At 43.6% G+C, this 57,671-nt stretch carries 52 protein-coding genes, 3 tRNA genes, 1 rRNA gene and 1 CRISPR repeat array (1 of these 57 running past the window's edge); of the genes, 8 read left to right on the top strand and 48 right to left on the bottom strand.

All coding sequences use genetic code 11. From position 1 onward, the window contains the following. The 7 genes from M3M39_RS00005 to M3M39_RS00035 all read right to left on the bottom strand — a co-directional run bounded on the left by M3M39_RS00005 (position 1) and on the right by M3M39_RS00035 (position 9,663). Positions 1-1,051: ribosomal RNA gene (locus M3M39_RS00005) — 16S ribosomal RNA — on the bottom strand. A 351-nt stretch (positions 1,052-1,402) separates the two neighbouring features. Continuing rightward, positions 1,403-2,173 carry a DUF4811 domain-containing protein gene (locus M3M39_RS00010; RefSeq protein ID WP_252797202.1) on the bottom strand — a complete coding sequence of 257 codons (771 nt, stop codon included), beginning with the start codon at positions 2,171-2,173 and terminating at the stop codon, positions 1,403-1,405. Then, a complete protein-coding gene (locus M3M39_RS00015) occupies positions 2,170-3,651 on the bottom strand; it encodes an MDR family MFS transporter (RefSeq protein ID WP_252797203.1) in 1,482 nt (493 codons plus the stop codon). Before M3M39_RS00015 ends, M3M39_RS00010 begins: the two co-directional genes overlap by 4 nt. A 190-nt stretch (positions 3,652-3,841) precedes the next feature. Next, entirely contained in the window at positions 3,842-6,613 is a 2,772-nt protein-coding gene (locus M3M39_RS00020; protein ID WP_252797204.1) for a cation-translocating P-type ATPase, read from the bottom strand. Positions 6,614-6,810: 197 nt separating this feature from the next. Further along, positions 6,811-7,503 carry a 2,3-diphosphoglycerate-dependent phosphoglycerate mutase gene (locus M3M39_RS00025; protein WP_252797205.1) on the bottom strand — a complete coding sequence of 231 codons (693 nt, stop codon included), beginning with the start codon at positions 7,501-7,503 and terminating at the stop codon, positions 6,811-6,813. 58 nt (positions 7,504-7,561) lie between these two features. Continuing rightward, positions 7,562-8,638, bottom strand: coding sequence for an AI-2E family transporter (locus M3M39_RS00030; protein ID WP_252797206.1), 1,077 nt, complete (start codon positions 8,636-8,638; stop codon positions 7,562-7,564). Positions 8,639-8,658: 20 nt separating this feature from the next. Next, positions 8,659-9,663: a hypothetical protein gene (locus tag M3M39_RS00035; RefSeq protein ID WP_252797207.1), complete on the bottom strand. Its 1,005-nt coding sequence runs from the start codon at positions 9,661-9,663 to the stop codon at positions 8,659-8,661. Positions 9,664-9,813: 150 nt separating this feature from the next. Here M3M39_RS00035 and M3M39_RS00040 point away from each other — a divergent pair, with 150 nt between their 5' ends. Continuing rightward, positions 9,814-10,998, top strand: a complete 1,185-nt coding sequence (locus M3M39_RS00040) for an SAM-dependent methyltransferase (RefSeq protein WP_252797208.1) — start codon at positions 9,814-9,816, stop codon at positions 10,996-10,998. 52 nt (positions 10,999-11,050) lie between these two features. Here M3M39_RS00040 and M3M39_RS00045 read toward each other — a convergent pair whose 3' ends face one another. The 14 genes from M3M39_RS00045 to M3M39_RS00110 all read right to left on the bottom strand — a co-directional run bounded on the left by M3M39_RS00045 (position 11,051) and on the right by M3M39_RS00110 (position 22,466). Next, positions 11,051-11,383, bottom strand: coding sequence for an AzlD domain-containing protein (locus tag M3M39_RS00045; protein WP_252797209.1), 333 nt, complete (start codon positions 11,381-11,383; stop codon positions 11,051-11,053). A gap of 17 nt (positions 11,384-11,400) precedes the next feature. Continuing rightward, complete coding sequence (locus M3M39_RS00050) at positions 11,401-12,165, bottom strand: AzlC family ABC transporter permease (protein WP_252797210.1); 765 nt, start codon at positions 12,163-12,165, stop codon at positions 11,401-11,403. A gap of 146 nt (positions 12,166-12,311) precedes the next feature. Continuing rightward, a complete protein-coding gene (locus tag M3M39_RS00055; protein ID WP_420843003.1) occupies positions 12,312-13,406 on the bottom strand; it encodes a sensor histidine kinase in 1,095 nt (364 codons plus the stop codon). 67 nt (positions 13,407-13,473) lie between these two features. Next, complete coding sequence (locus tag M3M39_RS00060) at positions 13,474-14,160, bottom strand: response regulator transcription factor (RefSeq protein ID WP_252797212.1); 687 nt, start codon at positions 14,158-14,160, stop codon at positions 13,474-13,476. A gap of 136 nt (positions 14,161-14,296) precedes the next feature. Then, entirely contained in the window at positions 14,297-15,028 is a 732-nt protein-coding gene (locus M3M39_RS00065) for a DUF1129 family protein (protein WP_252797213.1), read from the bottom strand. A gap of 8 nt (positions 15,029-15,036) precedes the next feature. Then, positions 15,037-16,134, bottom strand: coding sequence for a redox-regulated ATPase YchF (ychF, locus tag M3M39_RS00070; RefSeq protein WP_252797214.1), 1,098 nt, complete (start codon positions 16,132-16,134; stop codon positions 15,037-15,039). A 15-nt stretch (positions 16,135-16,149) separates the two neighbouring features. Further along, positions 16,150-16,338, bottom strand: a complete 189-nt coding sequence (locus M3M39_RS00075) for a DUF951 domain-containing protein (protein WP_252797215.1) — start codon at positions 16,336-16,338, stop codon at positions 16,150-16,152. Positions 16,339-16,348: 10 nt separating this feature from the next. Beyond that, positions 16,349-17,236 (bottom strand): ParB/RepB/Spo0J family partition protein, encoded by an 888-nt coding sequence (locus M3M39_RS00080; protein ID WP_252797216.1) that lies wholly within the window; start codon positions 17,234-17,236, stop codon positions 16,349-16,351. Then, a complete protein-coding gene (locus M3M39_RS00085) occupies positions 17,226-17,993 on the bottom strand; it encodes a ParA family protein (protein WP_252797217.1) in 768 nt (255 codons plus the stop codon). Before M3M39_RS00085 ends, M3M39_RS00080 begins: the two co-directional genes overlap by 11 nt. Before the next feature lie 19 nt (positions 17,994-18,012). After that, complete coding sequence (rsmG, locus tag M3M39_RS00090) at positions 18,013-18,735, bottom strand: 16S rRNA (guanine(527)-N(7))-methyltransferase RsmG (RefSeq protein ID WP_252797218.1); 723 nt, start codon at positions 18,733-18,735, stop codon at positions 18,013-18,015. 190 nt (positions 18,736-18,925) lie between these two features. Then, the gene (gene rihC / locus M3M39_RS00095; protein ID WP_252797219.1) at positions 18,926-19,837 is read right to left on the bottom strand and encodes a ribonucleoside hydrolase RihC; all 912 of its coding nucleotides are present in this window, start codon (positions 19,835-19,837) and stop codon (positions 18,926-18,928) included. After that, positions 19,837-20,229, bottom strand: a complete 393-nt coding sequence (locus tag M3M39_RS00100) for a tautomerase family protein (RefSeq protein WP_252797220.1) — start codon at positions 20,227-20,229, stop codon at positions 19,837-19,839. The genes rihC and M3M39_RS00100 overlap by 1 nt, the downstream gene beginning before the upstream one ends. A 123-nt stretch (positions 20,230-20,352) precedes the next feature. Then, entirely contained in the window at positions 20,353-21,612 is a 1,260-nt protein-coding gene (locus M3M39_RS00105) for a NupC/NupG family nucleoside CNT transporter (protein ID WP_252797221.1), read from the bottom strand. Between the two features lie 29 nt (positions 21,613-21,641). Continuing rightward, positions 21,642-22,466: a phosphopentomutase gene (locus M3M39_RS00110; protein ID WP_252797222.1), complete on the bottom strand. Its 825-nt coding sequence runs from the start codon at positions 22,464-22,466 to the stop codon at positions 21,642-21,644. A 121-nt stretch (positions 22,467-22,587) separates the two neighbouring features. Here M3M39_RS00110 and M3M39_RS00115 point away from each other — a divergent pair, with 121 nt between their 5' ends. After that, positions 22,588-23,205 (top strand): SGNH/GDSL hydrolase family protein, encoded by a 618-nt coding sequence (locus M3M39_RS00115; protein WP_252797223.1) that lies wholly within the window; start codon positions 22,588-22,590, stop codon positions 23,203-23,205. Positions 23,206-23,244: 39 nt separating this feature from the next. On the opposite strand, the gene M3M39_RS00120 is transcribed toward M3M39_RS00115, so the two are convergent. The 8 genes from M3M39_RS00120 to M3M39_RS00155 form a co-directional block, all read right to left on the bottom strand. After that, positions 23,245-24,468, bottom strand: a complete 1,224-nt coding sequence (locus M3M39_RS00120) for a TcaA 3rd/4th domain-containing protein (RefSeq protein ID WP_252797224.1) — start codon at positions 24,466-24,468, stop codon at positions 23,245-23,247. A 160-nt stretch (positions 24,469-24,628) separates the two neighbouring features. Beyond that, positions 24,629-25,717 (bottom strand): glycoside hydrolase family 73 protein, encoded by a 1,089-nt coding sequence (locus M3M39_RS00125; protein WP_252797225.1) that lies wholly within the window; start codon positions 25,715-25,717, stop codon positions 24,629-24,631. A 208-nt stretch (positions 25,718-25,925) separates the two neighbouring features. Further along, positions 25,926-26,603, bottom strand: coding sequence for a phosphate signaling complex protein PhoU (gene phoU, locus M3M39_RS00130; RefSeq protein WP_252797226.1), 678 nt, complete (start codon positions 26,601-26,603; stop codon positions 25,926-25,928). A gap of 21 nt (positions 26,604-26,624) precedes the next feature. After that, positions 26,625-27,392, bottom strand: coding sequence for a phosphate ABC transporter ATP-binding protein PstB (pstB, locus tag M3M39_RS00135; protein ID WP_252797227.1), 768 nt, complete (start codon positions 27,390-27,392; stop codon positions 26,625-26,627). A 10-nt stretch (positions 27,393-27,402) separates the two neighbouring features. After that, positions 27,403-28,194: a phosphate ABC transporter ATP-binding protein PstB gene (gene pstB / locus M3M39_RS00140; protein WP_252797228.1), complete on the bottom strand. Its 792-nt coding sequence runs from the start codon at positions 28,192-28,194 to the stop codon at positions 27,403-27,405. A 15-nt stretch (positions 28,195-28,209) separates the two neighbouring features. After that, complete coding sequence (gene pstA, locus M3M39_RS00145; protein WP_252797229.1) at positions 28,210-29,115, bottom strand: phosphate ABC transporter permease PstA; 906 nt, start codon at positions 29,113-29,115, stop codon at positions 28,210-28,212. Then, positions 29,112-30,035, bottom strand: coding sequence for a phosphate ABC transporter permease subunit PstC (pstC, locus tag M3M39_RS00150; protein ID WP_252797230.1), 924 nt, complete (start codon positions 30,033-30,035; stop codon positions 29,112-29,114). The genes pstA and pstC overlap by 4 nt, the downstream gene beginning before the upstream one ends. Before the next feature lie 12 nt (positions 30,036-30,047). Next, the gene (locus M3M39_RS00155; RefSeq protein WP_252797231.1) at positions 30,048-30,914 is read right to left on the bottom strand and encodes a phosphate ABC transporter substrate-binding protein; all 867 of its coding nucleotides are present in this window, start codon (positions 30,912-30,914) and stop codon (positions 30,048-30,050) included. A gap of 110 nt (positions 30,915-31,024) precedes the next feature. Between M3M39_RS00155 and M3M39_RS00160 the strand changes: the two genes are divergently transcribed. Further along, complete coding sequence (locus M3M39_RS00160; RefSeq protein ID WP_252797232.1) at positions 31,025-31,747, top strand: winged helix-turn-helix domain-containing protein; 723 nt, start codon at positions 31,025-31,027, stop codon at positions 31,745-31,747. Positions 31,748-31,751: 4 nt separating this feature from the next. On the opposite strand, the gene M3M39_RS00165 is transcribed toward M3M39_RS00160, so the two are convergent. Next, positions 31,752-32,213, bottom strand: coding sequence for an NUDIX hydrolase (locus tag M3M39_RS00165; protein WP_252797233.1), 462 nt, complete (start codon positions 32,211-32,213; stop codon positions 31,752-31,754). A 221-nt stretch (positions 32,214-32,434) separates the two neighbouring features. Here M3M39_RS00165 and M3M39_RS00170 point away from each other — a divergent pair. Together M3M39_RS00170 and M3M39_RS00175 are read left to right on the top strand one after the other, a co-directional pair. Further along, positions 32,435-32,508 (top strand) — tRNA-Asn (locus M3M39_RS00170). Between the two features lie 33 nt (positions 32,509-32,541). Further along, positions 32,542-32,615 (top strand) — tRNA-Asn (locus M3M39_RS00175). A gap of 95 nt (positions 32,616-32,710) precedes the next feature. Here the strand turns inward: M3M39_RS00175 and M3M39_RS00180 are convergent. The 4 genes from M3M39_RS00180 to M3M39_RS00195 form a co-directional block, all read right to left on the bottom strand. Further along, the gene (locus M3M39_RS00180; RefSeq protein WP_252797234.1) at positions 32,711-33,385 is read right to left on the bottom strand and encodes an ABC transporter ATP-binding protein; all 675 of its coding nucleotides are present in this window, start codon (positions 33,383-33,385) and stop codon (positions 32,711-32,713) included. A gap of 2 nt (positions 33,386-33,387) precedes the next feature. Further along, positions 33,388-34,449 (bottom strand): ABC transporter permease, encoded by a 1,062-nt coding sequence (locus tag M3M39_RS00185; protein ID WP_252797235.1) that lies wholly within the window; start codon positions 34,447-34,449, stop codon positions 33,388-33,390. 3 nt (positions 34,450-34,452) lie between these two features. Next, positions 34,453-34,968, bottom strand: coding sequence for a TetR/AcrR family transcriptional regulator (locus M3M39_RS00190; protein ID WP_252797236.1), 516 nt, complete (start codon positions 34,966-34,968; stop codon positions 34,453-34,455). Positions 34,969-35,295: 327 nt separating this feature from the next. Beyond that, positions 35,296-35,703 carry a hypothetical protein gene (locus tag M3M39_RS00195; protein ID WP_252797237.1) on the bottom strand — a complete coding sequence of 136 codons (408 nt, stop codon included), beginning with the start codon at positions 35,701-35,703 and terminating at the stop codon, positions 35,296-35,298. Positions 35,704-35,840: 137 nt separating this feature from the next. Between M3M39_RS00195 and M3M39_RS00200 the strand changes: the two genes are divergently transcribed. Further along, positions 35,841-36,083 carry a hypothetical protein gene (locus M3M39_RS00200; RefSeq protein ID WP_252797238.1) on the top strand — a complete coding sequence of 81 codons (243 nt, stop codon included), beginning with the start codon at positions 35,841-35,843 and terminating at the stop codon, positions 36,081-36,083. 48 nt (positions 36,084-36,131) lie between these two features. Here the strand turns inward: M3M39_RS00200 and M3M39_RS00205 are convergent, their stop codons facing one another. Together M3M39_RS00205 and M3M39_RS00210 are read right to left on the bottom strand one after the other, a co-directional pair. Then, the gene (locus tag M3M39_RS00205) at positions 36,132-36,716 is read right to left on the bottom strand and encodes a LemA family protein (protein ID WP_252797239.1); all 585 of its coding nucleotides are present in this window, start codon (positions 36,714-36,716) and stop codon (positions 36,132-36,134) included. Between the two features lie 66 nt (positions 36,717-36,782). Next, positions 36,783-38,303 carry a TPM domain-containing protein gene (locus tag M3M39_RS00210; protein WP_252797240.1) on the bottom strand — a complete coding sequence of 507 codons (1,521 nt, stop codon included), beginning with the start codon at positions 38,301-38,303 and terminating at the stop codon, positions 36,783-36,785. Positions 38,304-38,464: 161 nt separating this feature from the next. On the opposite strand from M3M39_RS00210, the gene M3M39_RS00215 reads away from it, so the two are divergent. Next, positions 38,465-39,325, top strand: coding sequence for a hypothetical protein (locus M3M39_RS00215; protein ID WP_252797241.1), 861 nt, complete (start codon positions 38,465-38,467; stop codon positions 39,323-39,325). Between the two features lie 68 nt (positions 39,326-39,393). Here M3M39_RS00215 and M3M39_RS00220 read toward each other — a convergent pair whose 3' ends face one another. From M3M39_RS00220 to cas9, 5 genes are all read right to left on the bottom strand, one after another. After that, positions 39,394-40,047 carry an NAD(P)-dependent oxidoreductase gene (locus M3M39_RS00220; protein WP_252797242.1) on the bottom strand — a complete coding sequence of 218 codons (654 nt, stop codon included), beginning with the start codon at positions 40,045-40,047 and terminating at the stop codon, positions 39,394-39,396. A gap of 541 nt (positions 40,048-40,588) precedes the next feature. After that, positions 40,589-42,274: direct repeats of the CRISPR family, unit length 36 nt; unit sequence GTTCTTAATCTCATTGAAATGACATACTTCTAAAAC. A 20-nt stretch (positions 42,275-42,294) separates the two neighbouring features. After that, the gene (csn2, locus tag M3M39_RS00225) at positions 42,295-42,960 is read right to left on the bottom strand and encodes a type II-A CRISPR-associated protein Csn2 (RefSeq protein WP_252797243.1); all 666 of its coding nucleotides are present in this window, start codon (positions 42,958-42,960) and stop codon (positions 42,295-42,297) included. Then, positions 42,957-43,262: a CRISPR-associated endonuclease Cas2 gene (gene cas2 / locus M3M39_RS00230; RefSeq protein WP_252797900.1), complete on the bottom strand. Its 306-nt coding sequence runs from the start codon at positions 43,260-43,262 to the stop codon at positions 42,957-42,959. Before cas2 ends, csn2 begins: the two co-directional genes overlap by 4 nt. Continuing rightward, positions 43,240-44,145: a type II CRISPR-associated endonuclease Cas1 gene (cas1, locus tag M3M39_RS00235; protein WP_252797244.1), complete on the bottom strand. Its 906-nt coding sequence runs from the start codon at positions 44,143-44,145 to the stop codon at positions 43,240-43,242. The genes cas2 and cas1 overlap by 23 nt, the downstream gene beginning before the upstream one ends. 208 nt (positions 44,146-44,353) lie before the next feature. Continuing rightward, positions 44,354-48,379 carry a type II CRISPR RNA-guided endonuclease Cas9 gene (cas9, locus tag M3M39_RS00240; RefSeq protein ID WP_252797245.1) on the bottom strand — a complete coding sequence of 1,342 codons (4,026 nt, stop codon included), beginning with the start codon at positions 48,377-48,379 and terminating at the stop codon, positions 44,354-44,356. 197 nt (positions 48,380-48,576) lie between these two features. On the opposite strand from cas9, the gene M3M39_RS00245 reads away from it, so the two are divergent. Beyond that, entirely contained in the window at positions 48,577-49,890 is a 1,314-nt protein-coding gene (locus M3M39_RS00245; RefSeq protein ID WP_252797246.1) for a D-alanyl-D-alanine carboxypeptidase family protein, read from the top strand. A gap of 53 nt (positions 49,891-49,943) precedes the next feature. Here the strand turns inward: M3M39_RS00245 and M3M39_RS00250 are convergent, their stop codons facing one another. From M3M39_RS00250 to M3M39_RS00280, 7 genes are all read right to left on the bottom strand, one after another. Continuing rightward, a complete protein-coding gene (locus M3M39_RS00250) occupies positions 49,944-50,708 on the bottom strand; it encodes an alpha/beta fold hydrolase (protein ID WP_252797247.1) in 765 nt (254 codons plus the stop codon). A 134-nt stretch (positions 50,709-50,842) separates the two neighbouring features. Next, the gene (gene adhE / locus M3M39_RS00255) at positions 50,843-53,461 is read right to left on the bottom strand and encodes a bifunctional acetaldehyde-CoA/alcohol dehydrogenase (RefSeq protein ID WP_252797248.1); all 2,619 of its coding nucleotides are present in this window, start codon (positions 53,459-53,461) and stop codon (positions 50,843-50,845) included. Between the two features lie 85 nt (positions 53,462-53,546). Further along, the gene (gene adhP, locus M3M39_RS00260; protein ID WP_252797249.1) at positions 53,547-54,575 is read right to left on the bottom strand and encodes an alcohol dehydrogenase AdhP; all 1,029 of its coding nucleotides are present in this window, start codon (positions 54,573-54,575) and stop codon (positions 53,547-53,549) included. A gap of 248 nt (positions 54,576-54,823) precedes the next feature. After that, a tRNA-Pro gene (locus M3M39_RS00265) sits at positions 54,824-54,897 on the bottom strand. 72 nt (positions 54,898-54,969) lie between these two features. After that, positions 54,970-55,800, bottom strand: coding sequence for an energy-coupling factor transporter transmembrane component T family protein (locus tag M3M39_RS00270; protein ID WP_420842998.1), 831 nt, complete (start codon positions 55,798-55,800; stop codon positions 54,970-54,972). After that, positions 55,787-57,490, bottom strand: a complete 1,704-nt coding sequence (locus tag M3M39_RS00275; RefSeq protein ID WP_252797251.1) for an ABC transporter ATP-binding protein — start codon at positions 57,488-57,490, stop codon at positions 55,787-55,789. Before M3M39_RS00275 ends, M3M39_RS00270 begins: the two co-directional genes overlap by 14 nt. A gap of 6 nt (positions 57,491-57,496) precedes the next feature. Beyond that, positions 57,497-57,671, bottom strand: the 3' portion of a protein-coding gene (locus M3M39_RS00280; RefSeq protein WP_420842999.1) for an ECF-type riboflavin transporter substrate-binding protein. 374 nt of this gene lie beyond the right edge of the window; the window shows 175 of its 549 coding nt (coding positions 375-549); the start codon falls outside the window, past its right edge; the stop codon is at positions 57,497-57,499.

The following is a 57,671-nucleotide window of genomic DNA, read 5'->3' on the forward strand; positions in this document are numbered from 1 at the left end:
TCTCTTAGGCTAACAGAAGATGTCAAGACCTGGTAAGGTTCTTCGCGTAGCATCGAATTAAACCACATGCTCCACCGCTTGTGCGGGTCCCCGTCAATTCCTTTGAGTTTCAACCTTGCGGTCGTACTCCCCAGGCGGAATGCTTAATGCGTTAGCTTCGGCACTGGGAGGCGGAAACCTCTCAACACCTAGCATTCATCGTTTACGGCATGGACTACCAGGGTATCTAATCCTGTTTGCTACCCATGCTTTCGAGCCTCAGCGTCAGATGCAGACTAGACAGCCGCCTTCGCCACTGGTGTTCCTTCATATATCTACGCATTTCACCGCTACACATGAAGTTCCACTGTCCTCTCCTGCACTCAAGTTTCCCAGTTTCCGATGCACTTCTTCGGTTAAGCCGAAGGCTTTCACACCAGACTTAAAAAACCGCCTGCGCTCGCTTTACGCCCAATAAATCCGGACAACGTTTGCCACCTACGTATTACCGCGGCTGCTGGCACGTAGTTAGCCGTGACTTTCTGGTTAGATACCGTCACGCCGTGAGCAGTTCCTCTCACAGTCGTTCTTCTCTAACAACAGAGTTTTACGAGCCGAAACCCTTCTTCACTCACGCGGCGTTGCTCCATCAGACTTGCGTCCATTGTGGAAGATTCCCTACTGCTGCCTCCCGTAGGAGTATGGGCCGTGTCTCAGTCCCATTGTGGCAGATTACCCTCTCAGGTCTGCTACGTATCATCGCCTTGGTGAGCTATTATCTCACCAACTAGCTAATACGCCGCGGGTCCATCCAAAAGCACTAGCACCAAGGCCAGCTTTCAAACTAAAACCAGGCGGTTTTAGTTGTTATACGGTATTAGCATCTGTTTCCAGGTGTTATCCCCTACTTCTGGGCAGGTTACCCACGTGTTACTCACCAGTTCGCCACTCGGTCCGATCTAAAGTCAACTCAGTGCAAGCACGTCATATCATTTAGGAGACCTCGTTCGACTTGCATGTATTAGGCACGCCGCCAACGTTCGTCCTGAGCCAGGATCAAACTCTCATTTTAAATGAGAACTTTACTAGCTCTACTTTATTTGTTAATTAAGCGAATTGACTTCGCAAATGTTTAATTTTTAAACACTAGTTTAAAAATTCCTTACACTTTTTGTAATCAAAATCTTGTTCAGTTTTCAAAGAACTACTTCTGCACTGCTCTTCAGTGCATTTACTACAATATCGTGTTAGAAGAAAAATGTCAAGGATAAATTAATCAATTGTTAAGACGAATCAATTTCCTTCGTAACGCGCATTTATTACTATACTGCCAGCAGTAGTAAAGGTCAAGAATAAATTCAAAAAAATCCCCAGCAAAATTAAAATTTGCTGAGGATTTTTATTAGAGACACAGATTATGAACCTATTTTAAATTCATTTCACGAGCAACTTGCTCCACTAACTTTTGTTGGGCTTGTTGTTTCAATTGATTTTGAAATTCAACTTGCCACTTCTTCATCAGCCGTTGACGTTGCTGGTCTGATAACTGCGGATTTTTTTGCATTTCTGCTGTCATCTTTCCTTGAATGTACTGCTGTGCCTGTTGTTTTAACGCAGCTTGGGCAGCAGGATCTTGTTGTTGCTGTTTCATTCCAGCAGCAACCTGTTTCATCCGTTGTCCAAATTCTTTGGCCTGCTTAGGCGTCATAACTAGATAATCGTTAGCCACGTGGAACGTATTAGTCCGTTTGATGAAGGTTTCTTTCTGTGCTACCCCAAACATCATCCGGTAAAAACCGTTCTTATAAACCCACTCTTGTTTTTGGGTTACCAAACGATTTTTCGTGCCCTCGTGCTTAATGATATTTCTAGTTTTAATGGCGGGAGTGGTGGTTGGCTTCTTTTGGCTAGCAGTCTTTTTGTAAATAACAACTTGTTCTTTCCCCTGCTTACCAATTTTTTGGTACAACACCATGTTCATTTGTTTATTAATGGAGGTAAACGAATGGGGCGTCGTTACCGTTTCTTTTTTCATTCCGAAGTGATAGTGAAAATTTCCAACAATCGCTAAAATCGTTAAGATCACCAAGAATCCGGCCAAAATGCCCGTGGCATTGGATAATTTACGGTTGGGAATTAAGTTAAAACACAGGAAAAACGCAAGAACCGTTCCTACTAAAATTACAAAAATCATTCTCCGTCTCCCCCTTTCGCCTTTTCATTCTGGGTAACCCGACCTTTTTTCAGAGCAAATGCCAAACAAAAGGCAATTAAAGCAATCACAAAGGCAATTCCAAAGGTTGCGGTGTAACCCTTCAAGGTTGCCGCAATGGCCAGGTCACGGAAATGGATCGGATCGTTAACTTTCAAAACGTTGCTAGGCATGTTGTTACTAGTAACGTTCGATAGAATGGAAACCATCACAGCCGTCGCAATCGAACCACAAATTTGCCGAATCGTGTTGTTAACGGCCGTCCCGTGTCCCATCATTTTCACTGATAGCGAGTTCATTCCAGAAGTTGTTACTGGCATCATAACCATGGCAACCCCAAACATCCGCACCGCATATAACACAGTGATATAAATATTAGCCGTATCTTCCGTTAAAAACATAAATGGAAAGGTTCCAACCGTCAGCAGGAATAGTCCACAAATAGCGAGCCGACGTGCCCCAAACTTATCAAAGAGCATTCCCGTAATGGGACTCATAATCCCCATCATCAAGGCTCCCCCCAAGAGAGTTAAACCAGAATGAAAGGCAGACATTCCCTTCACAATTTGCAGATACAGCGGAAGTACCATTTCCACCCCAATCATTGCCATGAAGGCTACAGAAGCTAAGGTGGTAGAGAGACTAAATTCAAATGATTTTAATACGCGGAGATCTAAGAAAGGATGTTCAATCGTCAATTGCCGCCATACGAAGAAGCAAATGAAGACTGCTCCAATTGCCAATGACCACAAGACGGTCGAACTGCCCCAGCCGTCGTTTCCAACACTGGAAAATCCATACAACGCCGATCCAAATCCAATCGTGGATAAAATCAGAGAAAAGTAATCTAATTTGGATTTACGCGTTGGTAACACTGGCTTCACAAAAAACAAGCCCGCAATCAAAACAAAGGCTGCAATGGGGATAATCATTTCAAAAATTAACCTCCAGGAATAGTTATCAATGATCCATCCTGACAGAGTAGGTCCAATCGCCGGAGCTAGTCCGATTACGATCCCACCCAATCCCAAAGCAGCTCCCCGTTCGTTTGCCGGGAAAATCGAAAGTAGGATGGTCTGCATCAATGGCATAATCACTCCGGCACCCACGGCCTGAATCAAACGGGCCACGAATAACACACCAAAGGTTGGTGCAGACGCTGCCGTAATGGTTCCAATTTCAAAGATTAAGATGGCTCCTAGGTATAACCATTTCGTGTTAATTCGACTAGTTAACCAAGCACTCACTGGAATCAAGATTCCGTTGACCATCATGAATCCGGTCGTCAGCCACTGGACGGTGGAAGTATTGACGTCAAAAGCCTTCATCAGCGTGGGAAAAGCCGTCCCTAAAATCGTCTGATTCAGAACGGTCACAAACGCTCCGACCAGTAACACCAACACAAACAGCGTTCGATTATACGGTTTTCCGTTCGCATCAACGGTTTGTTTTTCGCTCATTAAAATCCCTCCATTAAAATAAAAGTCTACCAGTTACTATACGAGTCTCAATTTTGTTTGTCAAGGAATCTAACAAAGACTTATAGGAAAGAAAAAGACCACCACCAACTGGTGATGATCTTCATCATTTTCAGTAACAAGCCGCAAACCAATCATTAACTTTGGCTCCACGTTTCGGTTAAAATCTGTTTTACTGAGCGTTCGATTGCATGAACTTCCGAACTATCCATTTTCTCAATTCATCGAGTAGGATTAATGGAATTGGAATACAGATTAAGAAGAACCAATCATGTAAACTAAGGTCAGCCGTCCCAAAGAGATTGTGAACAAATGGAACATAAACTAAGAAGGCCAAGAGGCAAATTTCAAAGATAATCCCCCACAAGATTCGGTGGTTAGAGAAAATCCCGACCTTGAACAAGGAATTCCGTTCCGTCCGAATGTTCAAGACGTTAGCAACCTGACAGAAGACAATTGCAGCCAGAGTCATCGTGGTAGCAACCATGTACGTGTTACCGCTGGCAGCTAATGCGACGTGGGGCCAACCGTGTTGCCAGTTGACAAAGAAGTACGCAAAGGTCGAGATGATCATTGCGATTAAACCGTAGTACCCAAAACTCTTCCAAATAATCATCTTATTAAGGAGATGATCACTTTGCTTGCGTGGAGGTCGATTCATAATCCCTGGTTCACTTGGTTCAGCTCCCAATCCTAAAGCAGGTAACATATCCGTTCCTAAATCAACGGTTAAAATCTGCATTACCGTCAGCGGTAGTGGAATTGCTCCCCCTGATAATAAGAATAAAACCGATGGAAAGGCTTCCGGAACGTTACTAGTAAAGATGTAGAGCAAGAATTTCTGAATGTTACTGTAAACCGTCCGCCCTTCTTCAATCGCATTTACAATGGAAGCAAAGTTATCGTCCGTCAGAATCATATCAGCGGCATCCTTAGCAACGTCAGTTCCAGTAACTCCCATGGCAATTCCGATGTTAGCCTTCTTCAAGGCTGGTGCATCATTTACTCCGTCCCCAGTCGAGGCTACCACGTCCCCATTTTCTTGACACATGGTCACAATCCGATACTTATCTTCCGGGGCGACCCGAGCAAAGATAACTTCATCTTTGACCGCCGACTGCAATTCTGCATCGCTCAGCTGCTTCATTTCTGCTCCGGTAATCACCCGCGCCGCGTCAGAAACGATTCCGATTTTTACCGCAATACTCTTAGCGGTTAAAGTACTATCACCGGTAACCATGATAATCCGGATTCCGGCTGAATGACACTTTTGCACGGCTTCGTAAATTTCTTCGCGCGGTGGATCCTGCATCGCTGCTAAGCCCACGAAGGTTAAGTGCTGTTCTGTATTGGCCGGTGTCGCATTATCGAAGTTAGTTTCATTAGTCGTCTTGTAAGCAAATGCTAACGAACGCAATCCTTGAGCAGCGTAGTTCCGGTTAGCTTGATCAATCTGTGCTTGATATTCATCAGTCAGCGGTTGAACTTTCCCATCCACCAGAATGGTGTCACAAACCGTCATTAAGTTGGACAACGCTCCCTTAGTATAGACATAGGTCTTGCAGTCCTGATTCTTTTGAATGGTAGTCATCATCCGCCGGGTTGAATCAAACGGCAATTCCTTCAACCGCGGTGAAGTTTGCAAGCGATTGGCTAGGTTCAGACCGGCCTTAGCCGTTAAGATATTCAAACCAGCTTCAGTTGGAGTTCCTAAAATTTTAGGGGCATCCCCAGAATTCTTCGGTTCTTGAATCTTAGTGTCGTTATTCAATAGCGCAATGTCTAACAGTAGGCTCAGGTCCGGATAGTTCTTTAAATCAACGTCCTGACCCTTAAATTGAATTTTTCCGTTGTTGTAATATCCGGTTCCCGTCACCGTAAACTCTTGGTCTGGTAACCAGACGTGGTTAACCGTCATCTGGTTTTGGGTTAACGTTCCGGTTTTATCGGAACAGATCACGTTGGTTTCCCCTAACGTTTCTACACTGTTCAGACTTTTCAGCAAGGCATGCTTCTTGGCCATCACTTGCGTTCCATGGGCTAACGACAGGGTCACAGTTGGTAACAATCCTTCTGGAATAAAAGCCACAATCATCCCGAGGGCAAAGATGAAGGACTTTGCTACCGGATAGTGCACAAAGAAAATGGCCAGAATAAAAAAGACGGCCCCGATGGATAATGACAAAATCGATAATTGCCGCGTTAGATGATTTAATTCCTTGGTTAACGGCGAATCCTCTTCTTTTTGACCCTGGGTTAGACTGGCAATCTTACCAAATTCCGTATTCATTCCCGTTGCGATCACCATCACCATTGCGGTTCCACTAGTAGCAACCGTCCCGGCAAACACCACGTTTTGGATGGCAAACTGCCCATCGCCATGTTTGTAGGCTGAAAATTTATCCACCGGTACTGATTCTCCGGTCAAAGCCGACTCGTCCACCTGAAGGGAGGCATCATCAAGGACTCGAGCATCAGCCGGAATGGCATCTCCGGCCTGAAGTTCAACTACGTCACCAGGAACAATATCTTCAGCAACTAACTGCACCCGTTTGCCATCCCGAATCACGTTCACATAACTGGGGAGCATTTTACTTAGAGCATCGGTGGCCTTTTTAGCGGCCCGTTCTTCCCAATATGAGAATAACCCGTTAATCACGTTCACCGCCCAAATGGCAATCCCTAGTTCCGGCGTTCCAGCCAAAAATGCGATTAACCCAGAGACCCAGAGTAAACAAGCCATTAGGGAAATAAAGTTTTTTAAGAAATTCAGGAATTCATTTTCTTTTTTTCCCTTTTGAATCACGTTTTTCCCGACGGTTGTCAACGTTGATTGTGCGGTCGTAGTGGTCAGACCAGCTGTGGTCGATGAATTTAAATCATGCGCTAGTTCATCAACCGGTAGTTGGGCGTACTGATCATCAGTTAATTTATTGTTTGGCACGTCGCTCACCCCATTCATTAATTTTTCATTTTAGATTGTTAAACATATTATTAGACTACATCATTTTTCATTTTTTGATAAGGGGCCTTTGAAAATTACTCAATCAGTGGCTAGCAACGTCCTTAACCACTTCCTACTCCCTTAACGAAGGCAATTAAAAAAGTGCGGCTAATCACATTAGCCACACCTAATTAAAACTATTCACCTAATTTTTGCTTGCTGACAATGTTTAAGTTGGAATCAATGTCGTAAACGATCGGTTCTCCAGTTGCAATTTCCACGTCCATAATGTCTTCATCCGAAATGTTTTCGATGTATTTCGTTAAAGCTCGTAATGAATTTCCGTGGGCAGCAATAATCACGTTTTTGTTGTCCAATAATTGTGGTGCAATGTGATCTTGCCAGAATGGAATTACCCGTTCCAAAGTAGTCTTCAAGTTTTCTCCAGCTGGAATTGTCCGGGGATCTAAGTCAGCATAACGACGGTCCTTTGTAGCTGAACCTTCGTCATCAGCACTTAACAGCGGAGGTAACACGTCGTATGAACGACGCCAGATGTGCACTTGTTCGTCTCCGTATTTTTCTGCAGCTTTGGCCTTGTTCTTTCCCTGTAAGTCCCCGTAGTGACGTTCGTTTAAACGCCAGGTCTTCATTTCTGGAATCCACATTTGGTCGCTTTCTTCTAAGGCGTAGTGCAACGTCTTGATGGCCCGCTTTAAAACAGAAGTGTAAGCTTGATCAAACTCTAAACCAGCTTCGGAAATCAACTTTCCGGCGTTTTGAGCTTGCTTAACCCCCTCTTCACTTAGGTCCACATCTACCCAGCCGGTAAACTTGTTTGCTAAGTTCCATTCACTTTGTCCGTGTCGAATTAAACATAATTTAGCCATTATCATTAACCTCTTTCAAATTATTAAGTTTAAATAGTTGAATCGCATTTATCATACATCATTTTAGGTACTTTTTTAAGCTCTTTTTCACGGTCTTGTGATTTGGTTTGCGCAACCGGGGACCATTCACCTTTTGCACCCCGAACACATCCAAGAAGAAGGTAAACACTGGCACTGCAACAATCAATCCCCAAGTTCCCCAAAAGTGTTCGCCAAGCAGTAACACCACGAAGGTGTAAAAAATGGGGAGCTCCGTTTTGGCTGACATGAACTTTGGATTTAACACGTATGCTTCCAGCATGTGCACCACTGCAATGATAATCACGATGTAAATCACATACTTGATTCCCCCAACGGCATAGCCAGTAATTGAGAGGGGAATTAACGAGATGATCACTCCTGCCACTGGAACTAAACTTAATAGGAAGATCATTACCGCAAAAATCACTAGTTGAGGCATCCCCATAATTGCCAAACACGTCGTTGTAATCGCCGTATTACAAATGGCAATAAAGAACTGTGCTTCCATTACTACCCCAAAGGTCTGGACAAAGATGTTCCCAAAGTAAGCAACATCTTGAAACAACCACCCTAAGGTACTGGATAAAAATTTCTTTGAAAACTCCTTGGTTTGTTTCAATTCCAATGTAAAGAAGAAACTCAACAGCAAGGAAATAAATAAAGAAAAGCCCATGTTTCCAGCACTCGTTACGTAACTTAGAATCATCCCCATACTGTCCTTGAGCTGTTTGGGAACGTTCACCGTGTGCATTAAACTCACCACGGCGTTTCTAATCTGGGGATTCTTAATCATGTGCGGCCGTTGGTAAAACTGATAAACGACCTTCGAATACTCAATCCCCTGGTCAACAATCGTCGGCAGGTACAGCACCGCTACTACTGCAATAGCAGCAATCAGTATTAAAAATATGGTAATTACTAGGATGGGAATTGGAATCTTAACCCGTTTATGAATCCATAAAACGGTTTTCGTGACTAGAAACGTAAAAATAAACGTTAACAAAATGGTCGTAATCATGGCACGGCAGAAATAAATCAACGCAATTAATAACAGCAGGACTACCGCCCTTCGCAGTTGCACGTTTTTTAAAAAATTTTGCCAATGATTATCCATCTTAAGCTCTCTCCATTAATTTAGTTAAACCGGTTTGAATATTCGCCCGGATTTGAGTAAACATTGTACGGATCGTTATTTGCGTTGTAGTCATTGGGGTTGGTATCAGGAGAAGTAGCCTGTCCTGTTTGACTGCCAGAGTTGTCTCCAGCAGTTGCATTAGTGCTAGTGCTAGTGTTCTGGTCTTGCCCCGTAGCGGGATCCACAAACCGATTTGAGTATTCACTCGGATTGGAGTAAACGTTTAAACTGTTAGGGTCTGTCGGCTGATTGCCACTTGTACTGTTGGTAGCTTTCATCGCTGTTTGATTTTGTTTCTTAACGGCAGCAGCAGCAGAATTTGAACTTTGGGCATTGGCCTTAACAGCTTCTTGAGTGGAGCTAACTTGGTTAACCGCTTGAGTTACAGCTGGACTTTGTTGCACGTTCATGGCGGAAGCCTTCTTTTGATCCGTCGTCATCTTCTTCAAAGCCTTGTCGTTTGACTTCTTCAAGTCCTTAGCTTTTTGCTTAATGTCTGAGTAGTATTTTTGGTTAATTACGTGGGCAGTTAAAATCCCTTGCAACGTTTGGTTGGATGCATCGTACTTTTTATCATTGTGTTGCTTAACTGCTTCTTTGTAGATCTTCTTAAACAAGCCATCGTTTTTAATGACTTCATTCACAGTTTTGACCTTGCCATTAGCCCGTTTAACCATCACGTTAGAACCGTTTTTTTCGTCCTTAACGGCACAATAAGACTGCTTGGCGTTCGTAAATTGTTTGTCTTTCATTTGGTCATTTCCGTCAATAAAGTGTTGCGTTTGGTTTAACAACGCATTGGCTTCTTTTGACTTGGGCTTTTTATCAACTGCAGCTTGAAAGTCATCCTTCGCCTTGGAATAGTTGGCGTCATTTAACGCACTTTTTCCACTACTAATCTGACTTGCGTAGGCTTTGGTTCCATTTGAATGGCCGGCATACATCCAGCCACCAAAAACGGCCACAATCACAACAATGATGATGCCCCAAATCCATTTCTTCATTAAAAATACCTCCATAAATGTTCATTTGCATCCGTGGTCACATTATAACATAGATAAGAAATTGATTTTTACCTACCACATTGGTTCCGGAAAAAAGAAAAAAAGCATATAATTAAACTGAATTTTATCAGAAAAAGTGAGGTAGCACCTATGTTAGAAAAAGTATTTTACAACGAGTTTTTGAAACGAAGTTTTGCCGAACCATTAGAAGTTACCTTTTGGGATGGTAAAACCAAAAAATACGGGCATGGTACCCCTAAAGCTCACATCACCATTCACAAGCCCATCCCGATTCGGGAAGTGAAAAAGAACGCATCCATTGCGTTAGGTGAAGCCTATATGAACGGAACGATTGAGATTGATGGAAACCTGGAAGACCTCATTACCTCAGCCTACCAAGCTGCTGATAGTTTCTTTCGTGACAAACGCTTCATCAAATTTTTACCAAAAGCTTCTCACTCTGAATCAGAAAGTAAAAAAGACGTGCAGGATCACTACGACATCGGAAATGACTTTTACCGGCTCTGGCTGGATAAGACGATGACCTATTCTTGTGCGTACTTTGAAAAACCAACCGATTCACTGTACCAAGCACAAGAAAATAAAATTCATCACATCATTCAAAAACTTCACCCACAACCAGGCCGGACCCTTCTGGACATTGGTTGTGGCTGGGGAACCCTAATGTTAACGGCCGCTAAGAAATACAACCTGCGCGTGACCGGTGTGACTTTGAGTCAAGAACAATATGACTACGTTCAATCTCAGATTAAAAAGTACGGCCTAGAAAACCTTGCGGAAGTCCGACTGGAAGATTACCGGGAACTACCAAAGGACGAACAGTTTGACTACATTACTTCCGTGGGAATGTTTGAACACGTCGGAAAAGAAAACTTGGGTGAGTACTTTGAAACCGTTTCGACCCACCTGAAAGACAACGGAAGCGCCCTTATCCACGGAATCACCCGGCAACAAGGGGGCGCCGTTAACGGTTGGATTAACAAGTGGATCTTCCCCGGTGGTTACATCCCTGGTTTGACCGAAAACATCCAACACATCGTGGATAATCGTCTCCAAGTTTATGACCTGGAATCATTACGGCGCCACTACCAACGAACTTTGGAAGAATGGGATAAAAACTTCAACCGGGTTCGTTCGGAAGTCACAGAAATGTTTGATGAACAATTCGTCCGGATGTGGGATCTGTACCTGCAAGCCTGTGCGGCATCGTTCAAGTCCGGTAACATTGACGTCATGCAATACTTGATTACCAAGGGACCTTCTGGAGCATCTCTCCCAATGACCAGAGATTACATGGCTGAAAAGAATAACTAAACCCAAAAGAAAAGGAGCTGAATTCAGCTCCTTTTTTGTTTTAATTTTTATTTTATAGCAGAAAAGTTAGTCCAAATACCAGCGCCAACCCCACAATCACCGACAACGCCATGGAACGCGTCCAAAATGCAATGATAATCACAACCACACTCGCAATTAATTCTGGAATCGAGTTTGCAATTGAGAAGGTGTACGTTTTGGTAATAAACAGGTCCTTCACAACTAACGAGGTAAACAAACAAATGGGCACAAATTCCATCCATTCGTTAAACCACTTCGGAATTTTTCGCTTCCGAAAGAAGAATAAAGGAAAAAACCGCGGGATCAGTGCCACAAAGAAACATAGTATTATTAACAGAAAGTGCTGCATTCCGTTCCATTCCATCGTTTTCGTCCTTCCGCCTATTCTTTTGGAGTTCCCGCTGGGTTCTTAAACATCTTCAGCAAACGACTCCGCTTTTTCTGTTTCGTAAGGTAATTATCCGCCACAAACCCGATAAACGAGGCCGTTAACGTGGCAAATACCAATCCTAACGTCGACTTGGTCATTACCAAAAACAGAACCGCTAGGCAAGCAGCCAAAGTGGCAATGATAATTTTCAAGAAACTTTTAACCTGCATTACAATCATAAAGAGGAAGAGCGCCGTGAGTGCAAAATGAACTACGGTCAAATCAATCGTGATTGCAGTTCCAACTAAACTCCCCACTAAATTACTAACCGTCCAAAACAACAGCGACCAGTGTTCAATTTGCAGGGCATCACGTTGGGTAAAGTCCTTATCAGTTGAAAACTTCAGGTAATTCACGGCGTAGTTTTCATCGTTCATCGAACCCGCAAATAAAAGAAGAAACCACGTATTCTGACCCTTTAAATATTTTGATAAACTCGAACCGAGGAGGGCATACCGTAATTCCAAAAAGAATAACATTAAGACAATCGTCAACAATGGTGAATTAATCGTCAGCATGGACGCAATTAAAAATTGCGCTCCCCCCGAAAACACCAGCAACGACACTAAAATTGTATTAAAGGCATTGAAGCCCGCCGCATGTAACAAGATTCCACAGGCCACTCCAATTGGAATGTAGCTAATGTCTAATGGAAACGAAGTGCGAAAGTTTTTCCGCCAGTTTGGTTCGTTAGGATTTGGTACCACTTTAGTCAATTGAAATCCTCCCGGTAATGATTTCATGATCATCTGGATTTTGCACCGTACATTTAATTATATTGGATTTAGACCGAATAAAAAACCTTTTTCACGTTTTTTTTCAATAACGCTTTTCTTCAACCAAAAAAACTAGCTAAACATGCTTAGCTAGTTTGAGGTACCGGTTTCAGAGGAAGCGTAAACGTAAACGTCGTCCACTTACTATTTGATTCAGCTTGAATTGTGCCCCCCTGGTTATTAATGATTTCTCGGACAATCGCTAACCCGAGTCCACTGCCTCCGGTTTCCAAGTTGCGGGACAGTTCCTCGCGATAAAAGCGATCAAAAATCTTTCGAATTACTTTCTTCGGAATGGTCTTCCCATCGTTAGCAACTTGGAACGTAATCTGATTCGGCTGCTTCTGTTGGGCAGTAATCAAAATTTGGTGTCCGTCGTTTCCGTACTTCAACGCGTTCGTAATTAAATTATTAAATACCCGACCCAACATCTCTGCGTTAGTTTCCATAGTCACGTCCGTCGCTAACGGTTGTACCTGAATCTCCATCCCCTGCTTTTGAGCTTCTAACGCAAAGGAAGTCTCTAATTGAGCCAACAGCTGGTTCACGTCAATCTGGTCGATTTCCAACCGCTGTTCTCCCATGTTATTGGCTTTGGTGTACTCAAACAACCGATCCACCAATTTTTTCATCTGTTGGGACTTTTGGTAGGCAATGTGACAATATTGCAACAATTCGTCTTCTGTTTGATACTGATGAGCCTCAATTAATCCTAGGTACCCAATGATTGACGTCAGTGGGGTCCGTAAATCATGGCTCACGCTGGTGACCAGTTCATCCTTTGATTTTTCAATTTGTCGCTCATCTTCTAACGACTGAATCACGTTGTCAACCAGAGTGTTCACACTGTTAACCACTCGTTCGTTATCGCCAGTCAAGCGAAACGGAATCCGGTGATCAAAATGACCATCAGAAATATAATGTAACTCATCAATGATCCGCCCAATTTGAATCCGACGGTAAACCCGAACAATTCGCCACCACACGACCACGGCATCAAACAAGAGCATTAAAATCCAAAAAAGCCCCTCCCAACTTAAAAAGTGCTGATGCCATGGTCCAAAGGTAATCGACTGCTTAATGATAAAAATTCCATCCGTTACTCCCTGATTGGTGCGAATGAAATTAGTCAAGATGTTGCCAATCGCAATGTTAGCCAAGAGCAACAGGACGACCGTCATGATGGTTTCAAACCAGAGTTCATTTTTCTCCCGATTGGTGAGCTTGAAATCTTCGTTGGTTCTTGCTTTAACCTTCAACCTTGTATCCTACTCCCCACACCGTCTTAATCACATCTTTACCGTTTGTCGCCTCTTCAATTTTATCCCGCAGGTGACTCATATGAACCATCACAGTTTTCGCTGAGATCACACTTTCTTGTTTCCAAACTCGTTCAAAAATTTCATCAGCTGAAAACACCCGATTGGGGTGACTCGCCAACAGGTATAAAATCCCAAATTCGATTGCCGTCAGTTGAATGTGGGTCCCCTCGTCGGTCACCACTTCGTGCGAATCACGATTAATGGTTAGCATGTCCGCGTGAATTTCATCTGGTTCTGATTTGGTCAACGAATTCTTACTGCGTCGCAACAACGAGTGCACCCGCGCCATCACTTCTAGTGGATTAAACGGTTTGGTTACGTAGTCATCGGCCCCGGTAGTCAGTCCTTGAATCTTGTCTAGGTCTTCTGTCTTGGCAGATAACACAATGATGGGAATCTGGGAGTCCTTGCGGACCTGGTTAATCACGTCAATCCCACTCATCCCTGGCATCATGATGTCTAAAATCATCAAGCCAATGTCTGACTCCGTGTGTAATTTAGACAGCGCATCTTCTCCATTGTAAGTGGCCACTGGCTCATAGCCTTCGTTTTTAATGTAAATCTCTAATAATTGAGCAATTTCTTGATCGTCATCAACAACTAAAATTTTCATTATGAATGTCCTCTTCTGCTTCGTCTTTTTGTTTAGTTTATCAAATCCTAACTTAAATAAAAGAATTTTGGAGCGATATAAGAAAAACTTAGCAATTTAAAAACGGATTCCTAACGAAATCCGTTTTTAAGCCTGCTTAGCGGCGTCCCGCAAAAATCCCACTGGTAATTTTGAAGCGGGAACGCATGTAAAGAATCGCAACCACTCCAATCGCTCCAATCACAATGTTGATAATTGGATTGACCACGGGATTAATCATCCGTGGCAACAAGTTGGATCCGTAAAATACCAACATCCAAACTAAAAACATCACGGCCATGATTCCAGCCCGGACGAACCAGTTGTGTTGGTGTTGCACGTTGGGAGCAAAAAGTTGGGTGATAAACGGCATCCCTAAACCGGCGACTAGCGAAGATAGAATAATACAAGTAATTCCCGCTGCCCCAGATTGGTTAGCGGAGGCCGGCGCCATGAAAGCCATTACTCCGTACATAAAGTTAAATAAAATTAGGAACCACAAAAAATTATACGTGGCATCGGTTAAATACCGTTCCTTCGTCATTGGTCCTTCCGGTTCCTTTGGAGGATTCAAGGTAAGCTTAACCTTGTCCGTAACGGTCCCGTAAAGGTTTCTCGCGGTGGTCCCCCGCTTTTGCGCGGCCAAAATTTCTTGTACCATCGTTTTAATCACGTCGGCTTGCTTTTCGGCCGGATAGTTTGTTTCTGCTAACGTAGCACTAAACTTCACCAGGTACTCTTCGTTCCGCTTGGTCAGACCAAGGTTTGCAAATTCTGCATAGCGCTCCTTCTGGCTCGAACGACGGTGTTGATGCACGTGAGCGTTACGCTTTTCGTTTTCAGTTGCCATAGTTCCTCCTATACGTTAAACCGGAAGTTAACGATGTCTCCATCCTGCATCACGTAATCTTTTCCTTCAATTCGTAACTTACCGGCTTCCTTCACGGCCGCTTCACTTTCATAATGGTCTAAGTCAGTGAAAGACATCACTTCGGCCCGAATAAAGCCCCGTTCAAAGTCAGAGTGAATAATGCCCGCTGCTTGTGGTGCTTTGGTTCCCCGTAAAAAGGTCCAGGCCTTGGTTTCCTTGCCCCCAGCCGTAAAGAACGTTTCAAGGTTCAATAACTTATAAGCTGCCCGAATCAGCTTATCCAAGCCCGGTTCGGTTACCCCAGCCGCGGCTAAAAATTCGGCCTTATCATCATCGTCTAATTCAGCAATTTCTTCTTCGCTTTCAGCTGCAATCCCAATGGCTTGGGCTCCGTGTTCAGAAGCGTAATTTTCAACTGCTTGAAAATACGGATCTTGTTCTGGATGGGCCATTGAGTCATCACTAATGTTAGCCACATACAAAACGGGTTTGGAAGTTAACAGGAAGAGCCCCTTCACAATCTTCGTTTCTTCCTCATCAAATTCAATGTCTCGCACAGCTCCGTCATTTTCTAGCACCGGCTTAATCTTATTTAAAACATCCAATTCTGCCTGAGCCTCTTCGCTCCCTTTGGCAGCCCTGTTCACCTTACCAATCCGTTTGTTAACGGCTTCCAGATCGGCTAACGTTAGTTCTAAGTTGATCGTTTCAATGTCTGCCACAGGATCAACCTTATCAGAAACGTGGGTAATGTTTGGGTCATCAAACGCCCGCACCACGTGGACAATTGCATCCACCTGACGGATGTTTTCTAAGAACTTATTTCCCAGTCCTTCTCCCCGGCTAGCTCCCTTTACGATTCCCGCAATATCCGTAAATTCAAAGGTGGTTGGGACCACTTTTTTAGCCGGAATTAACGCTTGAATCCGATCTAAGCGCGAATCTGGAACTTCAACCATCCCCACGTTCGGATCGATGGTGGCAAAGGGATAGTTCGCCATTTCGGCCCCTGCCTTTGTAATCGCGTTAAACAGGGTTGACTTGCCCACGTTTGGTAATCCTACAATTCCCGCTGTTAATGCCATCTCCATTACCTCTTTCTAATCTTTTGCATGTTTTTCTAAGACTTTTTTCATTCGCTTTTCAAACTGCCGGCGGGGCATCATTACGATGTGACCGCAGCCTTGACATTCTAGTTTAATGTCTGCCCCCATCCGGATAATTTCCCAACGGTTAGCACCACATGGATGGGGTTTTTTCATTTCCACGACGTCGTGTAATTCGTACATTGAAATCCTCCTAGTCTAGGTGAACATCCAATAACGTTAAAATCCGGTTTAAATCATCGTTTGAAAGATAATCGATCTCGATTTTCCCCCGCCCTGACTTCGGCCGACTCTCACTAATGGCCACTCTGGTACCAAACTTATCCTGTAACTGGGCTTCACTGGCACGGAGATACAGTGACTTCCGGTTGCGCTGTTTAGTGCTCGCTTTGGTAGTATTAGTTTGATTCAGTTTTTCAATTTCTTTTTCCAATTGCCGGACCGTCAACGTTTGGGCAACGGCCTTGTTAGCTAACTGCACCAATGCCTGTTTGTTTTTCACGGCTAGTAACGTCCGGGCCTGTCCCATCGACAGTTGTCCCTTTTGCAACATTTCTTTGACCGGAACCGGTAAATTCAATAACCGCAGATAATTAGCAATGTAAGGTCGACTCTTGCCCAGTCGTTTAGAAACCTGCGCCTGGGTTAAATCCAAGTTGGTCATCAACATTTCGTAAGCCTTAGCTTCCTCTAGGGGATTCAAATCCTCTCGCTGCAGGTTTTCCATGACCGCAATTTCCATCATTTGAGCATCAGTAGCATCCCGAACGATGGCTGGAATGGTGGTTTTTTCGGCCGCTTTAGAAGCCCGAAACCGGCGTTCCCCGGCCAGAATTTCATAACTTTCCTGGTGTGGATTAGGTTGCCGAACAATGATTGGCTGAAAAACTCCAGAAACCCTGATCGAGTTGGTTAGGTCCTGGAGGGCTTTGGGGTCAAATTTCTTGCGGGGTTGGTACGGATTAGGTTTTAAGTTCGCTAATTCCAGTTGTTGAACCGCTTCATCATCTAAACTAACTTCATTACCTTCAAAGAGTGCATCCAGCCCCCGGCCGAGCCCCTTACTATTCTTACTTGTCATTGGCAGCCAATACCTCCTTGGTTAGTTCCAAATAAACTTGGGCCCCCTTGGAGCGGGGGTCATAATCAATGATGGGAAGCCCGTGACTCGGCGCTTCTGAGAGCCGCACGTTGCGAGGAATTACCGTTTGGTAAACCTTATCTTTAAAAAACTTCCGGACTTCGGCGTTAACCTGGGCTCCAAGGTTCGTCCGTGCGTCATACATCGTAAGCAAAACGCCCTCGATATAAAGGTTCGGATTAAAGTGTTTTTGGACTAGCTGAACCGTGTTTAAAAGCTGACTTAAACCTTCGAGGGCATAGTATTCACTTTGGACGGGAATCATGATGGAATCACTAGCGGTAAAGGCATTGATGGTAATCAGACCTAACGAGGGGGGGCAATCAATTAACACAAAATCGTATTGATCATCGACCGGTCCTAACGCACTTTTCAACCGCGTTTCCCGGGCCATTTGGGGAGTTAATTCAATTTCTGCCCCTGATAGTTGAATGGTGGCCGGAATAATGTCTAATCCTTCGTGTTGAGTCTGCATAATCACAGAGCCAAGTGGTTCTTCATTCACCAACACGTCGTAAATATCGTGCTGAATCGCCTGCTTACTAATTCCTACTCCACTGGTCGCGTTGCCCTGTGCATCGGAATCCACGATCAAAACTCGTTTGCCCGCGCTCGCCAAATCGGCGCCCAGGTTCACAGCGGTGGTCGTCTTTCCGACGCCCCCCTTTTGGTTTGCTAACGCAATAATGTGTGCCATCTGGTAACCTCCTGTTTATTTATTGAATCGGTTCCTTATTCGGTGTTCCCGCTTTGCGAGGATACTTAATCGGCGTTTGCTTCTCTTTTTTAATCACAATAATGTGGCGTTCTTCGTCGTGGGGTAACAACGTGAAAGCGTGATCTGCAGTTACCTGACCCCCAAGCACATGAAGCGCTTTGGTGGCTGCACTTAACTCAGACTTTGCTTTGGCCCCCTTAAGAGCAATCAAAGCCCCACCCACTTTCACCAACGGTAGACATAACTCACTCATCACACTCAGACGGGCGAGCGCACGGGCCGTGGCATAATCATAGCGTTCCCGTTCTTGAGACCGCCGACCACCAAACTCTTCCGCACGGGCGTGCACCAGTCGTACGTCCTTGAGCCCCAACTGATCAACCAGCTGTTGTAAAAAGACGATGCGCTTGTTTAAAGAATCCACGATGGTCACCCGTAGTTCGGGATTCAAGATTTTCAGTGGTAACGACGGAAATCCCGCTCCGGCCCCCACATCAACTAACGTCGCTGCTTTTCGAAACCCGGAAACGTAAAAAGCTGGCGTCAGCGAATCATAAAAATGCTTTAAATAGACATCCGCTTCGGCTGTAATCGTGGTTAAGTTAACTCGCTGGTTGTAATCAACTAATAGCCGAAAATAATCCTGAAATTGCTGCTTTTGTTGCTCACTCAGGTTAATACCCTGCTTGGCTAAGGCCGCATAAAACTCTTCTGGCGTCATTCATAACTCCTCACTACAGCCGGTTGAACCAAAATTGTTCAATCATTTCTTCATCTGCGTAACTATCATCATATTATACATTATAACGAAAATTCAGTGGTTTCGTTAGAAAGAATAAAATTTTGCAAAGAAAAAACAGAATCCAACTGAATTCTGTTTTTACACGGGTTAAATCTCATTTAAAAGACAATTACATTCGTTCCACTTGAGCGATGAACCACCGGTTAAAGGCCGCTGCATCAATATCAGTGCCTACCAGGGCATTCGTCTGCCCAGCGTGATAAGCACCCCGGATGTCAGCCACCGTTTCTCCAATCGCCGGACCGGTCGTTTGAATGTCCACCCAGTACGGTGTGGTCGTAACGGCCTCTGGATGCCGCAGGTAAAAAATGGTATTCACGTCATGCATGGCCACCCCAGCGTCGTTACGATCACCATCACTAATAATAATGTCGTGTAACATTTGGCCAGAGCGATTGAGATTAGCAATCGTTGTGAGGGTCTCTGGAGTTAACAACGCCTTCATGGTCACATCCAGCCCAATCATCACGATTGGGATCCCGGCTTGGTACATAATTTGAGCCGCATCTGGATCCGTAAAAACGTTAAATTCGGCGGCACTGGTCATGTTGCCCATTCCCAGGGAGCCTCCCATGGTCACAATCCGGTTGATTTTCGCTTTAACATCGGGATACTGAGCTAACAGCAACCCGATGTTAGTATAAGAGCCGGTGGGTACCAAAGTGATTGGTTCCAGACTCTGCATGATGGCCGTGTGTAATGCTTCCACCGCCGTCTGTTGTACCGGTTTGGTCACCGGTTGGGGGAATTCATAACCGCGCATCCCGGATTCACCGTGAATCCGAGCAGCATCCTCAAACGGTTTTACCAACGGTTGCTCCGCTCCGGCTGCTACCGGAATCTGGTCGGCCTTGTCAAAGAATTCTAGGATTTTTAAGGCATTCTGCGTTGTTTTATCAACCGTCACGTTTCCAGCCACCGTTGTAACCAACTGAACGTCTAACTCAGGGTGATTAATGGCTACTGATAACGCCGCCGCGTCATCAATCCCAGGATCACAGTCGATGATAATCTTTTCCATTACAGTTCTCCGTTTAAAAACTGTTGCTTCCCGTTTCCAAAACTAAAGTCTTCGGCGTGGTTAGTAGCAAAGACAATCATAATGTCTTCCGGCTTCATCCCCATTTGCGTATGGAAGGCTTCCGCCATATCCTGACAGTATTTTTTCTTCTGTCCCATGGTCCGGGGAGTAGATAAAATTTCAAACAGTAGGATGTCATCCGTTCGTTCGATACCTAATCCAGCATCCATTAATTTCATTTCATAGGCTTCGTGTTGCGTTACAACTTGGAACCGATCATCTTCTGGAACCCCTAGGTCCTTACGGGTTAAATCGTATGAAAGTTGCATCACCTTTTTGATTTCGTCCGGTGTTCTCCGGCCTTTGACCATGTCAATGCGCATTAATGGCATTTCCTTCACATCCTATCTCTTTAATTTACTTCTATTTTAGCATAGCTTCACTTTAGCACCGGGTCCAAACCCTTTGTAATTAAAAAACGCCCCCACGTGGAGACGTTTTTGCTGCGCGTTTACTTACCAAACAAAGAGTCCGACAATTCCAGCGGACATTAGGGAAACCAAAATTCCAGACAGGAAGAGGTAGACAATGTTCTTAGAAACAAAGTCATTCTTGTCCCGGCTCACAATTCCTTTCAAACATCCCACGATCATTCCAACCGTACTGAAGTTGGCAAAGGAAGTTAGAAAGACCGTTAACTGGGCTTGGTAATGCGGATTAAAGAGGTGGTGGTTGTTAATGTGTGGCGCAATCTGGCCCATCACCACGAATTCATTCGTCACTAACTTGGTTCCCATAAATTGAGCAAATTGAAAGGCATGGTTTACATCTAATCCCATTAACCATGCAAATGGGAACATGATGGTTCCAAGGATGTGTTCCAAGGATAACCATGGGTTAATTAATTCTAGTAATTTACTAATCAAAGTTGCCAAAGCCACAAAGGCAATTACGTTGGCCACAATGATTAAGATTAACTTTCCGGCGCCTAAAATGGAGTCTCCCAAGAATGAGAAGAACGGTTCTTTGTGAGGCTTTTCGGGATGGTCAGCCACCGTTTCTTCGGCCACTTGTTGGTCCGCAGTCGAACTTCCCCCAATTTGGTAAATCACATCTTCACTAGGAGTAACCTGGACGGGGTTCAACAGATTGGTGATAATGATGGCATTTAAAATGTTCAACGGAATCGCCGTTAAAACGTATTGACCGGGTACCATCTGGGCATAAGCTCCTACCATAGCTGCCGTAATACAGGACATGGACATCATGGCAATCGTCAAGACCCGTTTAGAAGAAATGTTCTTCAGTTGTAAGCTCGAAACCGCCATGGCTTCCGTGTTCCCTAAGAACATCATTTCCACCGCGTAGAACGATTCAAACTTGGGTTGCCCCGTAACGTAGGCCATTCCCCGACCAATCCACTTAATACAAAATGGCATGATGCCAAAGTAAGTTAAAATATCAAACAACGGTACAATCATCAAAATCGGCATCAATGCCGACGTAAAGAAGTTCATCTGTTTGACGTGCACCCAGTCTGGGAAAGCAAAGGCAATCCCAGTATAAGAAATGTTAACCAACCATTGGAAACCACCCGCAATGGCTTTAACTAGGTCCCGCCCCAGACTAAAGTTCGTCAGTAAGTAAGCAATTACTAAGTTCAATACCAACACGATAATAATGGAACGCCAGTTGACGTGTTTGTGATCCTTGGAAAAAAGAAAGGCAATTCCCAAAAAGACTAAGACCCCAATTATATTAATCAGTAGATACATGTTCAGATCCTTTCGTTATCCAGCAGCAATTAATCGACCGTTACTTGAGTTTGGGGGAGCAAGTTATGTTTTGGAGAGGTAACTAGGTCTTGAAGACCTAAAGCAGCCAGTACCGTTCCTCCTACTTCGCACACATACGGTTTCCCTGCGATGTGGGTAGGAGTGAGGTTTTCGTTGTAAATCATCACCGGCAAAATCTTGTAGGTGGAAAAACCGTCCTTCGAACGGTTATCACCCACCCGACTGGAGACCACCATGAGTAAGTCATCCGGGTGAAGCTGTTCCAACACGCCCTTTAACTGCTGGTCAACCTCGTTTAACGCATCCGTAAACCCATCGAAATCGTTGGCTTCGGTATCAGTTTGTAAACTAGGCACTTGCAGGTAAAAGAAGCCTGCCTTATTCTTATCTAATTGGTGATGCAAGACAGCAAAGGCATCCTGATCATTCCCCACCTGTAAGTGTCTGGTGTGTTCTTGGGAAAAGAGGTAACTCATAAACCGGGAAATCACAATGGAATTACTGTGTTTTCCGACCTCTTCAAACACACTAGATACGCGATAACTGAGTGAACAATCAAACATTTCCCGCAGTCCCGAACACGACTTGTTCACAATTGAGCGGGTCCGCGTCAGTCCGTAGGTTGCAATGGGCTGTAAATCCGGATCGTCGTCTCGATCAAAGTAAATGTTAAACAATCCCAATTTGTGAAAAGTTGGCAGAGCTGATTCTGATGATTGATTTAGAACATGAGTCAACAACGTATCATTATCTGAATTATGTTGCGCAGATTCATTATCCGAACGCATTCCTAGAGCCGCTAAATCAACTAATATCACTCGTTTATAACTCACTTGCTCACCCTCCATGAAGTAATCATCTTATGCTTAATAATAACTTAATTTTTCTGGCCTAGCAATAAGGAAATCTTCGGATTATGTTAAGATAAAACTAGGCATCAAGGAGGTAATGATCATGACAAAAAAACACTTAATCATGCTAGGTGACTCAATTACCAATGGGTTTGACGGGGCTCGTAATCTCACCCATAACATTTCCTACTACTTACAAAAATTCCTTCCAGATTGGAAAATCACTAACGTTGGGGTTAACGCCGGGGCCATCATCGGCAATACCGAACGCGATCTCGATTTTCAAGTAGCTAGTCACGATTTTTGCGACTACCAAATTGCTACGTTATTCTTTGGAACCAATGACTTTGCGCATTCTGATGCCACTCTAGATACTGTGGCTGCTGGCCTAAATCAAAACCTCACCCGAATAAAGCAGCAAAATCCGGCCATTCAACTGATTGGCATCTTACCCCTTCCTCGGTTTGACGGTGGGGTTGATAATCAACAAATCACCGGCATGGGGCAGTACACTCTGAATGAATTAGACGAGCAGCTCCAAGCGGTTTATGCTCACCACCAAATTCCCGTGTTAGATTGGCGGAGCGTGGCTCCCAATCTGGTTACCAGTGATAACTACCGGACCACGTTAGGTGATCAACGCCTCCATCCTAACGCAGCAACTTACCAGCGAATGGCAACAATTCTCTATTCCTTTTTACAACAACATCATTTCTTATAAGCCAACCAAAAAAGCATTCGCGTTTGCGAATGCTTTTTCTTATTGCACAAGTTGATTAGTTTGAATTTGCAGTTGTCGATTATCACCAGTTCCTACCTGAGCTTGGTACCGATTATCAAAGGTTCCAATTTGATTATTAATCTTTACGTCACTTTGCACCCGATACGTTACCATGCTACCGTCGTCACCAAGAGGCTGCACTTTTTCGATTTGTAAATGTAGCGTTCCAAATTGCATATGGCTTTGGTGGGTCTGGTTTACAAAGGCCTTCAAAGTTTGATAATCAGGATTGTTGGTTCCATCCTTAAAGTTTCCAGCTACGTTTTGCTGGTCTAACCCTTGATTTAAGTTTGCTGCATTTCCAATTCCTGACCATAGATTACTAAAAAGTTGAAAGCCATCGTCTTTGCTAATCGCACTAGGAAAGTTATAACTAATTAATTTTCCATTGTCTTTTTTGGTAATCGTTTTCTTTTCACTTACAATCTGATGACCATCCACGTCCATTTCAAGCCAGGTTGTAGTCTGCTGGTCAAGCGGGACGTCTGTAACTGCTCCCGTTCCGTCATCGGCAATTGTGCCGACCTTTTGATTGTTAACAATGATTTGGGCTCCTGCTGGTCCTTTCACTCGGAAGGAAAGCATAGCAAGCGGAACCGTAATTTTTTGGTGTTCATTCGCAAAAAAGCTGATTTGCTTGAAGGTTGAGATTTTTTCCCCATTCACTGTGGCTTGGACCTTAATACTGTGAAAGCCAGGCACCATGAGGGGCAGCTGAATTTGATCACCAGATCCTGTTTGGCCTATGTCATGCCCATCTAACTGAACGTTTGCATTGGGGGAATTGGTTTGGACTACCGGGCGAATTTGATCAATGGCTAACCGGTAGTGAGGAAAAATTCCAAAGTAATTTCCCTTCTTCACCAGTCGAAATCCATTGGGAGCCTCATCATTTTGCTCTAACTGATCCTTTAAAATTGCCAATTCATGGGGATGTTGTTGGTAATAATCAACGACCGGTTGCATGGTGGCTGCCGTAACCGCACCATTTTGTCCCGTAATCAACACATTGTTCGTAAACGTTTGTTCCTGTTCGTTTAAAATTCCGCTTGTAATCCGGGCGACCTGCTGATCCTTGGCATAATACCGGTAGCCGGTAAAGCCCAATCCGGCGACAACGGCCACTACTACTAAGAAAAAGAGGTTGCGCTTCCAATGCGAGCGTTGGGGTTGCGCAGATGATTCGTTAGCGTTCTTTGTCATGAATTTACTCCCATACTTGTTTCCTTTGTTTTGCTACTTATTTCATTGTTCCTATCCTATCATATTAATGGAAAGCATCGGAACCTAACTCCCAGTGGTCGTTAACAAAAAAACGTCTGAATGATCCAGACGTTTTTACACCCTATAAATGACTTTTTACCTACTTATCGCTAGCAGTTGTTGGGTTGGCGTTCGGTGAACTAGCTGCATTAGGAGACGTCGGCTTGTTCACAAGAGCCGTTGAATTTGCCCGTTTCATACCATTAGCTGACTGATTCAAGGTTGCCCCCTGTGGTAAATCTGTTTGAACCTGTGGGACTGGCTTTAAATCAACCTTTTGCGTTTGTGGTTGGTATGGATCACCCGTCACAGTAACCGGACTCCCTAACGTAGCGTCGTTTGGATCTGCCTTTTCGGTCGGAACATTGGAAGCTCCGTGCGGATCAAAGGCCACCACTTGTGGATTTCGATCCTTGTCATCTCCAGTGTATGGAGCCACCGCGTCACTATTATCGACATTTGGCGTTGGCGTATATTCAGAAGGAGCTCCCTGTGTATACGGATCATTGGCTAAAGCTGCTCCAGAAGTACCACTTGGAGCGGTATTCGTGCTGGCCCCTGATCCAACCGGACCCTTGTAATCATCCGGAGCATTAAAGGCTTCTTGGTCAATCCGATCAAGATGATTCCGTTGAATACAACTAATGATGGTTTGCGCGTAGTCCGGAGCTGTGGCGTAACCGTCTTCGTGCAACGCATTAGCAACCGAAACGTAGTCTCTGACTCCAATTAAATTGGCGTAACGGTTGTTACTATGCAGAAAATTCCCATAGTCTTGAATACTAGTTGACCAGTCTGGATACGAACGAAAGGCATCCGTAATGGTGACGTAACCACCCCCACTAAATTCTTGTGTGGGCAAAAAGACTGCCTGACCGTTCCAAGCCCCTTTGATCCCAAAGAGGTTATGATTTTGTGCGGCAAGAGAAGACGAGCCCCAACCACTTTCAATGATTGCTTGGGCAATTGCAACGGACGGAAGAACCCCATATTGCTTCCAAGCCATGATGGCCCCCGGCTTCACTTGGTTAATAAAGTCTCGTTGATTTGGTGCTAAATCAGCGAAGTCATCGGCTGGGGCTTGGGGAGCCGATGGTTGCGGATCAGCATGAACCGTAGGATGGTTCAAGACACTCCCAGCCAACAGTAACGATGAAAATAGAATCATGTGTAGTTTTAAAAATTTCATTGAAATGATCTCCTCTATCCAAAGTTATGGACAGCGCCCGGTATTGTTTCCAGACACAATTAAATACGGCAAAACCCCAGATTTCGTCGTAACCGTATAAAGTCTTTTTTAATTATAGCACAATCAAGCCGTTTACATTTTAAATTGCACATAAATTATTTAGCAAATCGCATAAAAAAACGACTCATATTGAGCCGTTTTCTATAAATTACTTGAGATTAGCTTCACTAGCTTCTCCTAGTTCCACAATTTTGCCAGTATCACTGTAAATTAGATACTCCGCTAGGTTCACAATGTGATCTCCAATCCGTTCCAGCAACCGGATCACCATCAAGTAACTAGAAGCAGCGACAGCCGTTTCCGGATTCTCCAAGATTCCTTCCGTAATCGCCGTCCGTGTATTGAGATAGTATTCGTCAATTTTGCGATCCTCTTGCACAATCACCGGCGCAATCTCTGCGTCAAAGGTGGTGTAGGCATCCAGAATCTCTTCTAGCATCTTGCGGATGTGCTTCGTAATCTTCGCAATCACCACTTCTACATCCTGAATCCGTGGATTTCCCTTGGCTTGGATGGTTTCTCTGGCAATGTTCACCGCGTTATCCCCGATTCGTTCTAAATCGGTACTAGCCTTCAAATAACTAATGATAATCCGAAAGTCCCGCGCCACTGGTTGTTGCAATGCAATCAGATTCATCGCGTCTTTTTCCAACTTTGTTTCGTTACCATTGACTTCATTGTCCCCGTCGATAACCTGATGAGCTAGGTCAACGTCGTGATCAATGTAGGATTTGGTTGATTGATAAATCTGTTCACTAACGTCCACTCCCATATCCGTGAAGCCTTTTCGTAACTTTGCGAGTCGATCGTCAAACGTACTTGCCATTGTTAGTTCCTCCTCTGTTGCTTAACCAAATTTTCCGTTGAGATAGTCACTGGTTTCCTGCTTTTTCGGGTTTAAGAAAATGTGTTTAGTCTTGCCCGTTTCCACCAGCTTCCCGTTTAACATGAACGCCGTCCGATCCGAAATCCTGGAAGCTTGTTGCATACTGTGGGTCACGATGATAATCGTGTATTGATCCTTAATCTGTAACAACGTGTCTTCAATCGAAGCGCTGGAAATTGGATCCAGCGCACTAGTCGGTTCGTCTAACAAAATCACTTCGGGACGTACTGCTAACAAGCGGGCGATACAGATCCGTTGCTGCTGCCCTCCGGAAAATGAAACAGCGTTTTTCTGTAGGTCATCCTTAACTTCATCCCAGACCGCCGCCTGCTTTAAACTCGATTCCACCCGTTCGTCTAACGTCTTTTTATCCTTGATTCCCTGCACCCGGAGGCCATAGGCGACGTTGTCATAGACGGAAAACGGAAACGGATTCGGTTGTTGAAACACCATGCCGACCTTTTTACGCAGCGCCACCACGTCCTGTTTCGGGCTGTAAATGTCATGGCCATCCAGCCGAAAGCTACCGGTGATCGAAACGCCATCCACCAGATCATTCATTCGATTTAAACACCGCAGGTAAGTAGATTTTCCACAGCCGGATGGTCCAATCAGCGCCGTAATTTCGTTTTGATTAAAGTTCAAGTTAATCCCGTGTAACGCTTCGTGTTCTCCGTAGTAAAGCCGGACGTCACTGGTCGTTAACAGGGGGGTTTGATTCGTTGTCATGCGCTCCTCCTTAACCGAAGTGTCCCGAGATGTAGTCTTCCGTTGCTTTCATCTGGGGATTCGTAAACAATTCTGCGGTCTGGTTAAACTCAATCACGTGCCCCATGTGAAAGAAAGCCGTAAAATCACTGGAACGCGCCGCTTGCTGCATGTTATGAGTCACAATGATAATCGTGTAGTGTTTTTTTAACTCCTGCATGGTCGTTTCAATTTTACGACTAGAAATCGGGTCCAGGGCACTGGTGGGCTCATCCATCAATAAGATGTCAGGCCGAACGGCAATCGCCCGGGCAATGCAGAGCCGCTGTTGCTGTCCTCCGGATAACGACAACGCACTGTAGGTCAGTTTGTCCTTAACTTCATCCCACAGAGCTGCACCCCGCAGGCTTTGTTCCACTTGTTCGTCGATATTTTCTGTCATGCCGTTTTCTCGCAGCGCAAAGGCAATGTTTTCGTAAATGGACTTTGCAAACGGATTCGGGTGTTGAAACACCATCCCAATGTTCTTACGGACTTCGTACACGTTGATATGAGTTTGGTTAATATCTAGTCCTTGATATTCAATCGCGCCCTTTACGGTAGCCACGTTGTCATTTAACCGGTTCAAGCTCCGTAAAAAGGTTGATTTCCCGGATCCTGATGCTCCAATCAATGCGGTAATCTTATTTTTAGGAAAGCGGAGGTTGGCATTAAAGGTTGCCTGCTTGCTACCATAAAAAACATCCAGATTCCGGGTTTCTAGAGCAATTGGGCCGTCAACGTGCGTTAAATAATGTTGGTTTAAATCATAAGTTGTTGCCACGAGAACTCCTTTCTCCTACTTGGTACCACTCATCTTGCGGTAACAGTAGTTCCCAAGATAACGTGATAACAGAATAATCAGTAAAATTACAACAATCAACACGGCAGATGCTCCACTAGAGATTTGATCGGCATCTGGAGTAATTCCATCCGTATTCAACTTCCAAATGTGAACCGCCAACGTTTCTGCGGGCCGCATCGGGTTTAAGAAACTGGTCTGGTTAAACGGATTCCAGTTGCTGTAACTAACCACCGGAGTGCTTTGTCCGGCCGTAAAGATTAGGGCAGCGGCTTCTCCAAAGATCCGGCCGGCGCTCAAAATTACTCCGGTCACTAAGCCGGGCACGGCAGCTGGCAAAATAATCTTGGTAATCGTCCGCCACTTGGATAATCCTAAGGCCCATCCGGCTTCTCGTTGCGAATGCGGCACGGCCGTTAACGTTTCTTCGGTATTACGCGTTAACAACGGAATGTTAACGAACATCATGGCCAGGGCCCCCGATAAAATTGAAAAGTCAAACTGGAACTTAATTACCAACACGAGGTATCCAAACAGACCAATTACGATTGATGGTAACGAACTTAAAACCTCAATCATGGTCCGAACCGTACTGGTCAACCAGGATGGTTTAGCAAATTCGGAAAGGTAAATGCCCGCTCCTAACGCTAAGGGACAGGAAATCACCAGGGTAATGATCAAAATGTAAACGGAATTAAAGAGCTCGTTGGCAATTCCCCCGCCGGAGCCAAATTCTTTGGAAGCAGAGGTTAAAAAGTGCCAGGAAACGTGAGGTAATCCGGTGATTAAAATGTAACCCAACAGGGCAATCAGAATTAAAACCACGATTCCAACCATTGCTTTGATTCCTAACAAAGCGAGGTGGTTGTTGCGATTGGCTTTGGCAGTAGTTAAATCGTTCATTTCGTAAGCTCCCCTCGTTTTCCAATGATTTTAACTAACACATTAAAGATAACGGACATCAGCAAGAGGACGAGCGCCAAAGACCAGAGAGCGTTGTTGGGTAGCGTCCCCATGATGGTATCTCCCATTTGCGAGGTTAATTGACTCGTCAACGTGGATGTCGGTGAAACCAGGTTGGTTGGAACAATGGCAGCGTTCCCAATCACCATCTGAACGGCCAGTGCTTCTCCAAAGGCCCGGGCCATTCCAAAGACTACGGCCGTCATAATTCCCGGCAGGGCAGCCCGTAAAATCACCTTGTAAATCGTTTGCCATCTCGTTGCTCCGAGAGCCAAGGATGCATTCCGGTAGTAATCGGGAACCTGCTTTAAGCTGTCAATCGTGAGCGAGGTAATCGTGGGCAGAATCATCACGAATAACACGATGGCTCCCGCTAATACTCCGAATCCAGTTCCGCCAAAGACGGTCCGAATGGCGGGAACAATTACGACTAAGCCGACAAATCCGTATACCACCGAGGGAATTCCCACCAGCAATTCGATCACGGGTTGCAACATCCGGGCTCCCTTTTTGGGCGCTAACTCCGTCATGTAAACAGCCACCGCCACGGCAAACGGAGTGGCAAAAAGAGCGGCTAGTAATGTAACGGCAAAGGACGCCACAATCATGGCTAACGCCCCGACTTCCGGTTTTCCGTTGGTTCCGACCTGACCGGGATTCCAATCACTCTTGGTTAAGAAATCCCACACGGAAATGTGGTTTTCAGTAAAGGTCGAAAGACCTCGTATGGCAATGAAACCAATGATGGCCACCGTCAGTACCATGATAAAAGTCACGCAGACAAAACTGATGATCCGTCCCCGCCGGTCTTGGCGGGTCGCCGCACTCGGTTTCACTAATCGTTTTTGAATGTTATTCATCGTTTCCTCCTGTTATTGATTGCCCGGTAAGACCCGGTTATCGGAAGTCATGTGCACCTTCATGTCATGGACACTGACATAACCTGCTTCCTTCACTAGCTTGGACTGCACTGGCTTAGATAACAGGTAGTTCACAAATTCCCGGGTCGCCTTACTTGGTTTTTTCGCGGTGTACATGTGTTCATACGACCAAATTTTCCATTTGTTGGTGGTAATGTTGGCTGGAGTCGGTTCTACCCCGTCCACGCTCAACGTTTTAATCTGCTTATTCAAGTATGGCAGCGATAAGTAACTAATCGTCCCCGGCGTGTTTTGAACAATCTTCTTTACGGTTCCGTTCGAATCCTGTTCCTGACTCTTCACCGGTTGCTTCCCCTTTAAAACGTTTGCTTCAAAGGTTTTTCGGGTTCCACTTCCTTGCGAACGGTTAATCACGATGATCGGGAGGTCTTTTCCACCAACTTCCTTCCAGTTCTTGATCTTACCGGTAAAAATAGCAGCCAACTGTTGTTCGGTCAGGTTCTTGACGCCATTTTCCTCGTTTGCCACGGGCGCAATTCCCACTACGGCCACTTTATGATCTTGCAGCTTGTTCGCGTGAATCCCATCTTTTTGTTCCGCAAAGATATCAGAATTCCCGATGTTAACCGCTCCCGTTTCCGCTTGGCTCAGTCCCGTTCCGGAACCACCACCTTGGACCGTGATTGTGTATTGTTTATGTTGATTTTGAAAATCACTACCGGCTTTTTGCACCAGAGGCTGCATCGCCGTTGAACCCACGGCGGTCACCGCATTTTGTTTGTTTTTGGTTCCACATCCGCTTAATAATAAAATTCCCACCGCAGCTAAGCCTACGGGGAGCAATTTGCTGAATCGCATAGGCGCCTCCCACTCATTTCTGCATTTCCTTACAAAACCAAGTATAATAACTCTATGTAAAGGTCCTGTGTGCTTTATGTAAAGATTGTGTAAATAATTGAGGTGAGGGTGTGCAACACATAACGTTAGTAACCAAGCAACTCCGACTCGCAATTGAGTTAGGGAAAGCCTTCAATGATCATGAGTATTTTGTCGATACCAGTGATGAGCCACATCAGGTACCGAACTTAATGGACGAAAAGCACAGCAGCGGGGTCCTGTGGGACCTCACCGCTTTTCCTGCCCAACACTGGGAAAAGGTCCTCCACAAACTTCGCTCTAACTACCAGCTGCCAATCATCATGCTCGCCAAGACCCCGCACCACGGCACCCAGTTTTTCCAAGCTGGATTTGACGATTACGTCACCAAACCCTGGGATCCAGAAGAACTGGTCGCGCGCTTTCAGCAAAAACAGCAACTCTACGACCAGATTAGCGGCAAACCACTCCGCGAGTCCCAAACGCAACCCAGTTTAATCGTAGACGACGTTGTGATTGATCGACAAAAATACAAGGCCTTTAAAAACGACCAAGATCTCGGCCTAACGCCTAAAGAACTGAAACTATTACTCTACCTAATTGAACATGCTCCCCAAGTGTTAAGCCGAGCCCAGTTGCTCGCCGGCGTCTGGGGGGGTCAGTATGACATTTCTGAAACCTCTCGAATGGTGGACATCCACATCAGCCACCTTCGCGATAAAATTGAATCAGATCCCAAACACCCCGATCACATTAAAACGGTCCGCGGGTTTGGCTACCACTTCGTTGGGAATTACCAAATCAAAAAGAGCTGATTGCTCAGCTCTTTTGGGCTAAATAGTCGATGACGGCCTGGGCCATCTTTTCTGATTGGTGGTTAAAGAACGGCGGTAATTCGTCCAGCGGAAAGTACCGTAACGCGCTAGTTTCTGCGGTCCGATGTTGTAATAACTGCCCGCCCGTTTTGCGGACTAAAAAGAAATTGGTTAAACATTGGACTTCGTCGCCGTTGGGATACTTGAAGCAGTCACCGTCAAAAACCTGTAATAGGCGAATCGGTTCGACTTCAAGTCCCGAGTCTTCCTTAAATTCTCGTCGTAACGTCTCCACAATTCGTTCCCCATATTCCATGTAACCCCCGGGAAAGCACCAGTCATTGTTGCCGGTCCGTTCCTGAAGTAACACCCGCTGCTGCTCATCCAGTAATGCTCCACCAGCAGTATTTAAAATCAAGGGGCGGTGCCCGACCAGTTGCCGTAGCTCATGAATGTAGTCTGCCATTGGTTGTTCCTCCTAAGCTGATTGATTGACCTAAATCTAGTCGACTTCGGCAGAAATTGCAAGTGGCGTTTTACGAACTTTTTAGGCACGTCCCCTTTAGATGGTTAAGATATCCGAATTATTTCGCTTTTTTGTCCAAAAACACTTGCCAATCACGAACCCAGCTGCTAAAATATAATCATTCGCTAAGTTAACGACTAGTGAATTTCATTTTCACTTCTTGCTGTGTAGTTCAGTTGGTAGAAACACCTGACTGTTAATCAGGATGTCGCTGGTTCGAGCCCAGCCACAGCAGTCCCAGTTTCGGCTGGAAATCTTTTTCACTTCTTGACGTGTAGTTCAGTTGGTAGAAACACCTGACTGTTAATCAGGATGTCGCTGGTTCGAGCCCAGCCACGTCAGTACGCCTACTCAGCCTCCTCCTTGAGAGGATTTTTTCGTTTTGTTAATCAAAAAGGATCTACCGTCCGTAAAGATAGTAGATCCTTTTTGATTTTTTAGCGTTGCTTGGTCAAGTGACCATCCACTAACTCGTAGATGTGGTCCGCGTACTGGTGCATCCGTTCATCATGGGTGACTACCACCACGGCCTGGCGTTGTTCTTTGGCCGCGGTTTTTAACAGTTTACAAACCCGAAAGACCCGGTTTTCGTCTAACGATGCCGTGGGTTCATCTGCCAAAATAATGACAGGTTTCGTGTACAATCCCCGCGCAATTGCCACCCTTTGACTCTGACCGCCGGATAGTTCCGCTGGATACTGGTTTAAAAGTTGACTCACGTCCAGAGTGTCTAACAATTGTTGGAATTGCTGGCCTTCTAAGTTTCCCTTCGATTTCACTTGATCAACCAGGCGGAACTGGTCGTTAACCGTCAAAAAGGGCACCAACGTGTGGGCCTGTAAAATAAAGCCAATTTTGTCTAAACGGAAGTGATCCTGTTCCCGACTACTTAATTGATTAACTTGGGTCCCATCAAGCCACACTTCCCCAGCATCCGGATTACGTAATGCTCCCATGATGGTTAATAAAGTACTCTTTCCCGAACCCGAGGGACCAGTGATAATCGTGACTTCCCCCGCGTCACTGGTAAAGTTCACGTTGTCTAAGACCCGGTACCGATTTTCTTCCGTCCCAAAACTTTTCGTAATCTGTTTTAATTCAATGCTTGCCATCATTATCCTCCAATCGCATCTGCGGGATTAATTCGCACAATTAACAATGCTGGTAATAAGGCCCCGAGCATCGAGGTCCCCAAAAGTCCGACCACCGTCCCCAGCATGATGGGAAGGCTAAAGGCTACTGGAACCGCACTCGGGAGCACTAGTAGGGTCAAGCCCATCAAGATAAAACCAGCGCCAATCCCACTCACCACTAGGATCAAGGTTTGTGCCATCGTGGACTTAACTAGCTTCCCAGCTGGGATTCCTTGAGCTCGTAAAACGGCATAGTTCGGTAACTTTTGCATCGTTAGGATGTATAAGAAGACCGCAATAATAATCAAGGAAATAATCATCAGGAAGCCAATCATCAGGGTAAAAGTTAACGTTTGGGCGGTGTAACCGGGGAGGTTATTAACCACCGTTTTCGTGGTGTATGAATGTAATTGCTGGCTCGGAATCTGGAAGTTAGCCCGTTTGCTGAGCACCGCACTTCCGGCAAACTGATTGCCAAGGTTGCGCAACGTGTGCCAGGTTGGCAACGACCCGTAGACCACCGGGGCAATGTTAAACTTGGCATTCTTCACAAACCCAACAATTTCGTATTGTTCTTTGGATGAATTAAAACGGAGTTTGTCTCCCAGGTGATAACCAGCTTGCTGGAACTTTTGGTCAACAACCACCTGCTGTTGATTACGGGCTTTATGGCCACTGATTAGTTGTAAATCTTTTGCTATGTACTGGTTGGGATCAAGCCCAACGAATTGTGAGGAAACCTTCTCGTGGTTCCCGGTGGCCACTACTGGAGCCGCTCCAATCAAGTCATCCTGTTTCGGATTCAAGTGCACCTTCTCCAGGTCACTTTGCATGATTAACGATTGACTGACGTTAACGTTTGAATTTTTGTTCAAAACAATCCGCGCGGGATTCCAGCTATTAATTGCTTGCGTATTTTGGGACGCTAACCCCACTGCCAAGCTCGTCAACACGAAGATCAAATAACTAATCAACAGAATCATCGTAATGATTAAACCATAGCGGAGCTTTGAGTACTTAATTTCCTTTAGCGCTAAAAACATTAGTTAGCCCTCCTTTTTAAACAATTGTTGTAAGACCCGTTGCAGCCGGCCTAGGTATTGTTCCTGGTGGTCTGGGTTCAACAGAATTTCCTTAATCGTTTGGTGAATCAAAACTGAGCTCGCCCACTCCAATTCAGTTGGGGTCCGGGGTGAAATGTCAGTCGGTAGTAAGTATTGATTCCGTTGGTAATACAATCGCATGAATTCCCGGTACTCGCTATTGTTACTTTCCGACACAAACTGGTCAACCATCGCAATGATTTCATCCACGTCGGTCGCAGACGCGCCTCGTTTGAACGGGGCGTGGAGTTCTGACATCACCTGTTGAAACTCGTATCGATAGGCATCCGAAATATCGTTAAAGTATTTGTAAAATGAACCCCGTGAAATTCCGGCATCATCGACGATGCGAGCAACCTGGGCCTCGGCGAGTGAATAGGCCGAAAATTCCTTTAACAGGGCAGCATTAATCCGTTCTTGCTTTTCAGCTGGTAATTTTTCAAATGTAGTGGTAGGCATCTTTATTTCTCCTCCAAATGATTGATAACTTTATTTGCAAATTAGTTAATTTATCGGTGACATCGTGTCAACTTCTTTAATTTAACACGATGGTGACACAGTGTCAACATTTTGACAAAAAAATCAGGAAAATTAAATTTCCCTGATTTAACTACTTTAATAAAATGTCGGCCAATCATAACGATCTGATCCGGGTTCATAAATTCCAATCGAAGCCTGTTAGTAAGCTTGGGCGCCGTCCTTGATTAACTTTGCCAAAAAGTTAGCAACTGCCGTCTTAGACCCGTAATGAAGTGGCTAATTACTGCTTTCATTGCCACATCCTCCTTACTTACTAAGGGCCCGGTCTGGGTCGTTTAACTCTTCAAATTGGCGCTGGCTCAAATTAATGGTACCACTCCCCATGATGGGAACTCCACTGATTTTAGCCAATTTGTAGTTAGCGTAAACCACAACGTTTAACTTCAGGTTATGTTTGCGCTGGTGAACAACGTAGCGATAGTTCACCTGGGCATCCTTCGGGACCGGCGCGTGGTTAAGCACATGATATTTATTATCAGTAATCTGCTTTAGTTTCCCTAATTGATTGGTTTGCTGGAGCAGATGATCTTTGGCATCGTAGACCTTCACATAATCATGGCCCTGATTCGTCAAAGAAAAGTTCCGACACCCAGCTAAAGTTAGTAATAATAAACCACTCAACACCAGTAAGATTAATTGCTTGCTTCGTTTCACAGTATGCCTCCTCGTGCGCTCCAGTTTAATTTCATTATAACTGATGCTGACCGAAAAAAATGAACAAAATTAGAATCTTTCTGGAGATCATTTATGGTATATTAATACCACTTTGCTTTTTACTTTAAGGAGGATTTATGCCCATTTTTTCCAATTCATCTCATTATGAAAAACTGAAAGCGGGTTTAGCCAATCGCGACGGACAAAAACATGTAATTGCTTTCAAACTAGGCGGTTTTAATTTTTTCTTTGATAAAGACACGAATCAGGTCATTGAAGAGATCATGAGTGGCATGCAGTCCGATGGATACGAAATTTTGGACACTGATATTACCAGCCTCAACTACATGAAGTGCATTATGACAATTACGTATCGCTAACAAAAAGGCAGCTCCCTGTAACATCTAGGGAAAGCTGCCTTTTTTCGTTTAATTATTCGTATTCAAATCAATCTTTGGCGCCTTTTGTGCACCCGGATCTGCCTTAAATTCATCGTATGGCTTTAAGCCCTTCATGTTGGCAATCATGTTGCCAGGAAAGACGGCGATCTTTGTATTGTAATCCGTCACATCTTGGTTATAGGTACGCCGGGCCTGACTAACTCGGTTTTCACTGCCCTCAATCTGGGTCATCAATTCAGACACCTGGTTAGAACTAGCTAGAGTGGGATAGTTTTCTTGAACCGCATTTAACAAAACGTTGGTTTGCTTATCCATGTTCTGTACGGCTTGATTTTTATCCTTCAAAGTCTTGGCGTTGGCATATTGATTCCGAGAAGCCGCAATCTCGCCAAAAATCTTTTGCTCGTTTTGCATGGAACCCTTCACCGTGTTCACCAACTGGGGCGTCAAATCCGCCCGCCGTTGCAACTGTGCCTCTAGATTCCCTTGATCCTGTTTGATCTGTTGCTGGCTCCGGACAAAGCCGTTGCTGGTGGAAATTAACCATCCACCTAAAATCACAACGATTACAGCAATAATCCCTGTAATCACGTATCCTTTTTTCAGTTTCATCTTGTTCCCTCCGTGTCTAAAGTCAGCGTTCCTAGTATGGTTCATTATACCGGCTTCTTGGATCGGTTACCACCCACTTGAGTCGCCACCGCCACCGTCAAAACCACCGCTATCGCCACCAAAGCTCCCGCCAAAGGAGCCGCCCGAATCACCAAAGCCACCGAAATCATCGGAACCACCATCACTGCCCCCAAAGAAGCCCCCGGTGTCCCCGTGATTATCATCGTCCCAAAACGAAGAGCCACCGTCAAAGTGATCATGGTGATTACGACCCGCTAAAAAGGAACCAACTAAGCTGGCTACAGCCGTCATCAATAACACCCGGTTAATATTTCCCCCATTATAAATCCGGTTAACCCGGTCACTACTCATCCGGTTTACGTAGTTAGCGTACGAGTCTGTGGCCCCTTTGCGTTGCATCCGTTGCTGCATCTGCGGATCGGTTTGCATGAAATTAATCAGCATGTGCCGCCGGAATTGATCAGCAATGGTGTCCTCTGCCGCAGAATAATCCGTTCCCGTTTCGATGTACTTTTGGACAGCCGGCGTTCCTAATAGAGCAACCATAAAAATCTCTGGGTCGTCCGGATAGCCCTGTTGCGCTAGATACGTCGTCGCTGCGTTACGAATCTGCTGCTCCCGCGTAGCCCGTTCCTGCTCGTACTGAGCCAGTTGTTGCTGGTATTCGGTTACATTCATGGGCCCCTTAGTTAGCGCTGGGAATGGCACCACCCGATTAATTCCCTGTAATTTCAAATTTTCTTCGTTAAACGCCTGCCACAGCGCTTCGGCCGTTGGCTTGGTCTGTTTGGCGGTCAAATTATCCACCATTCGGTTAATTAAAACTTCGTCGTTCGTTGCCAACTGGTGTTTTTGTAGAAAGTCCAGTACCTTGCGATCGTATGATTTTCGACTCCGATGCCGCCAGTTCTTCATGGAAAAGGCTAACGCGCTGATTCCCACTAAAACCAACAACAGGGCCACAAACATCAAGTTCTGGTTAACCTCTTTTTGATTAGCCTGATTAGTTTGCTCGCGCTCCATTCGTTGCTGCGTCTGACTCGGCGTGTAAATATCGCCCTGATGTTGACGCAAGCGCTGTTCTACCAAATTACTGATGGTTTGCACCGCTTGATCATAATGATGCTGATGTAAGTTACTTTGAACCTGCTGATTGGTAAAAATTTGGGAAACCGCACCGTCAGGTAAGGCTCCCTGTAACCCGGTTCCCACTTCAAGTCGGGCTTCGTGCTGGCCCGGTTTGACGTTTAAGACCAATAACACCCCGTTATGCCAACCCGGACGTCCTAATCCCAGTTTTCGGGCTTGGTCAATTGCATAGTCGTCGATATCTTGGTTTCCAGGTAACCCACTTTTCGTAATCACCGCATACTGGGGCTTCCCTTTAATCTTGCTCAGCTGATTGTAATTCAAATCAGAAACGCTTTGTAAAGTTTCATCCGACAAGACGCCGGCATCATCTTTAACAAAGCTGTTCTGGTGATCGGCAGCGTGAACTCCATTGACCATTAATAATAGCCCCAGTCCGACCGCTACTAACCACATCCAAAAGTGTTTCTTCCTCATTAAAAATCAGCCTCAATTCTGTGTGTTCTTTCCATAGCGCTATTTTCTTATAGTCCACCGTCCCTGTCAATTGCCATTGCTCTGGCTTTAAGTCGTTTGCAGACCTGTCACCCATTGATTTCCGTATAATGGAAATACTACCAATGAAAGTGAGGAGGACCATGGATTCAACCATCTTAACCACGTTAGCATTTCAAACTGGTAAACTTGCCCTCTTTTTAATTGTCATTCTGATTGCCTGGCCCTTGTTAGTCGGCTGGCTGACGGCTCATTTAGCTCGTTTTGTCCAGCGCACCCTCGTCACTAATTTTAGCGAACGCGCGCAGTACTGGGCCGGTGGGCTGGGCGTCATCATTCATGAACTTGGCCATCTTGTTTTTGCGCTCCTGTTCATGCACCGCATTAGCTCGTTTAAACTGCTCAATCTTTCAGAAAATCACGATGGTTCGTTGGGTAGTGTTTCTTCTAATTATAATCCGCGCAACTGGTATCAAGCGGTCGGAAACTTCTTCATCGGCCTTGCTCCCATGTTCAGTGGCATTTTCGTTTTAGACTTACTCATCCAGTTACTGTGTCATCCAGATTATCAACCAGTGGGGGCTCCAGAATTCATTAATCAGCAACAACCTTTGCTAGACTACGCGCAGTTTGCCTGGCAAACCACATTGACCTGGTTAGACGAAACTGGGCAAGCTTTTCTTACCAGTGCTTGGTGGCGCCAGCTGTTGTTATTGGTACTAATTGGCACAATTAGTACGACTGCCTTTAGCCTTTCAACTGCTGACCTAAAGAGTTCCTGGCAGGGGGCTAAGGTTTATCTAATTTTAGTCATCGTATTCAGCATCGTGATAACAGTCATTAAACTAATCAGACCTGACTTTGGCCAATCATTAGACCAATTTGTGTTACTAACCGCCGTGGTTTGGTTGGTGCTGCTAATTTTAATCTACATCTGTCTGTTAATTAGCTGGATTGAATTAATGGCAATTTCCCTGGTGTTACGCTTCGTTCATCTAAAATAATTGAATTAAAAAAAGCAAGCTCAATTCGAGTTTGCCTTTGCTTATTTTGGGATTCATTAACAATCAGATTACCCATTAATTACCGTGAAGCGAGTCTGGAAATGATGTGGCTGTAACAGCTCCTGTATCACAACATGGGCCATTGTGTGGGCAGTAGTTTCAGAAACTTGCTGATCATTGAACAGTAAGTAATCGGTTCCTTGAAGGACCTCAGCTGCTGTTTGACCCGGGATAAAGTTTAATCCCGGCGATACACCAAACCAGTTCACATTCTTCACGTTTTGCAAAAATTCAAGTTCATACAACTGATTTTCTGGAACCGCCCGCCATGATTTGGTCGTTGGATCGGCCTTAATGTCATCATAGGCGAGCCGCTGTTTGCTTTGATCAGTGTACAAACTCCCAGCGCCTAGGATAAAACCGAGTCGTTTTTCACTATTTCTAAACAACGCAATTAATTTCGTGGCTAAATCCACGTGTAAATAAGCGTGCTCGGGTGCCGTAGCAAACGCATCAATCACAACGTCCACATCGTTAAAATCAGCTGCTTTTAAGGCAAAAGCATCTTTCGTTAAAGTTTCAATTTCAGGAAATTTTGCTTGTAGCTCTGTTAATTTTTGAGAATTACGGGCATTCGCAACCACTTGGAGGTCATTTGAGACTGCTTCAGCAACTAAGGCCGTTCCGGTCATCCCTGTAGCACCGATAATCATAATTTTCATCTAGCGAGCTCCTTCCCCTTGATTAATTTAAATCCTCATTTTTTAGTTACTTAGAAAAATAAGTCATACAGGACAACTAAAGTAAGATACGTTAAAAAATATGCGATTATAATGTGACTAATCACTAACCAAACCAGCCGAAAGCCTGTCGTATCATGAAAACTGTACCGATGGTACTTGATTATATAATACAACCGCCTAACGTCTCGATATAATCCTGCCCAGCTAATCGCAAAACATGTTAGTAAGCCTAAATATTTCATGATGTGTCAATCATAAACTCATCAGCATTAATTAGCTACCAAAAGAACTGAATCAGCATGCTTTTCTAGAAAAGATAGCTTTAAAAAAGAGGCGAATCAATAATATAGTGCAATAAAATAGCAAAGAACTAAGAAAATCATTAAAGATTACTTATCCTCTTCATTACGATAACTAAGCTCAAATATAAAAGTAATAATAATTATCTGAAAACATAAAAAGTTGTGATTCATTTTTGAATCACAACTTTTTCTTTAGAAGATATTTTTCTAGCTGTAATACTTTTAATCTCATTGAAATGACATACTTCTAAAACATTCGGAAGATAAACAACTTTTACAAAATAGTTCTTAATCTCATTGAAATGACATACTTCTAAAACGAGTGGCAGTGTCGAGAAACTTTCCGAAGAGTTCTTAATCTCATTGAAATGACATACTTCTAAAACAATAAAAAAGGAGGAAGCAACATGGATAGAGTTCTTAATCTCATTGAAATGACATACTTCTAAAACACGTTCATTACATTGTCGGCACCGCTAACGGTTCTTAATCTCATTGAAATGACATACTTCTAAAACAACGCCTAAGCGAATCATGAAAGAACTTGAGTTCTTAATCTCATTGAAATGACATACTTCTAAAACAGCGAACCTGCTGGTTGGTCCCATTGTTATGTTCTTAATCTCATTGAAATGACATACTTCTAAAACAACAACACGTGTCTAGCTTTGGCAGCAATAGTTCTTAATCTCATTGAAATGACATACTTCTAAAACAACACCCGAGCGGAAGAAACCGCCCGTAAAGTTCTTAATCTCATTGAAATGACATACTTCTAAAACCCAACGGTAAACCAGTACAATAATCTACCCGTTCTTAATCTCATTGAAATGACATACTTCTAAAACACACCATTATCTTTCTTTCCTCTTTAGGAGGTTCTTAATCTCATTGAAATGACATACTTCTAAAACGTACCGACGTTCTTCGTCCGCTTTGCTGTCGTTCTTAATCTCATTGAAATGACATACTTCTAAAACCCAACAGTGAGGATGCTTTAACAGCAGTTAGTTCTTAATCTCATTGAAATGACATACTTCTAAAACGCCGGCACTTGAATTACGGAAGTGAAATTCGTTCTTAATCTCATTGAAATGACATACTTCTAAAACAGAAACGCGTCACGTGATGGCTGAAACCGCGTTCTTAATCTCATTGAAATGACATACTTCTAAAACGTCGTGTTCTGAATCGTCCGCAGCTTTCATGTTCTTAATCTCATTGAAATGACATACTTCTAAAACATCAGGGTGATTTAGGACGGCAACGCCGTTGTTCTTAATCTCATTGAAATGACATACTTCTAAAACAAAACCATTTTTTACCCTTTGGGACGATGGGTTCTTAATCTCATTGAAATGACATACTTCTAAAACGAAGAATATGATATTGATGCACGCGCCCACGTTCTTAATCTCATTGAAATGACATACTTCTAAAACCAAGGTGCTTTACTTAAACAGTAAAGAAAAGTTCTTAATCTCATTGAAATGACATACTTCTAAAACTAGGTTTGTTGATTTTATCCCCAATATGTTGTTCTTAATCTCATTGAAATGACATACTTCTAAAACTAATGATAGCTTTAATAAGACCTCAACATAGTTCTTAATCTCATTGAAATGACATACTTCTAAAACGGCAAGTGTTGACGAATACGACTACTATTTGTTCTTAATCTCATTGAAATGACATACTTCTAAAACTGCCGGCCGCTAGTATGAGCCATCTCATGCGTTCTTAATCTCATTGAAATGACATACTTCTAAAACCCTCGACCAGGATTTAACTCCGGAAGCCGCGTTCTTAATCTCATTGAAATGACATACTTCTAAAACTTTCTATTTTATATTATTCCTTTAGCTATGGTTCTTAATCTCATTGAAATGACATACTTCTAAAACCGTCTGTAATAATTCACCAACTAGCGTTCAAAAATGACAAAATCCTTATCAATGCTGTAATAACGGCATTCTTCCAGCAATTGGGAGTATGGTTGCCAGGAAAAATCTAATAGTAAGACATGTAATTCCAACTGTTTAATCAACCTAAATATCTGAATTTGATGTTCTTCATCTAAATAATTGAATAAATCATTAAGAACAACTAACTTTCTAAAATTAAATTTATGATATAAGTTAAGAACTTCCTTAATTATATCATATGGCGAAGATAATGAATTATCTAAAAAGCTGACTCCACAGTATTTATACTGTTTTCTTAAGTCCCATTCTTCATCTACAGCTAAGGGAAAATCTTCTAAATAAATTGAATTCAGAAAAATGCTTTTTACCTCTCGATCCAATTGATATAACCGTTGTCGTTCATTTTCATTTAGATTATCTATAATTTCCTTTTCAAATTTTGACTTGAAGGATTGAAATAGATCTGGATTGGTAACAACATTACCCAAGAAATCCAGTCCATTATTAAGTTCTATTTTTTCATCGTTTTCACTTAAAACTAAATTATCATTCCTTTGAAACCCCATGATTAAATTGGAATAAAAAGATTGGTTGTTAGTTCTAATAATGGTTGGAATCCCTGCTTCAATTTTAAAGGCATCGTACGGATACAAAGTAAGTTTCATATTACCACCGTCCGATCCGAGGTATTTCGTACATCATCCTTTTGATCTCCAACCAAGAAATGCATACTGTTATACTGCTTTTCCGTCACAGTGAGTGTTTGAATCAATCCTCGCGGTGGCAAAAAGGTTTTAATTCGATTTTCCGTAAACTGCGCTGATTGTTTTGTAACACAAACCCGCGCGTACACAGAATACTGAATCATTAAAAAACCTTCATTAATTAATTCTTTGCGAAATTGACGGTAATTCCGTCTATCTTCACTTGTATCTATCGGTAAATCAAACATTACGATTAAGCGCATAATCCGATATCTCATCTCCTAATTCCACCTCAACTTTAGCTGTCTCCCGTTCCCCATTTAAATAACCAATACAATTATTAACGTGCGTCCGCAGTGCATTTTTCAAAATAGTATTTTTTCCGTTGAACTTTAACTCCAAGTTTAATAAATCGATTAACTTAATTTTAACTTCCGGTGTTAGTGCTTCAATTGATTGTTCACTTACCCACCAATCAATAATGGGACGAAATGGTTCCATTAAATCGGATCCCAAATTAAATTGATTTTCATCGTTGTGATGATGAATCCCTAATTGGGTCAAACAACCAGTAGCCACAATGTTCCGATTAATAAATGACAATAAAATCGAGTAACCATAGTTTAAAGCTGCGTTAGCTGGTTGAAAGTTACGCCGTTCAAAACCAGTTTCAAACAATAACGGGAAATATTTCCGCGCGACAACTGCTTCACGATTGCTTACGTCATTGACCTCAATTTTACGAAACTCATAATCTAATTCGCTGGTATCAATTTGTTGCTTTTGCAGTACTGTAATTTGCATCTGAATCTTCGCAGTTACTAACCAAGTCCAGAGCATCTCTTTTCGTACATCATCCCAATTAAATTGTTGTTCCAATAATGAAACACTTCGATTATTTGGTAAATAATCAACGGTTTCACAAACTGGTTCCCCCGTATCATCCGAAAAAATAACTTTAACGGCCGCCCGAGCCAATTCACTAACTGCTCGAGCAGTAATCACTGCTTGAGTTGTACTAATCAAAAGAACTTCAATATCATCAATTGGGATCTCATTGATATTTTGATTTGTCTGCACAATGATTCTTCGTCCCGAATAAGAAATTTTAGAATGTTGCGTGACTACAACACTTCTCCACCCCATCTGTTTCCCTCCTTGACTTTTATTAGAAAAGTCGTTATATTTATTTTGTTGGTTGGGATGCCAACGATTTTTAATCTCATTGAAATGACATACTGAGTTAAAATCAAACAATGCCTCTGGCGGAGTTTATCCTTGTGAGCCCTTAAGGGCCGTACATAGAACGAAGGGACACTATCATCTGATAGCGTCCCTTTTTGTTACTTAAGTTTTACAAATCAGAAATTTTTACTATACGTGAAAACAATCCGGTTGGGGATTGGTAAATAAATTCGGTTTCTGGATCAAATTTAATACCAGCAGTTAACACGAACCTACCCCAATATCTAGACATCCCAATACTAGAAAGATTTGTAATTGTAGCATTGGCATGCAATCCAATTAATAAATTATCAATAATCGTTCTCATTTCTTCTAAATTAGATAAATCATTAAATTTAGCTTTAACAGTTAAAATATCATCAAAATCATAAGCTTTAAAATAACATTTCCCGGTATCAATAATTTCGTTAAATGCTATGATAAGCTCATCACGACTAACTTCACTTATTTTTTTATCTAAAATTTTCATTGTTAAATCAGGCAGCACTAATTGTTGTGCATTATGCTCATAATACTTACTACCTAAAGTAAAGTACGATCCATTTTCCTTAATAAGCTGATTAATGTAGACCTTATTCTTAATAACGTAATATTCGCTTACTTTACCATTTTTTCCTGTAAACTGTGGTCGAATCGATTTATCAACCATTTCATCGAACGACATCCCTTGTTGTTGCCATACCAGATTAGAAATTGGTACATTGGCTAAACGATATTCAGATTTTTTCCCTTTAATCGCTTTAACTAGAACCATAAAAGAAGCTGATTGACTAGTGTATCCTCCATATATTTCACTTGGACGGTTTTTCTTTATATCTATTAATTTATGGCTTTTTTTATCATGTGCAGGTGCTGGAAAAACCGTTTGCTTAAACAAATTACCATGATTAGTTTCCAGTTCTTTGGTTACTAACATTTTCTTCAATTGATATATCTTACGCATGTATCCTAGCAGTTGATCAGAATCATTTTTAACGGTTCCGTCTTCATCAATTTTATGTTCTTGCTCAAATCGATACAGGAAGTTAAATTGCTTAAAGTCTTTAATTCCAACCTTAGCAAAATCCCCATACACAAAATATGGTTTTAGCTTTGGATATTGTTGTAATAACCAGTTTCCCACAAACGCTGATAGATAAGCATCAAAAGCATGGTGATAATCATTAACGTTTCGATTTTTATAGAAATTAAACTTGGTTCGCATGTGATGGGTTAAATCAGCTTTGACCGTTACAACATTAGTTTTACCATCATTTCCATACTGATTCTGTAAAATTTCTGCGACCAGTTTAATAACCTGTCTAGTTTCTACTAGTTGCCGATTAATAAAACGTCCTTGATTATTAAATTTACTAATCTTATCGGGAGTTAACGTTAAGTTATTGTACTTTTTCCAAGTCATTAGTCCATGTTCGCGAAGCGTGTTCCAATAACCTTTCATTTTAGGTCCAAAAATTTCCCCCGGTAATTGATCAGCTTTCTTAGCTCGATTATTACTCTGAGAAGTTAAAACACGATTATCTAACGAATTATCCAGAATAAACGATTGGGGCAGGATGTGGTCAATATCGTACTGAGAGAGCCGATCAATATCTAACGGTTCTCCAGAATAAAGATCCTTCCCTCCTTGCACAAAGTATAGATAAAGTCGGTCGTTAATCTGTATCTTATCCTTAGTTTTTCCCTTCAATTCTGCTTGGACTGAATCGCTAACTTCGTCCTTCGCTTTTTCAAACATTTGGTTTAATTGACGAGAACGTGAATTAATCAGCCGATGATCTTTTTGATCTTCCCGAGCAAATTCAATCATGATGTTGGATGGTGCATAGCCCATGGCCTTTTCGATATCATCCACAACTAACAGAACCTGCCGAATGGCCTTTTTATTTTGGGGGGATGTGTATAAATCAGCGATGACATCGAAAACGTTTTGTTTAGCTAGCTTCTCGCCATTAAATTCCTGAATTGCTTCCTTAAAACCATCATCAGCTAACGTTTCCATTAAATTCTGATCGGTATTCCACAAAACATCAATTATCCGTTCCCCGTTAGCGTTCGTAATGCCAGTTAATAGTTGTTGGGATAAACGTCCCCAGCCCTGATACCGATGCTTTACCAGGCGCTCCTTTTGCTCCTGGGTAAGCCAATCAATCGTGTCTAGCTTTAGCTTAAAAATATGTTCATCTTCAAAAATCGTTGACCATTCAATAATTCGTTCCAAGTCAGCTTGCCGATCTGGATTATCAAGTTGATCGCCAAAAATCGGCTTAAAATCGTTGTAGGTCCCCAACGTGTTATTAACATTCTTTTGATCGGTCGTTCCAGAAAGATCGGCATCTGTTCCAATCCAACCTTGGACTTGCATGAAATCAGCAATTCGTTTCAAAGAAACCCGTCTATGGTTTTTATATACCTGATTGAAAATTGCTTGTTTATAATCAGGGTCTAAAGCTACTTTCTTTCCATTTACGTTAACCTTTAACTTATTTAATTCATTTAGAACCGTAAATTTTTGGTACAACAAACTATTTTTGGGTAAAACCGGCGCCCCAATTAAATAAGTGTCAGTCGCGGTCATTCGTTTAATAAAATTAGTGGCTGAAGCTGTTTTATCAACTTTTTCTTCAAAGTTCCAAGGTTTAATTTCACCTTGTTCTTTGCGCTTCATCCAGGCAAACTTTCCATTTTCTTGATTTACCTGGTTAGGATCCACCATCGGGCCTACATAATAAGGGACTCGGAAGGAAATTAAAGCATCTAAATAGTCCTTTTCTTTTAATAACCATGGATAGTATCGTCCCTGATTCTCAATAATGGCATCAAGTTCTTGTTGTTGTAATTGATACGGAATCGCTCCATTTTCCTTAGAGCGCTGTTTCGGCATAAATTGCCCCTTATCAATCGCATTTCTAATTTGAGCAGCCAGAGCAGAGTCGTCCAATTGTTTTTCAACTCGTTTTGCGAACTCATCCCACGGTATTTTTTTATACTTGCTAACCTCTCCATCGACATAATCAGCATAAGCCTGCTTTAATGCCTTGGCTTGTTGAACTTTTCCGGCTTGTTTTAGTTGCTCTGCCATTAGTTTTAATCGGCTTAAATCCTGACGATGTTGATCATAACGCCCTATCATGGCAGCTGAAACACTCTCATGCATCGACCCATCTTCTGAATTTTGTAAAATCCCGGCTAAATCAATCGCAAAGTAGAGTTTTTGCAGAATCATTAAAATTTCTTGATCCTCATCCGTAATTTGCACACCTAAAGCTGCAATTTTATCATCAAAATCATCACTATTGAACGTTAGAGAAAAATCCTTGGGATTTGGAAGATCCTGCATTCCAAAAATTACGTTAAACTTTGCTTTCAACCCTAAAACTGCCTTAATAATTTCTGTCGCAATTTTTTGATTAACCTGATTCTGATCTTTTGCTCCTCTGACAAAAATTTCACTAGCGACTTGCTTTTGCCGATCACTTTTAGAATGATCCTTATCAATTAAAGTGGGAACCAATTGATTTACGTCAGTAGTTTTAAGCACTAAACTGTCTCTTTGCTGCCGTACAAAAATTTCATTTAATCGCTGAAATGCTGACGATAAATCGATGTCACCACTTTTAAATTTGTCAGCGGTCGCTTTATTCAAAAAGTGCCCTCGGTATTTAATCAAATGATGCACAGCTAAATAAATTAAACGTACGTCAAATTGGTGTTTTTCCGTCGCTAAAGCATGCCGCAAATGATAAATAGTGGGATATTGATGGTGGTAGTCTTGATCAGTAAAATCTGGATCATTAAATAAAATATTTCCCGTAAACTCCTGTTTTTTATTGGGATCCAGTGGTGAAACGTTTGATTGCCGTAAGCGCGCATAAAAACTCTGGTCCACTGTTGCAATGGGAGCATCAAAAATTTCCGTCAGTAATCGTAATCGCCACTTGCGCCGTGACAACCGACGTCGGGTTGTCCGAAACCCTCGTCGTTCTGCAGCTGACTGCCCTTCTTTAAACAAACGTGTCCCAATTCCATAGTGTCCTTTTACAGACAGCAAATGATTATTTTCATCGGTAATTGCCCATCCAATCGAACTTGTTCCAATATCTAAGCCTAAATTGTACGGTACATTTCTTTTCATCACGGCCTCCTAATTAAATAATAATATTATTATATCATTATTCAAAAAATAACCCAGTCGTTTAACTACTTCATTCATCAGTTTGTCATTCATAAAATCCCAATTGACGCTTGTTTCATTAAATTCTAAAATAAGAGCAGTCTTAACAAAATTTTAAAAATTACCGGTCGATATTCTGACAGGAAAGTGGGTTTACGATGGCCAAAGTTCGATCATTCAAGTTATTATTTCTTTCGTTCATAATCTGTTTTAGCTTCAGCGGGACAATCATCACTGGTCATGCAGCGGTCAATGAGCAAGATCTTCCTTTGACCGACCAAACGGTTCATTCCCAGACTAAGGGAGCCGTTGCCATTGATGCTGATAACGGTCAAATTTTATATGGCAAAAATTCAAATCAACGTCTCCCAATTGCCTCTGTCAGTAAACTAGTTACGCTAGTCATCGTCCGCCAAAGAATCCATGATCACCAACTTGATTGGAATACCAAGGTTCCGATTGGTCGTGCCGTTGCCACTTTAAGTCAGAATCCTTTGTTTACCAACGTTCCCCTTCAGGCAGGTCAAACATATACCGTCAAGCAGCTGTACAACGCTAGCTTAGTAACATCCGCTAATGCTGCCGCCATGGCCCTTGGTAATTACATTGCTGGTCCAAACGGTGACTTTGGGCAAATCATGCGACAAACGGTAGCCAAATGGGGAATTAAGAACGCTCCGCTTTATAATGCTTGCGGTTTAACTAATCGAGAATTGGGCTCTTTAGGAGATGATAAGCTTAGTGGTTCTACTGAAAATAAACTATCCGCCACAGAAACGGCTCTCGTTGCTCAAAAGCTTTATCGATTAGATCCAACCATTGTGCAAACCACTTCTTTAAGTCAAATTAGTTGGAATGGGATTCCAGAGCCAGCTACCAATCATCTGGTTGGTAGGCACGCTGGCTTTACAGTAGATGGCTTCAAAACTGGGACGAGCAATACGGTTGGAGAAAACTTAGTCGCAACCGCAACGAAAGGAAAGCAGCGCGTTATTACCGTTGTCATTGGAGCTTCCGTCGGACAACGAAACCTCCAAACCGTTAAAATTCTTAACGGACTCAATCAGCTCAAGGTGGTCACGCCCAACCGTCACATGCTTCCGTACCAAACTCTGCCGGTGATTAACGGGAAACAACCAACCGTTTCATTAGGATTTAATAATCCACCGCATTATTGGTTACGCCATTCAGACCAATTAAAAAGTCGCCTAGAGCCTAACGACGGGTTGAAACAGTTCTTCACGCCGTTAGCTCCCCTTCAAAAGGGACAGCCATTTGGTCACTTAATCGTGACAGCACCCCACCTACAGTTTCTCCGTTCTCATTCCTCATCCGTTCCGGTAATCTTTACCAGTTCCGATGCAATTGCTTGGGGACGCCTCCTGTGGGGATTAATCGAACTGATTATCATTCTGGCCGGCTTGGGCTACTTCGTCATCTGGCTCAGAACACGTTATACGCCCCGCCATTAAATGAAACTAAAAACGGATTCTTCCAATTATTACTGGGAAGAATCCGTTTTTAGTTAGAATAATGTTCGTAAAAAAGTAGTTAAATCGGCATAAAAACGATCTGTTTCATCAATCATCAAATTATGACCGGAATTTTGGTAGTGCTTTAATTTTAAATTAAGATAATGTCCGCGGAGTCTTTCCACGTCCTGATTTCCTACGATATTATCATATTTACCAACCAAGGCAGTGGTAGCTAACTTAGACTTTTGTCCCCTTAAATCTGGTAATTCGTAACGAATGGACTGCAGCGCACGCGTTAACACTGGACTTTGATTTTGTGTCATTACGGTAGCAATCTGTTGCTGATAATACCGATATTTTAGTTGATTGAGGACCACGTTCACGTTTGCAAAATCAGCACTAAATTGAGTTACATCTGGGCTTACGTAGGTGTGTTGTAATTGGGCTAACTTTCGTTTGGAAGTTGCAGGCACTACCATTGGGACAACTAACAACTGCGCCACTAATTCCTGGGGAAAATAGTTAACTAATCTTGTTGCTAGGTAGCCACCATATGATTGTCCTAATACGACAAATTTGGATAACTGCAACGCCTTAATAACTTCAACTACCATTTGTAAAGTCTTCGCTGAATTAATAAACAATTGATCACGTGATTTCCCCATTCCTGGTAAATCGATATAAATTCGTTGATAAGCAACGGATTGATTCTGAAAAAAGGGTTCCAGGAGTGGCATCAGGCTAGAGCTATCTAGTTCATATCCATGCAATAAGACCACGGGAAATCCCTGTCCTACAGTCATAAAGTTTAGCATTTATTATTCTCCATCAATTCGTTCCAAATCATTAATTAATCGCATTATATCATTTTGGGATTTCAAATTTTCCCTTAATAACCAAAAGCCTCCTGACTAGCAATTCCTAGTCAGGAGGCTTTTTTTAGTTAAACCTAAACTTCTTTATCAGTTTCCGTTTCCACTCCGATTCCATCATACTCATCCAAAATAATGTCTTTCAAATCAGCAATCAATGGTTCCTTCGGGTTGGCAGTTGTACATTGGTCCCCGTAAGCTAATTCAGCTAACCGTTGTGCTTTGTCTTCCAGTTCTTTGCGGTCCACGCCTTGGGCTTTCAGGCTCAGGGTTACGCCAACTGAGTGAGCTAAGTCGATCACTTTGTGAACCAAAGCTTCCTTCAGTTCTTCGTTGGTGTTTCCTTCTAAGCCAACGTAGCGCGCAATTTCTGCGTAGTCTTGATCAGCCCGGAAGGATTCGTACTTCGGCCACGTTGCAATCTTCTTCGGTTGTTTGAAGTTGTACCGAATGACGTGTGGCAGGGTGATGGCAATCGCAATTCCGTGGGTAATCCCGAATTGACCCCCGAGTTTATGGGCAATTGAGTGAGTAATTCCCAAGAAGGCATTCGCAAAAGCCATTCCGGCAATCGTAGAAGCGGTATGCATCTTGTCACGGGCTTCCATGTCACCGTTGTAAGAAGCAGTCAAGTTATCAAAAATCATCTTAATTGCTTGCAGTGATAACGGCCGGGTGTAATCAGAAGCCATTACCGAAACGTATGATTCAATGGCGTGGGTCAAAGCATCCAATCCAGAAGCGGCAATTGTGCTCTTTGGCACCGTCTTCACAAATTGTGGATCAATGATTGCCACATCTGGAGTTAAGGCATAGTCAGCCAGTGGGTACTTAATGTGTAACTTGGCATCCGTAATAACGGAGAATGGGGTTACTTCAGACCCAGTTCCAGACGTACTTGGAATGGCAACCATCTTCGATTTGCTTGGTTTTTCGAAGCGGTAAGCCCGTTTCCGAATGTCCAAGAATTTTTGCTTAGCTCCAAAGAAGTCCGTTTCGGAGTTTTCGTAGATTAACCACATCATCTTAGCAGCATCCAGAGGTGATCCTCCACCAAGGGCAATAATCGTATCAGGTTGGAAGCCCCGCATTTGCATTACTCCGGCATCCACCGTTTCCGTCGTTGGTTCGCCGTGAATGTCATCGAAGATGTAGTATTGAACCCCATCGTCGCGGGCGTTCAGTTCATCGAGCACCTTGTCAACGTAGTGGTATTTAACCATGGATGGACTCGTAACAATAAAGGCTTTTTGAATGTCCGGCATGTCCTTTAGGTAACGCACGGAGTTCTTTTCGAAGTAAATTTTTGGTAGTTTAATCCATTGCATGTTATTTCTTCTCTTTGCGATTGTTTTAATGTTCAACAGGTCGTAATCCGTAACGTTATGTGAAATTGAGTTTTGCCCCCATGATCCAGTTCCTAAGGTTAAGGAAGGCGTCATGTTGTTGTACAGGTTCCCAATTCCTCCTAACCCAGATGGTGAGTTCACGATCACCCGGGAAGCCTTTACGGAAACTCCAAATTTCGTTGCCAATTCTTCGTTAGTAGTTTGAATGGCAGCCGTGTGTCCTAATCCACCGTAGTCTAACAGTTTGTTGACAATCTCAAAGGCCTCTTCATGCCCTTTCGCACGGTAAACCGAAATCACAGGAGATAATTTTTCTCCAGACATTGGGTACTTCGGTCCAATTCCGGTCATTTCTACGGCTAAGACCTGGGTGTCCTTTGGAATCTGGATCCCAGCCATGTCAGCGATTTGTTGAGCAGTAGCCCCAGCGATTGGTCCTTTAACACTCAAGCGCGTGCTATCGAACATAGCATCAGTTAACTGTTGTTGTTCCTTTTCGGGAACAAAGTAAACCCGGTTGCGTTCCAGCTGTTCTTTCACGTCGTCATAAATCACGTCGTCAATCACAGCACTGTTTTCCGTAGCACAAATCATCCCGTTATCAAACGTCTTGGATAAGACGATGTCGTTCACAGCTTCTGGAATCTTGGCCGTCTTTTCAATGTAAACCGGACCGTTCCCAGGACCAACCCCTAAGGCTGGTTTCCCGGTGGAGTAAGCAGCCTTAACCAGACCAGGACCACCCGTAGCTAAGGTACAAGCTACGCCAGGGTGCTTAATCAAAGCGTTCGTAGCTTCTCGGCTTGGTTCTTCAATCCATTGAATACAGTCCTTAGGAGCCCCAGCGGCTACGGCAGCATCGCGCATGATCCGTGCTGCTTCAATTGAGGATTGTAAGGCTTGTGGGTGCAAACTAAAGATAATGGCATTCCGTGTCTTCATTGAGATAATCGATTTAAATAACGTCGTTGAAGTTGGGTTCGTTACGGGAGTAATTCCTGCAATCACTCCCAGTGGTTCTGCCACTTTAATCAAATCTTCTTCTGAATTTTCGTCAATCACACCAACCGTTTTGTCGTTGCGTATGCTGTGCCAGATTTCTTCGGTCGCAAAAAGGTTCTTAATCGCCTTATCTTCGGCCACTCCCCGTCCGGTTTCTTCGTAAGCCATTTTACCAAGCCGTTGGTGGGCATCGACCCCGGCAATTACCATGGCGTGCGTAATTTCATCCACTTTAGCTTGGTCAAAGTGACTCATTTCGTCTAAGGCAACGTGCGCCTTTTTCACCATTTTATCAATGGTAGCGTCAATTGCTTTGGTTTCTTTTGCTTCTTTTTTGTCAGACATGTTCTTTCCTCCGGTTACTTTCATGTTCTGCAGGTTCTAGTCCACTTCCCAGTTGGACCAGACTGTTTGCCGGTTATTAATTTACTTAGACCGTTTGCCCGGTAAAGTCAAAGACGACCCGGCCCACGATCTTACCGGCCTTCATATCATCAATGACATGGTTAATGTTTTCCAGTTTGTCAGTTTTAACGATTGGTTTCACTTCGCCAGCAGCCCCAAATTCGAAGGTTTCCCGTAAATCTTCACGGGTTCCTACTAACGAACCAGCCACCTTAATCCCGTCTAAAACGGTCTTATCAATGTTTAAGGCCATGTCACCCTTGGGTAAGGCCACGGCAACCAACGTTCCGTTCGGAGCTAAAGCGTTAACCGCGTTGGTAAAGGCCGTCGCACTAACCGCCGTAACGATGGAAGCGTCCACTCCGCCATCAGTGGCTTTGATAATTTGGTCGGTTGCATCGTCATCGTGCCGGTTAATGACCACATCTGCCCCGTTTTCCTTAGCGGCTTCTAGCTTGGCTGGATCACCGTCGGTAACCACTACCCGAGCACCAAAAACGTGTTTAGCGAGTTGGACGGCTAGATTTCCTAGTCCCCCGGCTCCGACAATTTCGACCCAGTCTCCAGGCTTTGTGTCACCTTCCTTGAGGGCCTTGTAGGTGGTTACCCCAGCGCAGGTCAAGGAGGTGGCCTGGACGGGATCTAATTCATCCGGAACCTTAACCGCGTACTTAGCATCCACGATGCATTCCTCAGCCATGGCTCCATCCACGCTAAAGCCGGCGTTCTTTACGTTCCGGCAGAGGGTTTCGTTTCCAGTGACACAGTACCGACAGGTGCCGTCCGCTGAGTAGAACCACGCAATTGACACCCGATCACCGATTTTTAAGTTATCCACGTCTTTACCAACCTGGATTACCTTACCGACCCCTTCGTGACCAATAATTCGCCCTGGCACCTCGCCAAAGTCCCCAGCGGCCACGTGTAAATCCGTGTGACATAATCCACAATATTCAATTTTAACTAATGCTTCATGATCTTCGATGGGACGTAACTGAACGTCTTTGACGTCTACGTATCCATCTGAGTTCGGATGCACAACTGCTGCTTTCATGATTCATTCCCCTTTCCAAACCAAACCTTTACTTTACGAATTCATTATATTGTTACAATATTCACATGTCAACAAAAAAAACCACTTTTTTTCATTAAAAAAAGCTTAAGTAATCCGCCAATCGTTGCAATCACCGCTTTATCATACCCAATCGGGTAAAATTTAATTTTGTGTGAAGATACACAAAAGCATCCAAATAAAAAGAGTGCCGTTCGTAATTACAAACGTCACTCTCACTGTTATTCTAATCGGGATAACAGGAATTGAACCTGCGACCTCATACTCCCGAAGCATGCGCTCTACCAAGCTGAGCTATATCCCGCTAGTATCATTACTTAACTATGATACCACAAAGTCGGTTAGTGGTTAAACCATAAATTGTTACACTCCCCTGTTACTGAAACGGGTTATAGAACCGCCCGTGATTAACCTGAAAGAGCACCAGTGTCATCACTAGTAACAAGATTGCTAACCCAATCACCACAGCATCCATTCTGCGAAACGGTTGAGCCGTGTACCACGTTCGCTTTTTCTTACTCCCAAACCGACGCAGTTGCATGGCCGTGCTAATTCGATCAATATTTTCAAAACTAGCTAGAATCAACGGAATGATAATGTTAATGATCCCGTAAAGCCGCGTGCTAAGCTTTCCTTTAGAAGAAAGTTCAATACCACGGGCCTGTTGGGCATCCTTAATTTCGCCAAATTCGCGTTGCACATCTGGAATGTAGCGTAACGTAAGTGCCACGGCGTAACTAATCTTATAGCTAATTCCCAACCGGTTCAGACTCGATGCAAATAAGCTGGGATTCGTCGTCATGATAAATACCAGGGCTAGTGGCACCGTACAGATGTATTTGAGCGTCACGTTTACCAGGTAAAACAGTTCCTGCGTGGTAACAGTGAAATAACCCGCCGACAACAACACCGTTTTTGTGCCGTACAAATGCACTCCGTACTGGGGAGAAAAGACAAACACCAGTAAGACATTTAAAATCGAAAAGAAAGCGATAAACTTCACCACAAAGGCCACCTGGCGCCATTTTAGGCGTGACCACCAAAAAATCACCAGTGACAAAATGGCTACTAACCCCAAAAAGCGGGTATCGAAAGTGGTCATGCACGCAATGGAAACAATCAGAAAAAATAGTAACTTGGCCGTGGCGTTGATTCGGTACACAAAGGTCGTTCCCGGATGATAGCCCAACGTGTTAGTTTCGTTCACGTTCATTTCCCCCTTCCTTTAAACCGGCAATTAAGCGGGCTTCCGTCGTTTCACACCGTTTTGCTAACGTCCCTAAACTCGTCGAACACAAGTGGGCCGCTTGCATTAGCTCTTGATCGTTGAGTAGCTGCGCTGGGGTAACGTCAGCCGTCAAGCGGCCTCCTCCGACCACCAAGACTCGATTACTGTACTGTGCCATCAATTCTAAATCGTGAGTAATCAGCATGATGGTCATTCCCCGTTGGTGCAACTGTTCTAAGAAACTCATGATTTCTGTATAGGTCTGCCAATCCTGTCCGGCGGTGGGTTCGTCTAAGATCAACAGCTGGGGCTGTAATACCAAAATGGCTGCGATGGTGACCCGCTTTCGTTGCCCAAAGCTAAGCGCACTGAGGGGCCAGTTGCGAAACGGATACAGTCCACACACCCGCAATACGTCATTGACCTTTGTTTCAATCTGGTCTGCATGGCGTAACTGCAAGCCCAACGCGACCTCGGCAAAGACCGTTTTTTGTGACAGCATCTGGTTAGGATCCTGCATCACGTACCCAATGTGCTCCGCAATTTCTTTAATGGAAGCAGGCTCCAAGGATTCCCCCTGCCATTTAATTGTTCCAGTGCCCCGTAAAAAGCCACAAATCAACTTCATCAGGGTTGATTTACCGGCCCCGTTTTGTCCAACAACGCTAATAAAATCTCCCTGGTTAATCGTGCAGTTTACATCCTTTAAGGTTGCCTGTTGACTGGTTGAGTACTGAAAGCCAACGTCTTGTAAGGTTAGTAGTGGCGTTACCTGTGTTCTTGTATTCACCGTTTGAGTTTCCATTGACCCCCAGCGCTGGATTTGCTTCTGGTGCTCCGTGGTCAGCTCTAGCTGATGTACATTTGCTAAGTTTGGCACGGAGGTCACGTCCACTCCAGCTGCCTTTAACACCCGAACGTAGAGTGGTGGTTCAATTCCGTTCGTCTCTAACACGTCCGTTTTCAATAACGTCGTAATGTCCGAATCACTGACGATGTGGCCATCGTTCAACACAATCGCGTGATCAAAATCCAGAGCCGAAACCAAATCCAGCCGGTGTTCAATCATCACCAGGGTAAAGCCGAGTTCCTGCTGTAATTTCCCCACGAGGTCTAGAATTTCATGACTAGCAATCGGATCCAAATTAGCTAACGGTTCATCTAACAGTAAAATGGGAGCCTGATTGACTAGCACTCCGGCTAACGACACCTTTTGTTTTTGGCCCCCGGATAGAGACTGGGGCGCTTGTTGTAGTAAATTCTGAATTTGCAACCGCTTGGCCCACTTTGCAACCACCTGCTTCATTTGCGTCTGGGGCATGGCGTCATTTTCGAGCATAAAAGCCATGTCTTCGCCTGCAGTTAAGCCCGTAAACTGACTATCTGGATCTTGGAGTACGGTTGAAACGGAAAAAGAAAGGTCAAACAGGGACGTGGTGCCCAGCGGATGACCCGCTACTTGTCCACTCCCCGTAATGGTGCCCTGATCCTCACCAGGAATTAGGCCGTTGATACACTTTGCTAACGTTGACTTTCCGCTTCCAGACGGTCCTAAAATCAACAACTTCTCCCCCGGCTGCACGGTGAGGTTAACGTTAGTTAAATTCGGTTCTGCCTGGCTATTATATTTAAACGAAAAATCATGAAACTCAATGATCGGTTTTGTCATCGTGACCTACTCTTTTCGTAAACTATCTTTGCGAACCCGCGTGGCCGCATAGGCTTTAATCAAAATCGTCCCTAACACCCCGACGGAAATACTGTCTAAAGTTCCTGATAGTAATCCCTGCACGTAAACCTTGCTAGCGGGCTCACTGTAAATCAGGATATCCAACGTTGGGGCAACCAGC

The organism is Fructilactobacillus hinvesii (assembly GCF_024029435.1).
GTDB classification, from domain to species: domain Bacteria; phylum Bacillota; class Bacilli; order Lactobacillales; family Lactobacillaceae; genus Fructilactobacillus; species Fructilactobacillus hinvesii.

What these genes read in the sequence shown, in the direction of transcription:
- M3M39_RS00010 (WP_252797202.1), bottom strand. Translation starts at nt 2,173, where the DNA reads ATGATTTTTGTAATTTTAGTAGGAACGGTTCTTGCGTTTTTCCTGTGT.
- M3M39_RS00015 (WP_252797203.1), bottom strand. Translation starts at nt 3,651, where the DNA reads ATGAGCGAAAAACAAACCGTTGATGCGAACGGAAAACCGTATAATCGA.
- M3M39_RS00025 (WP_252797205.1), bottom strand. Translation starts at nt 7,503, where the DNA reads ATGGCTAAATTATGTTTAATTCGACACGGACAAAGTGAATGGAACTTA.
- M3M39_RS00030 (WP_252797206.1), bottom strand. Translation starts at nt 8,638, where the DNA reads ATGGATAATCATTGGCAAAATTTTTTAAAAAACGTGCAACTGCGAAGG.
- M3M39_RS00035 (WP_252797207.1), bottom strand. Translation starts at nt 9,663, where the DNA reads ATGAAGAAATGGATTTGGGGCATCATCATTGTTGTGATTGTGGCCGTT.
- M3M39_RS00040 (WP_252797208.1), top strand. Translation starts at nt 9,814, where the DNA reads ATGTTAGAAAAAGTATTTTACAACGAGTTTTTGAAACGAAGTTTTGCC.
- M3M39_RS00045 (WP_252797209.1), bottom strand. Translation starts at nt 11,383, where the DNA reads ATGGAATGGAACGGAATGCAGCACTTTCTGTTAATAATACTATGTTTC.
- M3M39_RS00055 (WP_420843003.1), bottom strand. Translation starts at nt 13,406, where the DNA reads ATGACGGTCGTCCTGTTGCTCTTGGCTAACATTGCGATTGGCAACATC.
- M3M39_RS00060 (WP_252797212.1), bottom strand. Translation starts at nt 14,160, where the DNA reads ATGAAAATTTTAGTTGTTGATGACGATCAAGAAATTGCTCAATTATTA.
- M3M39_RS00065 (WP_252797213.1), bottom strand. Translation starts at nt 15,028, where the DNA reads ATGGCAACTGAAAACGAAAAGCGTAACGCTCACGTGCATCAACACCGT.
- ychF (WP_252797214.1), bottom strand. Translation starts at nt 16,134, where the DNA reads ATGGCATTAACAGCGGGAATTGTAGGATTACCAAACGTGGGCAAGTCA.
- M3M39_RS00075 (WP_252797215.1), bottom strand. Translation starts at nt 16,338, where the DNA reads ATGTACGAATTACACGACGTCGTGGAAATGAAAAAACCCCATCCATGT.
- M3M39_RS00080 (WP_252797216.1), bottom strand. Translation starts at nt 17,236, where the DNA reads ATGACAAGTAAGAATAGTAAGGGGCTCGGCCGGGGGCTGGATGCACTC.
- M3M39_RS00085 (WP_252797217.1), bottom strand. Translation starts at nt 17,993, where the DNA reads ATGGCACACATTATTGCGTTAGCAAACCAAAAGGGGGGCGTCGGAAAG.
- rsmG (WP_252797218.1), bottom strand. Translation starts at nt 18,735, where the DNA reads ATGACGCCAGAAGAGTTTTATGCGGCCTTAGCCAAGCAGGGTATTAAC.
- rihC (WP_252797219.1), bottom strand. Translation starts at nt 19,837, where the DNA reads ATGGAAAAGATTATCATCGACTGTGATCCTGGGATTGATGACGCGGCG.
- M3M39_RS00100 (WP_252797220.1), bottom strand. Translation starts at nt 20,229, where the DNA reads ATGCCATTAATGCGCATTGACATGGTCAAAGGCCGGAGAACACCGGAC.
- M3M39_RS00105 (WP_252797221.1), bottom strand. Translation starts at nt 21,612, where the DNA reads ATGTATCTACTGATTAATATAATTGGGGTCTTAGTCTTTTTGGGAATT.
- M3M39_RS00115 (WP_252797223.1), top strand. Translation starts at nt 22,588, where the DNA reads ATGACAAAAAAACACTTAATCATGCTAGGTGACTCAATTACCAATGGG.
- M3M39_RS00120 (WP_252797224.1), bottom strand. Translation starts at nt 24,468, where the DNA reads ATGACAAAGAACGCTAACGAATCATCTGCGCAACCCCAACGCTCGCAT.
- M3M39_RS00125 (WP_252797225.1), bottom strand. Translation starts at nt 25,717, where the DNA reads ATGAAATTTTTAAAACTACACATGATTCTATTTTCATCGTTACTGTTG.
- phoU (WP_252797226.1), bottom strand. Translation starts at nt 26,603, where the DNA reads ATGGCAAGTACGTTTGACGATCGACTCGCAAAGTTACGAAAAGGCTTC.
- pstB (WP_252797227.1), bottom strand. Translation starts at nt 27,392, where the DNA reads ATGACAACGAATCAAACCCCCCTGTTAACGACCAGTGACGTCCGGCTT.
- pstA (WP_252797229.1), bottom strand. Translation starts at nt 29,115, where the DNA reads ATGAACGATTTAACTACTGCCAAAGCCAATCGCAACAACCACCTCGCT.
- pstC (WP_252797230.1), bottom strand. Translation starts at nt 30,035, where the DNA reads ATGAATAACATTCAAAAACGATTAGTGAAACCGAGTGCGGCGACCCGC.
- M3M39_RS00155 (WP_252797231.1), bottom strand. Translation starts at nt 30,914, where the DNA reads ATGCGATTCAGCAAATTGCTCCCCGTAGGCTTAGCTGCGGTGGGAATT.
- M3M39_RS00165 (WP_252797233.1), bottom strand. Translation starts at nt 32,213, where the DNA reads ATGGCAGACTACATTCATGAGCTACGGCAACTGGTCGGGCACCGCCCC.
- M3M39_RS00180 (WP_252797234.1), bottom strand. Translation starts at nt 33,385, where the DNA reads ATGGCAAGCATTGAATTAAAACAGATTACGAAAAGTTTTGGGACGGAA.
- M3M39_RS00185 (WP_252797235.1), bottom strand. Translation starts at nt 34,449, where the DNA reads ATGTTTTTAGCGCTAAAGGAAATTAAGTACTCAAAGCTCCGCTATGGT.
- M3M39_RS00190 (WP_252797236.1), bottom strand. Translation starts at nt 34,968, where the DNA reads ATGCCTACCACTACATTTGAAAAATTACCAGCTGAAAAGCAAGAACGG.
- M3M39_RS00200 (WP_252797238.1), top strand. Translation starts at nt 35,841, where the DNA reads ATGCCCATTTTTTCCAATTCATCTCATTATGAAAAACTGAAAGCGGGT.
- M3M39_RS00205 (WP_252797239.1), bottom strand. Translation starts at nt 36,716, where the DNA reads ATGAAACTGAAAAAAGGATACGTGATTACAGGGATTATTGCTGTAATC.
- M3M39_RS00210 (WP_252797240.1), bottom strand. Translation starts at nt 38,303, where the DNA reads ATGAGGAAGAAACACTTTTGGATGTGGTTAGTAGCGGTCGGACTGGGG.
- M3M39_RS00215 (WP_252797241.1), top strand. Translation starts at nt 38,465, where the DNA reads ATGGATTCAACCATCTTAACCACGTTAGCATTTCAAACTGGTAAACTT.
- M3M39_RS00220 (WP_252797242.1), bottom strand. Translation starts at nt 40,047, where the DNA reads ATGAAAATTATGATTATCGGTGCTACAGGGATGACCGGAACGGCCTTA.
- csn2 (WP_252797243.1), bottom strand. Translation starts at nt 42,960, where the DNA reads ATGAAACTTACTTTGTATCCGTACGATGCCTTTAAAATTGAAGCAGGG.
- cas2 (WP_252797900.1), bottom strand. Translation starts at nt 43,262, where the DNA reads ATGCGCTTAATCGTAATGTTTGATTTACCGATAGATACAAGTGAAGAT.
- cas1 (WP_252797244.1), bottom strand. Translation starts at nt 44,145, where the DNA reads ATGGGGTGGAGAAGTGTTGTAGTCACGCAACATTCTAAAATTTCTTAT.
- cas9 (WP_252797245.1), bottom strand. Translation starts at nt 48,379, where the DNA reads ATGAAAAGAAATGTACCGTACAATTTAGGCTTAGATATTGGAACAAGT.
- M3M39_RS00245 (WP_252797246.1), top strand. Translation starts at nt 48,577, where the DNA reads ATGGCCAAAGTTCGATCATTCAAGTTATTATTTCTTTCGTTCATAATC.
- M3M39_RS00250 (WP_252797247.1), bottom strand. Translation starts at nt 50,708, where the DNA reads ATGCTAAACTTTATGACTGTAGGACAGGGATTTCCCGTGGTCTTATTG.
- adhE (WP_252797248.1), bottom strand. Translation starts at nt 53,461, where the DNA reads ATGTCTGACAAAAAAGAAGCAAAAGAAACCAAAGCAATTGACGCTACC.
- adhP (WP_252797249.1), bottom strand. Translation starts at nt 54,575, where the DNA reads ATGAAAGCAGCAGTTGTGCATCCGAACTCAGATGGATACGTAGACGTC.
- M3M39_RS00275 (WP_252797251.1), bottom strand. Translation starts at nt 57,490, where the DNA reads ATGACAAAACCGATCATTGAGTTTCATGATTTTTCGTTTAAATATAAT.